Raw genomic sequence first — 54,581 nt, forward strand, 5'->3', positions numbered from 1 at the left:
ACTGCGCTACGTCGAGGCCGGCGCGCGGCTGGTCGGCGGCTGCTGCGGCACGACCCCCGAGCACACCGCCGCGGCGGCGAGCGCCCTGACCCTGCACGACGCCTGGTCCGGCCCGCCGAGCACCACCACGGGCGCGCCGACCGGGCCGGTGGAGGTCGTCCGGCGGGTCGCCACGCCACCGGACGAGGACGCCGAGGACGCCGAGGACGCCGACACCGGGGCCGTCGCGGCCGGCCGGCCGACCCGCGGGGTGCTGGAGCGCTGGCTGCGGGGTCGCGGAGCGCGGGAGTTCCTCGTCGCGGCCGAGGTCGCGGGCGCCGGGACACCCGACGAGCACCTCACCCGCGCCCGGCGGGCGGTCGCGGGCGGGGCGGGCGTGCTGTGGGTCAGCCGCCCCCGCGCGCGGCGCAGCACGACCACGCCGGCCGGCCTCGCGGTCCACCTGCACGACCGGATCGAGGTCGACACCGCGCTGACGGTCACGAGCTGGCAGACGAGCCTGCTCGCCCTGCAGGCGGACCTGCTGGGTCTGCACGCGCTCGGACTGCGCCTGCTCGTGTGCGAGACGGGCAACCCGCCGGTGCACGCCGAGCAGGCGGTCCGCGACGGGCGGTGGGAGGTCGACGGGCCGGAGCTGCTGCAGCTGGCCGCCGGGCTCAACCGCGGTGTCGACGCCGACGGGGTCGAGCTGGCCGAGACCACGGCGTTCCGGCTCGGCGCCCGCGTCACGCCCGGCGCCGACGACCTCGACCACGAGATCGACCGGGCGCTGGACAAGGTCGAGGCCGGGGCGGAGTTCCTGGTCTCGCGGCCGGTGTTCGAGCTCGAGCGGCTCGGGGCGATCGTCGACGCGCTGCGCGTCGCAGGGCACCGCGTGCCCGTCCTCGCGTCGGTCGGGGCGCTCGCCGGGTACGCCCAGGCCGAGCACCTGCGCCACGAGGTGCCCGACGTCGTCGTCCCCGATGCCGTGGTCGAGGAGATGCGGCGCGCCGGTGACGGGCCCGAGGCCGCGCGGACGGGGCTCGCGCTCGCCGCCGAGCTGGTGGCCGGCGCCGCGGGCAGCGTCGACGGCGTGGTCGTGCGGTGGTCGGGGCCGCCCCTGCCCGGGCTCGATCCCGCGACGGCGGTCGCCCGGATGCGGGCGGCTGCGCGGGACGCGCCCGGCGCGCGCGCCGGGCGGTGACGTCGGGCGGTGGAGAGCGTCAGGCGCTGACGGCCTCGACGACCGGCCGGGGCGCCGGCACGGGCGCGACCGGGGCGCCGCGCAGGCGGGCGACCGTGGCCCGCAGGTAGGCGACCTCGCGCGTCAGCGACGCGACGGTCTCTCCGTCGTAGTCGTAGGACATCTCGCGGGGCATGACCACGACCCCGCAGCAGGGGCACGTCGTCGGGGCGTTCATGCTCGTCACCTCGGAGCTCGGATCGGCGACGGGCCGGAGGATCGACCCGCCTGCCGTCCAGTCTTCGGGGTGCTGACCCCGGCGGGCACTGTGCCCGCCCACAGAGATCGCCACGGGCCGATTGTGGTCGGACACAGCGTGCGCCGACCCTGCGGCCGACCAGCCGCGTCAGCCTGCGTCGACCAGACGAGCGCGCCACGCGTCCAGGTCGGCGTCGGAGACGCCGGCCTCGCGGAACGGGGTGCGCGGGTCGTCGTCGACGAGGTCGAGCACCGGCTCGAGGTGGGCCGGGGTGACGCCGACGCGGCCGGGCTCGACCGTCGGCTCGATCGCGCCCTGGACGGCGAGGCGGTCGCGCAGCGCCACCCGGTGCTCGTTGGTCGCGGCGAAGTCGGCGGCGACGACGTCGCGCGGGACGCCGGCCGCGCGCAGCAGGAGGGCGACGGCCACCCCGGTGCGGTCCTTGCCCGCCGCGCAGTGCACGAGCATCGGGCCGGGCCCGTACGCGGCGACGCCGACGAGCTGCGGGAGCCAGGCCTCACCGATGCGCACCAGCAGCAGGTAGAGCTCGCCGGCGTCGAGCTCGCCCGCGCGGCCGCGGGCCTGCTCGGCGGGCGAGAGCGCCGCGATCAGCGGCAGCGTGGTCAGCTCGGAGCCCAGCGCCGGGAGCGGGTGCTCCGCGGGGAGCTCGCCCGGGTTGCGCAGGTCGACGACGCTGCCGGGCGGCCACCCGAGCCCGCCGGGCCCCGCTTCGGTCGCGTCGTCGGCCAGGGGCGCGTCGGCGCGCCAGAGCACGCCGGCCCGGGTGCGCCCGCCGTCGACCGTGGGCATGCCGCCCACGTCGCGGAGGTTCGCGAGGTGCCGGGCGACATCGGTGCTCGGGACGGTCGGGGGCGAGGCTGGCACCGGGAGGTCTCCTTCGTCGGGACCTCCATCGTCCCGCCGCGAGGTGAACGTTCCGGGTCGTCGTAGCGGACGTCACCTCCCGGCGGCGCCGCGTAGCGCCCGCGCGACCACCCGGCACCCGCACACCCCGAGCAGCGGCAGGGCGAGGGCCAGCAGTTCGGGCGCCACGGTGATGTCCAGCCGGGCGCCGAGCAGCAGCGCCGCCCCCAGGACGAGGCCGAGCAGCGGCGAGCCGAGGTCGACACGCTCCCGTGGGGTCCGCACGGTCCGCCGCCGGTGGCCGGCGAGCCCGGCCGCCAGCAGCTCGCCCACCGCGGCGGAGAGGCCGTCGCGCGGGACGGAGCGGGTGGCCGCCGCGGTCTCGCGCGCCGTCCCGCCGAGCTCGGTGGCCGAGCGCTCGGCGAGGACGACCTCCCACGCGTCGTCGTCCCGGGTGCGGAACACCAGGAGACGCTCGCGGCGCCGGCGCGGGGCGAAGTACCAGGACACCGCGTGGGTGCCGTCGGGCTCGACGCGGCTCGAGCCGTAGTGCGCCCCCTGCGCCCGCAACCGGTCCCCGACCGCGGCGTCGACCGCCGCGGCCGACCGGTCCCCCGCGCGCCGCACCGCCATCACCAGGCAGTGTGCGGTGGGTCACAGCGGTCCGGCAAGGACGGGGCGAGATCGTGGACGGGTGAGCGAGCCCGAGGTGGTCCTGCGCGCCGTGCGTCCCTCGGACGAGGAGCTCGCCCGCGCCGCCCAGACCGCACTCGCCGCCGACGGGTTCGACTTCGGGCTCTGGGCGGACGGCGAACCCTGGCTCGCCTACCTGGACCGCCTCGACCGTGAGCACCGCGGCCTCGACCTCCCGCCGGGCCGCGTACCCATGACGTTCCTCTACGCCGAGGTCGACGGCCGGGTCGTGGGCCGTACCTCGATCCGGCACACGCTCACCGCCACCCTCTGCGTGCAGGGCGGTCACGTCGGCTACGCCGTGCTCCCCGACGAGCGGCGGCGGGGCTACGCGACGGCGATCCTGCGGCAGAGCGTCGCGCACCTGCGGGAACGGGGCGTCGGTCCGGTCCTGGTCACCTGCGCCGCCGACAACCCCGCCTCCCTGGCCGTCATCCGGAACAACGGCGGCCGCGCCGACACCTCCTGGCCGTCGTCCCGCCCGCACGGCGACCACGTCGCGGAGACCCTGCGGTTCTGGATCGACTGACCCTCTGACGAGGAATGCGGCTTTCCTGGCGACGCGCTCGACGCGCGGCTCGGGTTCGTCGGCGTGCAGGACGTCGTCGACGCGCGCCTCACGTCGTCCACCCGAGGTTGACGAACAGGGCCATCGTCAACCTAGAGTGGACGCATGCCCCCGACACCGGCCCAGCCCGTCCGCCTCGACGACCTCATCGCGGCGATCACCTCGGTCCACTCCGACACGCTCGAGCAGCTGCAGGACGCCGTGCTCGCCGCCGAGCACCTCGGGGAGGTCGCCGACCACCTCATCGGCCACTTCGTCGACCAGGCGCGCCGCTCCGGGGCGTCGTGGACCGACATCGGCCGGCGCATGGGCGTCACCAAGCAGGCCGCCCAGAAGCGGTTCGTGGCCAAGGGCGAGGAGATCGACTTCCAGGAGGGCTTCGGGCGGTTCACGCCGCGCGCCCGCAACGTGGTGGTGAAGGCGCAGGAGGAGGCCCGTTCCGCCGGCAACGCCGAGATCACCCCGGCGCACCTGGCGCTCGGCCTGCTCCACGAGCCGGAGTCCCTCGCGGTCCTGACCATGAAGGCCCTCGACGTGGCACCCGAGACCGTGCGGCGCACGGTCGTCGCGACCCTGCCGGCGCGGTCCGACGAGCTCGGCGCGCTCATCCCGTTCGACGCCGCGGCCAAGAAGGTGCTGGAGCTGACGTTCCGCCAGGCGCTGCGCCTCGGGCACAACTACGTCGGCACCGAGCACATCCTGCTGGCGCTGCTCGAGCACGAGGACGGCGCGGGCACGCTCACCGGCCTCGGGCTGGGCCGCGACGACGTCGAGGGGCACGTCGTGCGGACGCTGTCGATGCTGTCCGGGGCGCCCGAGGACCCTCAGACGCCGTAGACCCGCCGCGGCTCGATCAGCACGGCGGCCCGCCGCTCGCGCGCCATCGTCGCGTCGTACTCGGCCCAGTCGTCGTGCGTGCCGCCCGCGGCGCGGAAGACGTCGCGCAGCAGGGCGGGGACGTCCAGGACCCCGGTCAGCGGGTCGTCGGGCCCGGCGATCTCGGTGCTGCCCTCGACGGTCGTCCACCGCCACCCGGCGCGGACCGTGACCGTGATCCACGGCCGGGCGCGGAGGTTGGCGAGCTTCACCGAGCCGCCCGCGGCCACGAGCGCCACGATCGGCGTCCCGTGCACCGGGTGGTCCATCACCCCGGCGTTGACGACGCTCGACTGCACCGACCCGTCCGCGCGGGCGGTCGACACCACGACCAGGAAGTGCTCGCCGGCGGCGCGCTCGCGGAAGTCGTCGAGGTCCATGGGCCCGAGCCTGGCACGCGCTCAGCCCAGCGCGAAGCCGAAGGGCAGCTCGAGGCGGTGGGCGGCGAGGAAGGCGGCGTCGGCGAGGATCTCGCGGGTCGGCGCGTCGGCCACCACGACCCCACCGTCGATCACCACCGAGCGCGGGCAGAGCTGCAGGGCGTACGGCAGGTCGTGGGTGACCATGAGCATCGTGCGGTCGAGGCCGAGCAGCACCTCGGCGAGCTCGCGGCGCGCGACCGGGTCGAGGTGGGTCGACGGCTCGTCCAGCACGAGGATCTCGGGGTCGCACGCCAGCACGGTGGCCAGCGCGGCCCGGCGGCGCTGACCGCCGGAGAGGTGCATGGGCGAGCGGTCGGCGAGGTCGGCCACGCCGACGGCGTCGAGGGCCTCCTTGACCCGCAGCGAGAGCTCGGGCTCGGTGACGCCGAAGTTCGCGGGGCCGAACGTGACGTCGTCGGCGACCGTGGGCATGAACAGCTGGTCGTCGGGGTCCTGGAAGACGATGCCCACCCGCCGGCGGATCTCCTGGACGTTCTCGCGGGTGACCTCCAGCCCGCCGACCGCGACCCGTCCGGCCCCCGCCCGGTGCACCCCGTTGAGGTGCAGCACGAGCGTCGTCTTGCCCGCGCCGTTCGGGCCGAGCAGCGCGACCCGCTCGCCCCGCTCGATGCGCAGGTCCACCCCGAAGAGGGCCTGGTGACCGTCGGGGTAGGCGAAGGCGAGGCCGTCGACCTGCAGGGACGGAGGGGTCACGCGAGCCAGTATCCGGACGCCGCGAGCACCGCCGCGGCGACGGCGGGCAGCAGCGCGACCGACCACGTCACGCGCGACGCGGAGGCGGTGGTGAACGCGGGCATGCTCCCGGTGAAGCCCCGCGAGAGCATCGCGAGGTGCACGCGCTCGCCGCGCTCGTAGGACCGCAGGAACAGCGAGCCGACCGAGCGCACCGTCGCCCCGAGCTGCCAGACGAAGCGCGGGTCGTGGCCCCGTGAGATGCGGGCCAGGCGCATCCGCCCGGCCTCGGCGGCGATCACCTCGAGGTAGCGCAGCATCAGCGTCGCGATCACGCAGACCATCGACGGGACGCGCAGCCGCGAGAGACCGGAGACGAGGTCCCGCAGCGGCGTCGTGGCGGCGAGCGTCACCGAGATCAGGACGCCCAGCGTGCCCTTGACCAGGATGTTCCAGCCGGCGAGCAGCCCGTCGACCGAGAGCGACATCCCCCACCACTCGACCCGCGGACCCGTGGCGAAGAACGGCAGGAGCACGGCGAGGACCACGAAGGGCGCCTCGATGAGGGCGCGGGCGGCCAGCCACCCCGGCGGGATGCGCGCCGCGATCCAGATGCCGACGAGCAGCAGGAACTGCAGCCCGAACACCGCGAACGCCTCCCGGGGCGTCGCCACGACGGCGAGCACCATGAGGAAGGCGACCACGATCTTGACGTGCGCCGGCAACCGGTGGACGACCGAGTCGCCGGGCCGGTGGAGCGGATGGGCGTGACCGGCTCCCACCGCTACTCGACCCGGCTGGGCGTCTCGTCGCGGGTCGGCGACCGCCGCCGCAGCACCCAGAACAGCCCCCCGGCGACGATCAGGGTGACGATCACGCCGATGACACCGGCGACACCGGTGGTGCTCTCGTTGCCGCCGACCGTGTAGTCGGCGAGCGGGCTCCCGGCGGTCGCGTGCTCGCCGGCGTTCTGGGCGATGCACTGCCCGCCGACCGGCTCCCCCGACGCGTCGAGCTCGCAGCCGCTCTGCGTCACGGCGTCGAGGCCGTCGGGGCTGCTGCTCGCGGCGTACGAGACGACGCCGGCGAGCAGCAGCGCGACGACCAGGAAGCCGGCGTAGAAGGCGAGGGGGAGCTTCTTCATGCCCGGGCTCCCTTGATCTCCAGCGACGGCGTCGCGGACCGCGTGAGGTAGATGAGGTCGGGGCGCACCGCGGCGACCGCGGCGACGGTGAGGGCGGTGATGATGCCCTCGCCGATGCCGATGAGGGCGTGGAAGCCGACCATGAGGCCGAAGACCGTGCTCAGCGCGAGCCCCTGCCCGCCGATCGCGTACTCGAGGACGAAGCCCAGGGACGCGACGACGGTGTTCACCCAGGCCGCGACGAAGGCCGTCGCGATCAGGCCGGCGCGGCTGCGGAGGGCGAACCCGCGCAGGGCGACGGCGACGCCGTACCCGACGAAGGTGCCGATCAGCGCCATGTTGGTGATGTTGGTGCCGAGCGCCGACAGGCCGCCGTCGGCGAAGAGCAGGGCCTGCAGGAGCAGCACGATCGAGACGCAGATCGCGCCGACGTAGGGGCCGACGAGGATCGCGCACAACGCGCCGCCGAGCAGGTGGCCGCTGACGCCGGGCAGGATCGGGAAGTTCAGCATCTGGACGGCGAACACGAACGCCGCCACCAGCCCGGCCATCGGCGCGGTGCGGTCGTCGAGGTCGCGCCGCGCGCGGGCGACGCACACGGCGAGGCCGAGCACCGCGACCACCCCGAAGATCACCGACGTCGGCGCGTTGACGATCCCGTCGCTCATGTGCATGGCGACGAGGTCGGTCTGCGGTTCCACGAGTTCACCCCCACGACAGCAGCGGGCAGGCGCCACCCGGACGGGCGGCGAGCCGCCACAGTGTGTCGCAGGAAAGACGTTGTCGCACTAGTCGTGCGACAACCGAAGCCTGGCCGATAGGAGGGTGCGGCGACGCCGGGAACGTGCTCGGGAGGCGGGGCATCCGGAAGGATGCGCGGCGAGGACGGGACGGGGAGGTCGAGATGGCACAGGACCGGACGACGTGCGCGATCGCCGGAGGCGGGCCGGCGGGGATCGTCCTGGGGCTGCTCCTGGCGCGGGCCGGGGTCGAGGTCACGGTGCTGGAGAAGCACGCCGACTTCCTGCGCGACTTCCGCGGTGACACCGTCCACGTCTCGACGATGACCCTGATCGACGAGCTCGGGCTGTGGGACTGCTTCGCGCGGCTGCCCTGGAAGGCGATCGAGAAGGCGCAGGTCGTCATGGACGCCGGGCCGGCGCCGGTCGCCGACATGACGCGGCTGCGGGCGCCGCACCCGTTCGTCGCGATGGTGCCGCAGTGGCACCTGCTGGACATGCTCGCCGCCGCGGCGGCCGAGGAGCCGACCTTCACGCTGCTGCGGAACGCCGAGGTGATCGACCTGCAGCGCCGCGCCGGGCGCGTGACGGGCCTGCGCTGGCGGGAGACGGGGGCCGAGGGTGGGGCCGAGGGCGGCGCCGAGCACGACCTGGCCGCCGACCTCGTCGTCGCGTGCGACGGGCGCGACTCGCGGGTCCGCGCGCTGACCGGGCTGCCGCTGCGCGACTACTCGGTGCCGATGGACGTGTGGTGGTTCCGCCTCCCGCGCGGCGATGCCGACGACCCGGCGGGCGGTCTCGGCCGCGTCACCGCCGGCCGCTTCGTGGTCATGCTCGACCGCGGCGACCACTACCAGGTCGCCTACATGATCCGTCGCGGGACGGACGCCGAGTTCCGCCGCGGCCCGATCCAGGTGCTGCGCGACGACCTGCTGCGGCTGCTGCCGTGGCTCGGCGACCGGGTCGACGGACTCGCGTCGTGGGACGACGTCAAGCTGCTGCAGGTGACCCTCGACCGTCTCGGGCGGTGGTCGGCGCCCGGCGTCCTGTGCATCGGCGACGCCGCGCACGCGATGAGCCCCGTCGGCGGCGTGGGGATCAACCTCGCGGTGCAGGACGCCGTCGCCACCGCCCGCGACCTCGGGCCGGTGCTCGCGGCCGCGCCGCCCGATCCCGCCGCCGTCGACCGCGCGGCGGCGGGGGTGCAACGGCGCCGGTGGCTGCCGACCTGGGTGACGCAGACCGGGCAGCGCCTGGCCCACCGGGCGGTCATCCGCGCCGCGCTGTCCGAGGACGCCCCCGGCCGCGACCGGCTGCCGCTGCCCCTGCGGGTGCTGCAGCGGGTGCCGGCGCTCCAGGTCGTGCCCGCCCGGCTGGTCGGCGTCGGGGTGCTGCCGGAGCACGCCCCGACGTGGGCCCGGCCCGCTCAGGAGGCGAGTGCGAAGAACTCCAGCGCGTTCCCGTCCGGGTCGGTGAACGACAGCGCCCAGCCGTAGTCGGCCTCGACGACGCCGCTGTGCGGGACGCCGATCTGGTCGAGGTGGGTCTGCCAGGCGGCGACCGCGGCGCGGTCGGCGCAGGCGAACCCGATGTGGTCGAGCCCGGGCGCGACGACGTCGAAGCGGTCGCCGGAGCGCGCGGCGTCGTGCGCGGTGAGCCCGAAGAGCTGGCCGCCGGCCAGGGCGAAGACCTTCCGCTCGAACGGGCCGTCGGTCAGCGTCATCGCCGGTTCGACGCCGAAGAGCTGCCGGTACCAGGGTTCGCTCGCGGCGAGGTCGGTCACCGACAGCGCGACGTGGGAGATCGAGGGGAGCTCGGGCACGGGGGTCCTCCTGGGGCGGTCCGGAGTTCGGGACGAACGTGGCGGTCGTTGCTTCTATCGCAGCGAACGCCACGTTCGCTGCATGCGGGGAGCTCGGTTCAGTCCGCGCGGACCGGGAAGCGCGTGGGACCGCGCAGGACGGTGGCGACGCGGGGCTCGATGCGCCCGGCGGGACGCAGCCGCGGCATCCGTTCCGCGAGCATCTCCAGCGCCACCTCGCCCTCGAGGCGCGCGAGGGCGGCGCCGAGGCAGTAGTGCGCGCCGCCCGAGAACGCGAGGTGGGCGGTGGCCTGCTCGCGGCGCGGGTCGAAGCGGTCGGGGTCGGGGTGCGCGGCCGGGTCGCGACCCGCAGAGGCGAGCAGCACGAGCACGCCCGAGTCCTTGCGCAGGCGCTGCCCGCCGATCTCGACGTCGTCGTGGGCGAACCGGGCGGTGAGCTGCACCGGCGGGTCGAAGCGCAACGTCTCCTCGACCGTGCCCGCGGCGAGGCCGGGGTCGGCGACGAGGTCGTCCCAGGTCCCGGTCGCGTGCAGCGCACGCACGGCGTTGCCGACGAGGTTCGTCGTGGTCTCGAACCCCGCGACCAGCAGCAGCTGGGCGAGCGACACGAGCTCGTCGAGCGTCAGCGTGCCCGCGTCCAGCGCGTGCACGAGCTGGGAGATGACGTCCTCGCCCGGGTCGGCGCGGCGGCGCTCGACGAGGTCGGCGAACAGCGCCCTCAGGTCGGCCGTGGCCCGGGCGAGCGCGTGGGCGTGGCGCACCGAGCGGACGCCGTCGAGGGCGGCGCCGAGCGCGCGGCCCCAGCGGGCGAAGCGCGGGGTGTCGACGTCGGGGATCGCGAGCAGCTCGGCGATCACGCTGATCGGCAGCGGGGCGGCGAGGTCGGCGGTGAGGTCGAACGTGCCGCGCGTGGCGGCGTCGTCGAGCAGGCGGGCGGTGACGGTGCGCGCGGTCTCCCGGTACTGCGCGAGGCGCCTGGGCGCGAACGTCGGCTGGGCGAGGCGGCGCAGGCGCGCGTGGTCGGGCGGGTCGAGGGCGAGCAGGGAGAGGTCGATGGGCTCGATCAGGGCGGTGCCCGGGTCCGTGGGGTCGTGCCCCGAGGCGGTGGCGGCATCGTCCGTGGGGTCGAACGGCATCCGCCCGTCCGCGAGCCGCACCCCGAAGCGCCGGTCGCGCAGCACCGCGGTGCACGCCTCGTGCGTCGCGACGGCGCGGATCCCCGTCCGGCTGCGCGTCACCCCGCCGGCCGCGGCGGCCTCGTCCCGCAGCCGCGCGTAGGTCGGGTACGGGTCGAGGCGCCAGGGCTTGTGCATGAGCCGGGCGACGGGGTCGCCGCGCAGCGCCAGCGCGAGGCCGCCGGCGCGCATCACGGCGATCCGCGTCCCCAGGCGCAGGTCGGCGCGCCAGCGGGGCATCCGGCGCGGCGCGGCCCGGGAGTCCGCCTGGTCCGTCCGGCTCGCTGTCACGTCGTCGGCTCCTGCCTCGTCCTGGTGTCGGTGGACCCCGGTGCGCTGTGTCACGTCCGCTCGGCTGGACCGCACGGCACCCGGCGCGGAGGGTGGAAACTGCCCGTCCGGGTCGTTCCCGGCGGGCACGATCCGGTCGCCCGGACCACGATGCCATCGCGGACGGCACGCGTCCGCCGGACGAGACAGGCGCTGAGGAGCGGGATGTGACGAGCACCAGCCCGGCTCCGCGCGTCCCGCCCGGGCACGCCGCCGACCCGGTGCGGCTGCTCCGCGCGTGGAGCCCGGGCCGCGGGTCGTGGTTCTCCGGTCCCCGGGGCTCACTGCTCACGCGCGGCGTCCGCGCCCGCCCGGCCTCGGGAGACGCCGACGCCGTGCTGCGTTGCCTGCGCGGGATCGGCGGGGACGCGGTCGCGGTCGGGGCGCTGCCGTTCGACACCGCCGCGCCGGCCCACCTCGTCGTCCCCGAGCACGTCGAGCGCGCCGGTCCCCTCGGTGCCGTGCTGGTGGCCGACCCCGCCGGTGCCCCGGTGACCGGGGAGGCCCGCCCGGACCCGGCGCCGGCGGCGTACGAGGCGATGGTGGCCGAGGCTCTCGCGCGCATGGCGGCCGGCGGGCTCGACAAGGTCGTGCTGTCGCGGGCGCTCGACGTCGTCGCCGACGGCCCGGTCGACCCCGTGCCGATGCTGCGCGAGCTGGCCCGCCGCGACCCCCGCAGCTACCTGTTCGCCGTCGACCTGCCCGCCGAGCGGCCCGGCGCGCCGCGCACGCTGCTCGGCGCGAGCCCCGAGCTGCTGCTCGCGCGCCACGGCGCCGACGTCGTCGCCAACCCGCTGGCCGGGTCGGCGGCGCGGTCCGCCGACGCCGCCGAGGACCGGCGCCGGGGGGAGGCCCTGCTCGCCTCGGCGAAGGACCACCACGAGCACGCGCTCGTCGTCGCCGACGTCGCGGCCCGACTGGGCCCGCTCGTCGACGACCTCGAGGTGCCCGAGGCCCCGTCGCTGGTCGCGACGCCGACGCTGTGGCACCTGTCGACGACCCTGCGCGGGCGGGTGGGCGACGCCGGCGCCTCGGCGCTGCACCTGGCGCAGGCGCTGCACCCGACGCCGGCGGTCTGCGGCGTCCCGCGCGCGGCCGCGCACACGGCGATCCGCGAGATCGAGCCGTTCGACCGCGGCTTCTACACCGGCGCCGTGGGCTGGACCGACGCCCGCGGCGACGGCGAGTGGGTCATGGCGCTGCGCTGCGGCGAGGTGCAGGGTGAGCGTGTGCGACTGTGGGCCGGCGCCGGGATCGTCCCCGCGTCGCGCCCGGCCGACGAGCTCGCCGAGACCGCGGTGAAGCTGCGCACGCTGCTCGACGCGCTCGGTCTCGACGAGGCGTGAGCCGCTGGGACGAGGTGCGCGCGGGCCGCGAGCTGCTGCGCGACGACGACCTCCTCGTGCTCGACAAGCCGGCGGGCTGGTCGGTGATGGGCGAGCGCCACGACACCGACATCGTCCGGATCGCCGCGGACGCCGGCGAGGAGCTGTGGCCCGCGCACCGCATCGACAAGGTCACCTCGGGGATCGTGCTCTTCGCCCGGCGCCTCGAGGTCCACGGCGACCTGACCCGCCAGTTCGCCGACCGCAGCGTCGTCAAGACCTACCTCGCCGTCGCGACCGGGACCGGGCTCCCCGAGCGGGGCACGATCGAGCTGCCGCTGTCGGTGGGGCGCAAGAACCGCGTGCGGATCGCCGCACCGCGCGAGGCGATCACGTGCGCCGACGGCGTCTGGACCGTCCCCGACGACGCCGTCCTGGCCGGCGACACCTACCCGTCGACGACGACGTTCGAGCGGCTCGGCGTCGGCGAGGACCGCACGCTGCTCGCGGTCACGCCCACCACCGGGCGGCGCCACCAGATCCGCGTGCACCTCGCGTGGATCGGCCACGCGCTCGTCGGCGACCCGCTCTTCGCGAAGAACCCCCCGACGCGCACGGGGCTGCACGCCTGGCGCCTCGGCTTCACCGGTCCCGACGGCGCCCGCCACGACCTCGAGGCCCCGCCGGGGGACGACTTCCTGGCGCTGGCGCCGGGGGGCGACGTGCCGTCGTGACGCGTCGATTTTCGAAGCGTCCTCCGCGGTTCCCGCTCCCTGACCTCGCCCTCGCCATCCCGACGTCGTTCGTCACGACGAGGCAGGCGCCACCTCCCACGCGCTGAACACCGCAGCACCTCACCATGTCGATCTCTCGACGGTGTCAGGATCGTGGTCACGCTCGTGACACTCTCGGGAGATCGACATGGAGAGCTGCCGCCGGGCGGCCTCGTCCTGAGGTCAGGCCAGCGCCGCCCCGAGGTTCGCGATCGTCTCGCGCATCGCGTCGGGGGTGACCTCCTGGACGCGGCCGAGGATCTCGGGATCGGTGAGGTCGGCCCAGTCGTGGTAGTGCGTCACGAGGGTCTGGTCGTCGTCGGTGGCCTCGAGCTCCCAGCCCCAGACATGGCCCGAGGGTGCGGCGCCGGGCTTCGCGGGCGCCCAGGCGAGGGCGCGGTCGGGCTCGTAGCGCACGACGTGGTTCTCGACGCGGTAGTGCCCGCGGGCCGGGTGCTCCATCTCCATGACGAAGACGTCGCCGACCTCCGTGATCGCGAGGTGGGTGTGCGACGCGCGGACCGTGCCGCTGCCGTCGAGGTCGGGGTGGCGGTCCGGGTCGGCGAGCAGGGCGAAGACCCGCTCGACGGGGGCGTCGAGGGTGTCGCTGACCGAGATGCGCGTGTCGCTCACGCGGCGATCGTCCCAGGGCCCCGGTGACCGGGTCGTGCGGCGGGTACTCGGCAGCCCATGGGGACGCCGGAGATCACGCTGCACCGGGGCGACATCACGCGGGCCGAGGTCGACGCGGTCGTCAACGCCGCGAACTCCGGGCTGCTCGGGGGCGGCGGCGTCGACGGGGCGATCCACCGCGCGGGCGGGCCGGCGATCCTCGAGGCCTGCCGGGAGCTGCGGCGCACGACGTTGCCGGACGGTCTGCCGACCGGGCAGGCCGTCGCGACCACGGCCGGGAACCTGCCGGCGCAGTGGGTGATCCACACCGTCGGACCGGTCTACGCGAAGTCCGAGGACCGCTCCGATCTCCTCGCCTCGGCCTACCGCGAGTCGTTGCGGGTCGCCGACGAGGTGGGCGCCCGGACGGTGGCGTTCCCGGCGGTGTCGGCCGGCGTGTACGGGTGGCCGCTCGACGACGCGGCCCGGGTCGCGGTCACGACGGTGCAGACCACGACCAGTGCGGTGACCGAGGCCAGGTTCATCCTCTTCAGCGACGAGGTGTACGAGGCATTCGCCCGAGCGGCCGAATCGACTGGGTGAAACGTCCGGCTCGTCCAGCACGTTCTGCGTCCGATGTCCGAAACCCACACCGGTTGTGCTCCGAACCGGTCCCGGTCACGTGTGGGTGGCCACGTTTGCGGTCCGTGACCTGCTCGTCACTGGGTCGTTGACGTCGACGGATCGCGGTGTGGGAACCGCCGGTCTCCGTCTCGTCGGGGGGACGGCCGATGCGAACGAGGGGCAGGACGCCGATGGCGGGCAGGCATCGCAGGGGGACGCCGCGCGGTGTGCCGAGCGGACGACTCGCGGTCTCGGTGGCCGCGCTCGGTCTGGGGGCGCTCCAGCTGGGCGGGGTCGCGAACGCGGCGCCGGCCGGCGACGCGGGAGTCGGCGGGACGTCCTGCACCGACGCGCGGATCAAGGTGTGCGTCGACCTCTCCGAGAACCGGGCCTGGCTGCTCGACGGCAACGGCAACGTCGTGGGCGACCCCTACCAGGTCAGCCACGGCGCCGAGGGCCACGAGACGCCCACCGGTGACTTCGTGATCCAGTGGAAGGACCAGTACCACAAGAGCAAGGAGTACAACGGCGCCTCGATGCCGTACTCCGTGTTCTTCGACGGCGAGGGCCGCGCCTTCCACGGCGGCGGCACCGACCGCGAGTCGGCGGGCTGCGTGCGCCTGTCCACCGAGGACGCGAAGACGTTCTTCAACTACCTGAACCCGAACGACCGGGCGCAGATCGTCTCGTAGGTCGTCTCCTCCGGACCAGACCCGTCGGGGTCCGCTGCGGCGTGTCGGGGCGAGGGGCAGCCGAGGGGGATGCCCCTCGCCCCGATACCGCCGGGTGGTGCCGCCGGTCAGGCGCGGCGGCGCAGCACCAGCGCGATCGCGCCGCCGACCACGACGATCGCGACGACGACGAACACCCAGGCCGGCACGCCGCCGCCCGAGGTGTCCTGGTCGGCCGCGGCGGCCGGGGACGGGGTGGCGGCGCTGGGCTGGGCGGGCTGGGCCTGCGGGCCGGCGGTCCCGCTGGCCGTCCCGCCTGCGGGCGACGGCGTCGTCAGCGAGAACGCGACCGCGCCGCTGACGGGGTGGCCGTCGTCGGACACGACGCGGTAGCCGATCTCGTAGCGGCCGGCCTGCGGCAGCGCGCCGACCGGGGCCGTGAGGACGTTGCCCTGCAAGGTCGGCGTGCCCTGCTCGTGGTGGGCGCCGTCCGGGCCGACGATCGTGACCGCCGCCCCCTCGGGCTTCGGGGCCTCGTCGAAGGTCAGCGAGACCTGGGTCGGGGCCGACGCGACGGTGGCGCCGTCGGCGGGGTCGCTGCCGGTGAGCACGTCGTGCGCGCTGGCGGGTCCGGCGGACAGGAGCAGGGCGCCGACGGCGAGCAGGCCGGTCAGCAGGACGGTGAGCACGCTCCTCGGGCGTGAGCGGGCGGACGGGGTCCGCGGATCGGGCGCGGGGTCGGGCACAGGGGGGTCCTTCCGGGTCGGGGTGTGGTCGCGGCGGGGACCGGGTGCGGCCCGGTCCGGCGCGGCGACGGGGGACCCCGGCGCGGGTGGTGGCCGACGGCGGCCCGGCGGGGCCGGCCGAGGGTGGTCCGGTGCCGCGGGACCCGGCGCCCCGGTGCGGGAGCGGGCGGCGGGCCGGTCAGCTGTCGGGTCCAGGCGACGGCGTGGCGGCGGGCGGTCCGCAGGAGCGCCCGGTCGGCCTGCGCGAGCCCGACGGCGACGACGACCGCCACCCCGAGGTGCGCGGCGAGCATCCCCGGACCGGGACCGGAGGCGTGCCCGTGGTGGTCGTGCATCGCCGGCGCGGCCGGCATCGCGAGGTGCAGGGCGAGCTGCCCGCCGGCGAGCACCGCGGCGAGCACCGGCGCGGACCGCGGGCGGGCCCCGACGAGGGCCGTGGTGACGGCGACGGCGAGCGCCACCGCCGCGGTCGCCGGCGAGAGCGCCACGACGCCGCCGGCCTCCCCGTGCGCCGCCGCCCCGAAGACGGCGGCGACGCCCCCGAGCAGCACGGCGCGCGCCGGCGAGGCTCGGTCGGGGGTCACGGCGCCCCACGGTAGCCGCGCGCCGTCGGTCCTCAGGGTGTTCTCACATGGCGCGGAGGAACCCCGCGATCTCGGCGACGGCCTGCCGCGAGGTGCGCGGGGTCAGGCCGCCGGTGGCGACGTAGCCGTGCGCGGCGCCGAGGTAGCGGGTGAAGCGCACCGACACGCCCGCGGCGTCGAGGGCGGCCGCGTAGCGCTCGCCGTGGTCGCGCAGCGGGTCGTGGTCGGCGGTCTGCACCAGCGCCGGTGGGAGCCCGGTGAGCTCGGCGCGCAGCGGCGAGGCGTAGGGGTGGGTGCCGTCCGCGCCGCCGAGGTAGAGCGCGTGGAACCCGCGGATGTCGGCCGCGGACAGGATCGGCGCGACCGGGATCTCGCGCTCCGAGGGCAGCACGTCGACCATCTCGACGCCGGGGTAGACGAGCGCCTGCCCGGCGATCTCCGGAGCCTCGAGGCCGTCGAGCCGCCGGTCGCGCGCCATCAGGCAGACGACCGTGGCGAGGTTGCCGCCGGCGCTGTCGCCCATGACGGCGAGGCGGGCGGGGTCGATGCCCCAGCGCCCCGGGTCGGCGGCGAGCGCCGCGACGGCGTCGTAGCAGTCCTGTGCGGGCACCGGGAAGGTGTGCTCGGGGGCGAGCCGGTAGTCGACCGACACGACGACCAGCGAGCCCTCCCGCGCGACGTGCGCGCAGAACCACTCCGACTGGTCGAGGTCGCCCTGGACGAACCCGCCGCCGTGGAAATTGACCACTGCGGGAGCGGGCGCGTCCGTCGACGGCGGGCGGTAGATCCGCACCGGCAGCCCCTCGGGCACCGCCGCCGTCGCCAGCCGGGCGTCCTCGACGACGACGTCGCGCGGCGGCGTGCCGAGCACCGCCCGGCCGAGCGCGCCGTGCTGCAGGCGCAGCACGGCCGCACGCGCGGCGGGCACGTCGGCGGGGTCGAGGTGGGCCACCGAGCCGCCGAGCCACCGGCGGGCGGTGCCCACGACACGCAGACCGAGGGGGAGACGCACGGGGTCACACCTTGGCGGTCACGTCCACCTCGATGTTGCCCCGGGTCGCCTTGGAGTACGGGCAGAGCTCGTGGGCGCGGGCGACGAGCCGGTCGGCGGTGTCCTGGTCGGTGCCGGGCACGGTCGCGGTGAGCCAGACCCGGAGCCCGAAGCTCCCGGCGTCCGGGCCGATGCCGACCTTCGCCTCGACGCTCGTCGAGTCCATGTCGACGTCCGACTGCCCGCCGGCGAGCTTGAGCGCCTGGTGGAAGCAGGCCGCGTAGCCGGCCGCGAAGAGCTGCTCGGGGTTGGTGCCGCCACCGGGACCGCCGAGCTCCGTCGGCATCGTCATGTCCTGGTCGATGACGCCGTCCGAGCTGCGGACGTGACCGTTGCGCGCGTCACCGGACGACACGGCCTCCGCGGTGTACTTGATGTCCATGGCCCGGGCGTACCCGTCCGCCTGCCCGCTGCCCCATGACGTGTGACATGCCAGGGTTCTCCGCATGCCCGACCTGCACATCCCCGCGTCCGCGGGCAGCCACCAGTCCGCGTACCTGGCCGTCCCGCCCGTCGGTGAGGGCCCGTTCCCCGGTGTGGTCGTCCTGCAGGACGCGTTCGGCGTCGGCGAGAACATCAAGGACCACACCGACCGGCTCGCCGCGGCCGGCTACCTCGCCGTCGCGCCGGCGATCTACACCGCCCGCGGCGGCGGCCCGCGCTGCGTCGCGGCGACGCTGAAGTCGATGAACTCCGGCGAGGGCCCGGTGTTCGACGACATCGAGGCCGCCCGCGGCTGGCTCGCGGAGCGCGGCGACTGCACCGGACGGGTCGGCGTCATCGGCTTCTGTCAGGGCGGCACGTTCGCGCTGCTCTCGGCGGCCCGGCACGACTTCGCCGCTGCGGCCCCGAACTACGGGATGGTCCCCGAGGACGCCGAGGCCGACCTCGCGGGCATCTGCCCGGTCGTCGCCAGCTTCGGCGGGCGCGACGCGATGCTGCGCGGGCACCCGGAGCGCCTGGAGGCGGCGCTGACCTCCTTCGGGGTCGACCACGACGTGCGGACCTACCCCGAGGCGGGCCACAGCTTCTTCGAGCACCTCCCGGCCAACGGCCTGCTGGTGCGCTTCACGGGCACCGGGTTCCACCGCCCCAGCGCCGACGACGCCTGGGCCCGCATCCTGCGGTTCTTCGCGACGCACCTGAAGGACGCCGCGTGACCGAACCGCTCGAGAGCTATCTCATCGACATGGACGGGGTGCTCGTCCACGAGGAGAACGCGCTGCCCGGGGCCGACGAGTTCATCCGCCGGCTCGACCAGGCCGGCAAGCACTTCCTCGTGCTGACCAACAACTCGATCTACACCCCGCGCGACCTGCAGGCCCGCCTGCACGCCAGCGGCATCGACATCCCGGCCGGGAACCTCTGGACCTCGGCGCTGGCCACGGCGCAGTTCCTCGACGGCCAGCGGCCGGGCGGCAGCGCGTTCGTCGTCGGCGAGGCCGGTCTGACCACCGCCCTGCACGACGTCGGCTACATCCTCACCGACCGCGACCCCGACTACGTCGTCATCGGCGAGACCCGCACCTACTCGTTCGAGGCGATCACCCGCGCGATCCGTCTCATCGAGGCCGGGGCGCGCTACATCGTCACCAACCCCGACGCCACCGGGCCGTCGCCGGAGGGCACGCTGCCCGCGGCCGGGTCCGTCGCCGCGCTGATCACGCACGCGACGCGGCGCGACCCGTACTTCGTCGGCAAGCCCAACCCGCTGATGATCCGGGCGGGTCTCAACACCATCGGCGCGCACTCCGAGACGACCGCGATGATCGGCGACCGGATGGACACCGACATGGTCGCGGGCATGGAGGCCGGGCTGCACACGATCCTCGTGCTCTCGGGCGTCACCGACCCGGGGGAGATGGACCGCTACCCCTACCGCCCGCAGCAGGTGGTGCAGAGCGTGGCGCACCTCGAGGTAGGGGTCCGCGGCTGACCGGGTATCTCGCCGGTATGCCCGACGACGCAGGAGACGAAGCGCAGCGGAGCTCGACCATGGACTACGAGGACCTGCCGTCCACGCTGCAGCGCTCGCCGCAGAGCGCGCGGAAGACCTTTGCCGACGCGAAGGAGTCCGCCGAGGAGACCTACGGCTCCGGCGAGCGGGCCAACCGGACGGCGTACGCGGCGCTCAAGCACACCCACGAGAAGGTCGGCGACCACTGGGAGCCCAAGGAGGAGAAGGGCCCGTCGGACTCGCAGGCGCGCAGCGGCGGGCCGAACCCGGGCGGGGAGTCGGCGGGCGGCGTCGACGCGAACGCCAGCAAGGAGCACCTCTACGCACGCGCCCAGCAGCTCGGCATCGAGGGGCGCTCGCAGATGGACAAGGACGAGCTCGTCGACGCCCTGCAGAAGGCCAGCGAGCGGGAGACCCGCAAGGCCCGGGGTGAGTGAGTCGACGATCGACCCCGCCCCGACCCCTGCGCCGCAGCGCGAGCTCGGATGGCTCGAGCTCGCGACCGGCGCGGTCTCGTACGTCGTCCTGCAGGTGGCCCTGTTCGTCGCGGTCGGCGTGGTCGCCGAGGGCACACCCCCGGCGCCGGTGCTCGTCGCCGTCTCGGGGGCGTCGGCGTTCGGGGCGGTGGGGCTCGCCCTGCTGCTGCGCGTGCGGCGGCTGTCCGCGGTCGGCGTGGTCCGGACACCGTGGCGGACCGTGGCGCTCGGTGTCGGGCTCGGCGCCGCCGTGTGGCTGCTCTCCCGTGTCCTCATCGTCGTCTACGTCGCGATCACGGGGGACACGTCCGACCCGCAGGAGGCGCTGACGCTGTTCAGCGGCCCGGTGGCCGCGACGCTGGTGATCCTCATCGGCGGCCTGGTCGTCCCGCTCGGCGAGGAGCTGCTCTTCCGCGGCCTGGGCTACGGGGTGCTGCGCCGCGTGGGGCGCGTCGTCGCGACGCTGCTCACCGCGGCGATCTTCGCGCTCGCCCACGGCCTCAACGTCGTGTTCGCCGCCGCGTTCGTGCTCGGCGTCGTCAACGCCGTGCTCTACGAGCGCACGCGGTCGATCTGGCCGTCGGCCGCGGCGCACGCGACGTTCAACCTCATCTCGTTCGTGCTGGTGCTGGTGGTGGGCAGCCAGCCGTGATCAGCGTGCCTGCTCGGTGGGCCGCACGAGCATCTCGTTGACCGCCGCGCGCCGGGGCCTGGTGACCATGTGCACGACCGCGTCGGCGATGTCCTCGGGCTCCATGAGGCCCAGTTCCTGAGACCGTTCGGCGTCCTGCGCGGCCCCGTTGCCCTCGGTCAGCTCGCTGCGCACCAGGCCCGGCTCGACCAGCCCGACGCGCACGTGGCGCGCCCCGAGCTCCTGGCGCAGGGCCTCGGAGAAGGCGCCGACGGCGTGCTTGGTGGCGGCGTAGACGTTCGCGCCCGGGAAGGCGACCTTGCGCCCGGCCACCGACGAGATCGTCACCACGTCGGCGACGCCGCGCGGGCCCTTCGCGGCCGCGGCCAGGTGCTCGAGCGCCGCGTGGGTCGTGCCGAGCACGCCGTTGACGTTGACCTCGACCATGCGCCGCCACTCGGCGAGGTCGGACTCGGCGGCGGGGTTCATGGAGCCGTAGCCGGCGTTGTTGACCAGGACGTCGATGCCGCCGAGGTCGCGGGCGACGTCGGCGATCACGGTCGCGACGGCGTCGTCGTCGGTGACGTCGACCTCGTAGACCGCCGCCCGGTCGCCGAGCTCGCCGACGAGGGCCTCGAGCCGGTCGCGGCGCCGGGCCAGCAGCGCCACCCGGGCGCCCTGGCCGGCGAGGGCCCGCGCGGTGGCCTCGCCGATCCCGCTGGACGCGCCGGTGACGACGGCGGTGGTGCCTTCGAGCGTGCTCACGTGGTCCTCCCGGGATGGACGTCGATCACGGCAGGCGTACCCGGGACGCCGAGGTGGAACCCGGCCCCGTGACTACTGCGACCGACACCGACATCGAGGTCCACGACCCCGCGACCGGCGAGCTCGTGGGCCGGGTCCGGCCCGCGGGCCCCGACGAGGTCGACGCCGCGGTCGCCCGGGCGCGGACCGCCCGCGAGGGGTGGGCGCGCACCCCGGCCGCCGACCGCGCGGGCCTGGTCCGCGACGCCGCCGGCGCGCTGCGCGCGGTCGCCGAGGAGCTCGCCCGTCTCAACGAGACCGAGACCGGCCGGCCCTACGACGACGGGCTGGGCGGGGTGCTCGCCGCGGCCGGGACGCTCGAGCAGTACGCCGAGCTCGGCCCGCTCCACCGCGGACGTTCCCTGCAGGGCTCCTGGTCGGCGACCGACCTCATGGTCCCCGGCCCGCGCGGGGTCGCCGCCGTCATCACGCCGTGGAACGACCCGGTCGCCGTGGCGGGCGGGCTGATCGGCGCCGCGCTCGTCACGGGGAACACCGTCGTCCACAAGCCCAGCGAGCGGTGCCCGCACCTCGGTCGGCGCTTCGCCGAGCTCGTGGCGTCGTTCCTGCCCGGGGGCGTCCTGGAGATCGTCGACGGGGCGGGCCCGACCGGCGCCGCGCTGTCGGGGCACGCCGGGATCGACCTCGTCGCGCACGTCGGTTCCGTCGCCGCCGGCCGGGCGATCCGCCAGGCGGCGGCGGGCACCGGGGCGCCCGTCCTGCTCGAGAACGGCGGCAACGACGCGCTGGTGATAGACGACGACGTCGACCCCCGCTGGGCCGCGGAGCAGGCGGCGCTCGGGTCGTACGCGAACGGCGGGCAGGTCTGCGTGTCGGTCGAGCGCATCTACTGCGCCGCCGGCGTGGCCGAGCCGTTCCTCGACGCGCTCGCCGCGGAGGCCGCGCGCTGGGTGTACCGCCCGTCCGCGGCCGGCGAGAAGGCGCTCGGGCCGCTGGTCGACCGCCGGCACCGCGAGCACGTGCACAGCCACGTCGCGGCGGCGGTCGACGACGGGGCGACGGTGCACGCGGGCGGGTTCGTGCCCGACGGGGACGGGGCCTTCTACCCGGCGACCGTGCTGTCCGGGCTGACGCCGGCCATGACGATCCTGCGCGAGGAGACCTTCGGGCCGGTCGCCCCGGTGCGTGTCGTCGAGGACTTCGCGCAGGGCCTCGCCGAGGCGGTCGACGACCCGCACGGCCTCGCCGCCTCGGTCCTCACCGGGAGCATGGCGAACGCCCAGCGGGCGTGGCGGGAGCTGCCGGTCGGCACCGTGAAGATCAACGCGGTGTTCGGGGGCGCTCCGGGCGGCGCCGCGGAGCCCCGGGGCACGTCCGGGTCCGGCTTCGGCTACGGCCCGGAGCTGCTCGACGAGATGACGACCACCAAGGTCGTGCACTGGTCGCCGCTGCCGTGACGTCGCGCCTCCCGGTGGGACGATGGGCGCTCCTCGTCCCGACCGGGAGGTCACGCCGGTGTCCCTGCGACACGCCCTGCTCGCGCTGCTCGAGGCGGGCCCGATGACGGGCTACGAGCTGGCCAAGCAGTTCGACGCCTCCGCGGGGTACGTGTGGCACGCCCACCACCCGCAGATCTACACGGAGCTGCGGCGGCTGGAGGCCGAGGGCCTCGTGGAGGCCGAGGAGGCGCCGCGCGGCGCGGCGGCGACCAAGCGGCTCTACGTCGTCACCGACGCGGGCTGCGACGCCCTGCTCGCCTGGGTCGCCGAGTCCGACGAGCCCGCCCGCGAGCGCGACCCGGTCCTACTCAAGGCGACCTACCTCGAGTACGGCTCGTTCGACGTCGCCCGGGGGCACCTGCGCCGGCACCGGGACCACCACCGGCGGATAGCGGCGGGCTGGGAGGCCCACGCCGACGACCTCGAACGGCGCGACACGGCGCTGCTGCGCCGCCGGCTGGCCCACTCGCCCCGCCACGCCCACGAGGCGATCGTCGCCTACAAGGTCCACGTCTACCGGGGTCTCTCGGAGCGCTCGCGCGGCGAGGTGCGGTGGGCCGAGCAGGGGCTCGAGCTGGTCGACCGTCTCGAGGCGGACGCCGGCCCGGTCGGCGACGCGCCGGTGAACCCGCCGACGCCGCCGGAGCGGCGCTCGCCCGCGTCCTGACCCGGTGTTCCAGGCCTTCATTTATGTACGTCCGTACGTATAACGTGACACACCATCACGCGACGGACGACGACAGGGAGGTCGACGATGACCACGGGCGCGACGGTGGACGTCGGGGAGGTGCTCGAGCGCACGCGGGTCGGACCGCTCCGGATCGGTGTGGTGGCCGTGTGCGCCCTGGTGGCCCTCCTCGACGGGTTCGACCTGCAGATCATCGGGCTGGCGGCGCCCTCGCTGGCGAAGGCGCTGGCGATCCCCACGGCGAGTCTCGGCACGGTCTTCTCCGCGGCGCTCCTGGGCCTCGCCGTCGGCGGGCTGGCGGTCGCCCCGCTCGCCGACCGGGTCGGGCGCCGGACGGTGCTCCTCGCCGCGGTGCTCTGCTTCGCGGTGTTCACGCTGGCGACCGCGGTCGCGACCGGCCTGCCGTCGTTGCTGACCTACCGGTTCCTCACCGGCCTCGGGCTCGGCGCGGCGCTGCCGTGCGCGGTGAGCCTCGCCTCCGAGTACGTCCCCGCCCGGCGCCGCGCCGCCACCGCCGGCCTCCTGTTCGCCGGGCTCCCGGTCGGCGGGGTGCTCGCCGGCGCGCTGGGCAGCCTGGTGCTGCCCGCCACGGGGTGGCAGGGGCTCTTCGTCATCGGGGGCATCGTCCCGGTGGTCGTCGTCGTGGTCATGGCGGTGTGGCTGCCGGAGTCGCTGACCTCCCTCGTGGCCCGCGGTGCGCCCGCGGCCCGCATCGCCCGGGTGGTCGCGCGCGTCGCGCCCGGCGAGGCCGCGGCCCCCGGGACCCGGTTCGTCGGTGTCGAGGCCGGGGCCCGCGGCGTGCCGGTCGGACGCCTCGTCGAGCGAGGCCGGCGGACCCCGACCGTCCTGCTCTGGGCGTCGTCCTTCGCGGTGTTCCTCGTGCTGGTCGTGAACTCGTCGTGGACCCCGACCCTGCTCGCTCCCCTGGGGCTGCCCGTCCCGCGCACGGCGGTCGCGCTGGCCCTGTTCAACGCCGGCAGCGTCGTCGCGACGGCCGCCGGCGGGTGGTTGATCCAGCGCTACGGGGCCCGTGCGGTCATCCCGCCGGCCTTCGTCCTCGCCGCCGTCGGCGTCCTCGGCGTCGGGCTGCTCGCGCCGTCCCTCGCCGGGGTGGCCGCCATGGAGGTCCTCGTCGGGCTCGGCCTCGGCGCCGCGAGCTCGGGCGTCGTCGCCCTGGCGGCCGTCGCGTACCCGACGGCGTTCCGCTCGACCGGCGTGGGGTGGGCGATGGGGGTCGGCCGCGTCGGCTCCTTCGTCGGTCCGCTGATCGTGGCGGCGCTGGTGGCCGCGTCGTGGGCGGTGCCCGGGGTGTTCGGCGTGCTGGCGGCCATCTGTCTCGTCGGCGGCCTCACCGCCCTCGCGCTGCGCGCCCGGCGGGACGACGAGGCGTCGGCGTCCGCCGCGGGCGCCCCGGTCGCGGGCGGTGTCGCATGAGCCGCGACGTGCCGATCACGCTGGCCTGCTGGGACTACGACCGGACCCGCGCGCTCGAGGACGGCTCGGTGCCCGTGGCGGGCGTCGACCTGACGTACCTGCGCCTGCCGGTCGAGGAGACCTTCTTCCGGATGCTGCGGTACCGGGAGTTCGACGCGGCCGAGATGTCGCTGTCGTCGTACGTCACCGCGCTCGCGGCGTCGCCGGACGACCCGCCGTTCGTCGCGATCCCCGTCTTCCCGTCGCGGGCCTTCCGCCACTCCGGGATCTACGTCAACGCCGACAGCGGGATCACCGAAACCGGCGACCTCGCCGGCCGCGTCGTCGGCGTCCCCGAGTACCAGCTCACCGCCTGCGTGTGGATCCGCGGGATCCTCGCCGACCACCACGGCGTGCCGGTGTCCTCGGTGCACTACCGCACGGGCGGCATGCACGCGCCGGGCCGGACCGAGAAGCAGGCGCTCGACCTGCCGCCCGAGATCGACGTCCAGGCGATCGCCGCCGACCGGACCCTCGCCGACATGCTCGTCACCGGCGAGATCGACGCGCTGTACGCGCCGCGCACCCCGCGGCCGCTGCTCGAGGGGCGGCCCGAGGTGCGCCGGCTGTTCCGCGACCCCCGGGCGGCCGAGGAGCGCTACGCCGCCGACACGGGCCTCTTCCCGATCATGCACGTCGTCGTCCTGCGGCCCGACGTCCACGCCCGGTGGCCCTGGCTTGCCCGCTCGCTGTACGACGCCTTCGCCCGTGCCAAGGCGGTCGTCGAGGCGCGCCTCGAGGAGACCGCGGCCAACCCGACACTGCTGCCGTGGGCCCAGGACGACCTCGCCCGCGTCCGCCGCCTGCTCGGCCCGGACCACTGGTCCTACGGGCTCGAGCCCAACCGTGCCGTGCTCGACGTCTTCCTGCGCTACGCCCACGAGCAAGGGCTGACGTCCGCGCGCCTCGTCGCCGACGACCTCTTCGTCCCGTCGACCCGGGAGGGTGTGGTGATCTGACGGCGCCACCCGAACGGGTCTTCAGATCTCTGACGGTGCGTGGCGATCATCGGGGCGTGACCCCCGGACGGGTGGTCTCGTTACCCCGACGTGACCAACGAGGACGAGGCCATGACGGTTGCCGGCCCGACCACGGCACTGCGACCTCCGCAGCCGTCGGCGCCGTCCCGGCGTCTCGCGTGGCCCGGCGTCCTCCTGCGCTCGACCCTGGGCGTGTCGACGGCCGTCGCGGGTGTCCTCGGGGTCGGCGTCGCGACCGGCGCGGCGCCGGTGCTGTCGATGATGGCGGCGCCGCCCGCCACGCTCGCGGTGCCGCCCCCGCCGGTCGCCGAGCCCGTGGTGGGTCCGCCGCCGACCGTGAGCTCGACGACCGACACGTCGGAGTCGACGACCCGCAGCACCGCCCGCTCGACCCGGCGGACGGCCGACGACACGACGACCGCCCGGCGCCCGACCCGCGTCGTCACCCCGCCGCCGGTGCTGCCGCAGCCCGAGCCGCAGCCGCAGCCCCAGCCGCCGCCTGCCGACCCGCCGGGCGGCGGGGGCAACGGCGGCGGTGGCGGCGGGGCCGGTGGTGGCGGCAACGGCGGTGGTCAAGGTGGCGGCGGCCAAGGCGATGGCGGTGGTGGCCAGGGCGGTGGCGGTGCCGGTGGCGGCGGGCAGGGCGGCGGTGGCGCCGGTGGAGGTCAGGGCGGCGGGACGACGCAGCCGCAGCTCAACACCGCCGGCTGAGGCGGCCCGCGAGGGTTCATGTGAGCGAACTTCCGGGCTATAGCCCGGAAGTTCGCTCACATACGGGTCAGCGCATCAGGGCCACGAGGTCGCCGGGGAGCTGCTCGAGGGTGCGGTCCACCTGGTCCTCGGGCAGCCACTCGCGCAGCTGACGCAGGACCTGCTCGACCTGGTGCTCGACCTTCTCGGCGTCGACCGAGGTGACCGCCCCGCTCACGGCGTCGACGAAGGCGTCCTTGCTGACCGGGCGGGCCTGGTCGTCCTTGGGGCGCTGGGCGCGCAGCTCGGCGGAGAGCTCCGGGGGCAGGCTGACCGTGAGGTCCTGCGCCAGCCCGGCGCTGATCGCCTTGCCCAGCTCGTTGAGGGTGGAGCGCGTGAGGATCTCCGCCTCGGACGGCGTCTCCAGCCCGAGGCGACGCTGCACCTGGCCGCTGAACGCGGCGAGCGTCGGGCTGGAACGCGCGGGGTTCGGGTCGTTGGGGTTCTCGTCGTCCTGGACGGGCGGAGTGGTCATGAGTGACGGGCACCCACTCACGGGGAGGTGTCAAACCCCTCCTGCTCGGCGCGCCGGAGACCCTCGCGCCAGCGGGCGCGGCGCTCGTCCTCGCTCTGCTCCCACCAGGCCGGTCCCCGCTCGCCGAGCGCGGTCTTGGCGGCGTGCACCCGCGAGCGCGCCGCCCGTTCCCCTTCGCCGGTCTTCTTCGCCCTGCCCACGTCCCGACGCGCGGCCATGAGCCAGCGTCGCAGCACCGCCGCGTCGTCCTCCGGGATCAGCGGGTCCGTGGCCCGCCAGCGCCGCCCGTCCACGACGATGTAGCGCCCGTCGTCGGTGTGCTCGACCATCAGCGCACCGCCACCGCGCGCAGGCGCCGGGCCGCGGCCACGACCTCGTCGGGGGAGATCGCGAGGCACTCCTGGCCGAACGGGCACACGAGCTGGCGGCACGGCGCGCAGGACACCGGGCGCGTGAGGACCTCGGCGGACGTGGAGCGGGGCCGGTACTGGTCGACGGTCTCGGTGCCCGCGAACAGCTCGACGACGGGCGCGCCCACGGCGTCGGCGAGGTGCACGCCGCCGGAGTTGTTGGCGACGACGACCTCGGCGCGGGCGAGCAGCGCGGCGAGGTCGCCGAGCCCGAGCCCCCCGGCCAGGGGGACGCCGACGTCGCCCGCGACCGTCGCGACCAGGTCGGCCTCGCGGTCGGTGCCGGTGACCGCGACCGTCAGCCCGTCGTCGGCGAGCTGGCGCACCACCGCGGCGAACCGCTCGGCCGGCCAGCGCCGCGACGGGCAGCTCGCGCCGGGGGCGACGACGGCGTAGCGGGCGCCGACCACGGCGAGCGGGGTGGCGGCGTCGTCGGGGATCCGCGCGGACAGCGTGTGTCCCCGTGCGGGCACCCCGACCGCGGCGAGGAGCCCGAGCATCCGGTCGACCTGGTGCTCCCCGTCCGGCGGCGCCGGCACCCAGTGCGTGAGCAGCCCGCCGCCGAACTCCTTCGACATGCCGATCCGCGTCGGGATCCCCGCGCGCCGCGCCACCTCGGCGGCGGGCCACGGCGACTGTGAGAACGAGGTCAGCACGACCGCGGCGTCGTAGTCCCGGCCGGCCAGCTCGGCGACCAGCGCAGCGTCGGGGTCGGCGCCCGGCACGAGGTCGAGCTGCTGCCACGACACCGACGCCGTGACGACGCCGTCGACGTCGGGCAGCAGGGCCGCCGCGGCGGCACCGGCGGGAGAGGCGAGCAGGTCGAGCAGAGCGCGCGGCGCGGCGGCGCGCAGCGCGCGCAGGACCGGTCCGGTCATGAGGACGTCGCCGACGTTGTCCGGGCGCACGACGAGCACGCGGCGCATCGCGGTCCAGTCGGGGTCGCCGTGCCCGGGGCGGTGGGCGGCGGGGTGCGGCAGATCGGGCACGGCGGCGTGTACCCGACCGCGCTGGCAGGCTCACCCGACGTGAGCTGGTTCTTCACGCGACCGGTGGCCCGCGGCGTCTGGCTCGTCGCCGAACCGGGCCACGTCAACTCCTGGCTCGTCGCGGGGCGGGACCGTGCCGTGCTCGTCGACTCCGGGCTCGGCATCGCCCCGATCCGCCCGGTCGTGGCGGCGCTGACCGACCGTCCCGTCGACGTCGTCCACACCCACGCGCACGTCGACCACGTCGGCGGCGACGCCGAGTTCGACCGCGTCGCGATCCACCCCGACGGTGCCGCCGAGCTGCGGGCCGGGGCCGACCCCGCCGAGCGTCGCCGCTACCTCGCGTACGCGCGGCGCCTGCTCGCCGCGGCGCCGGCGTACCGGGCGCTCGACGGGGAGTTCTTCCACCTGCTCTGCGCCGACGCCGACCCGCGCCCGCTGCCGGACGACGTCGACACGACCTGGTCGCCGGGGTCGGCCCCGGAGCCCGACCCGCTCGTCGAGGGCGACGTCGTCGACCTCGGCGGGCGGTCCCTGCGCGTGCTGCACACGCCGGGCCACTCGCCGGACTCGGTGTGCTTCCTCGACGAGGACGTCGGGCTGCTGGTCGCGGGCGACACGGTCAACACCGGACCGATCTACGCGCAGGCGCCCGAGTCGGACCTCGCGGCGTTCGCGGCCTCGACCGCGCGGCTCGCGGCGCTGGCCGACGACGTGCACCTCGTGCTGATGGGCCACTTCGGCCGCGGCGTGGCCGAGGGCTACTACCTGCGCGCCGTGGCGGACGCCTTCGCGCGCCTGCTCGCCGGTGACGCGGTGCTGCGTCCGGCGCGGGACTGCGACGACGACCCGGTGCGCGAGGCGGTGTTCGACGCCTGCTCGATCTACGTGCCCGCGGGGTTCTCCTGACCGCGCGACCGGGTAACGGCGCCGGGTGACCCACCTCCGCGTCGCCCTGGTGCACGGGCGGGCCGACCCCGCGCACGACGGCGTCGCCGACTACACGTGCCACCTCGCCGACGCCCTCGACCGCCACGGTGTGGACGTCGTCGACGTCCCCGTCGACCCGGGGCTGCGCGGCCTGCTGCGGGCCGCCCGGTACCTGCGGTCGAGCCGCGCCGACGTCGCGCACGTGCAGTTCGCGCCGTCGGCGTTCGGGTTCTCCGGGGCGCCGGGGCTGCTCGGGGACCTCGTCGACATGCCGCTGGTGACGACGCTGCACGAGTACGGCTGGTGGAGCTGTGCGCCGCGCGTGCCCGACGGCGTGTGGTCCTACCTGGAGCGCCGGCGCCTCGCCGACCGCGAGACCGGGCGGCTGGTCCCGCGCAGCGCCGCCGTGCTCACCACCAACGGCGAGCACGCCGCGGCCCTGCGGGCCCGCACCGGTGTCGACGCGGGCCGCGCGCCGCTGCTGCCGAACGTCGCGGTCGACCGCGACGCCCCGTCCCGCGGCGTGACGCGCCGTGCCCTCGGGGTGCCGTCCGACGCCGAGCTGGTCGTGTTCTTCGGCTTCGTGCACCCGGTGAAGGGCCTGCGCCACCTCGTCGACGCCGTGGCGCGCCTGGCTGCCGAGCGCCCGGCGCTGCACCTGCTCGTGCTCGGCGGGTTCACCTCGCTCGCCCTGCCCGCCGACGAGGCCGCGGCGTTCCGCGACGAGCTGTCCGGGCACATCGCCGCCGCGGGCGCCGAGGACCGCGTCACGGTGACCGGGCACCGTCCGGCGGGCGAGGTGTCGGCGGCGCTGCAGGCGGCCGACGTCGCGGCGTTCCCGTTCACCGCGGGCGCGACGCTCAAGAGCGGGGCGCTGCTCGCGGCGCTCGACCACGGGCTGCCGACGCTGATCACCCGGCGACCCGACGCCCCGGACGACCCGGAGCTCGTCGACGGCGAGACCGTGGTCGTCGCGCGGCAGGTGCGTGACGCCGACGTGCTCGTCGACGGCCTGCGCCGACTGCTCGGCGACGACGACCTGCGCACCCGCGTCGCGGCCGGCGGCCACGCCCTCGTGCGCGGCCGCGACTGGGACGGGCTCGCCGCCGACCACGTCGCCACCTACGAGGAGGTCGTGCGATGCGCATCCTCGTGATCGACCTGCTCGGCGGGCTCGGCGACCTGATCATGGTGCTGCCGAGCGTCCACGCCCTCGCCGAGGCCCACCCCGGCGCCGAGCTGACCGTCCTCACCCACGCCGCGGGCGCCCCGCTGCTCGCCCGCGACCCGGCCGTCGCCGCGGTCCGCACGGCCGAGAAGCACGACGAGCGCGCGGCGGTCGAGCAGGCTCTCGCCGACCTCGCGCCGGACCTGGTGGTGACCACCACCCGCTTCGACGGCATCGGGGACCTCGTCGACGCCGACGCCTCGGCCCGCGGGACCCGGGCCGTCGCGAACCTGTGGCGCCGCCCCCCGGCCGACGAGAAGGTGGGCGAGCGCTACCAGCGCATCCTGGCCGCCGAGGGCGTCATCGCCGACCGCGTCCGACCCCCGCGCCTCGTCCTCGGCGACGACGAGCGCGCGTGGGGTCGGTCGGCGTGGTTGTCAGCCTGGCGTCCACGCTGGCGTTCAACGACAGGAAATCCACCAGCTCGACCGACCGTCCTCGTCCCCGACGCCGGCATGGCCGTGAAGCGCTGGCCCGCGCACCGGTGGGCGGCGCTCGCGGGGACCCTGCCGGGCCCGGTGCTCTCGGTCGGTCCGGTCGACGGCGCTGCGACGCTCCCGCCGACCGATCTGCGGGGACTGGCCGCGCTCTTCGCCGCCGTCGGCGAGGCGGCCGGCGTCGTCGTCGGCCCCGACACCGGCCCGGTGCGTCTGGCCGCCGCGGTGGGTGCGCGCACCGTCGCGCTCTTCGGCCCCACGGCGGCGTCGCGGTACGGCCTCGAGGAGGGCACGAACCTGCAGGGCCTGCCCGACTGCCCGCACCGGATGCCGACCGCGATCACCGAGCAGGTGTGCTGGTGGGAGGCGCGCTGCCCGCTGGCGACCGAGCCCGCCTGTCTGCTCGATCTCTCCGTCGACGGGGTGCGGGAGCGGGTCGTCGCCGGCGGGTAGAACGGGGGGCATGCGCTACCTCGACCTCCCGACGGCGAAGCAGTGGTCGGCCATCGGCCTGGGCACCTGGCAGTTCGGCTCGCGCGAGTGGGGCTACGGCCAGGACTACGCGCAGGGTCCCGACAGCGAGGCCGCGAAGATCGTGAAGCGCGCCGTCGAGCTCGGGGTCACCGTGTTCGACACCGCCGAGGCCTACGGCTTCGGGCGCAGCGAGCGCATCCTCGGCGAGGCCCTCGACCGTGCCGACGCCGACCCCGCGACCACCGTCGTCGCCACCAAGATCTTCCCGGTGCTGCCGGTCGACCAGGTCGTGGTGCAGCGCGGCACGTCCAGCGCCGCGCGCCTGCGTCGCAAGATCGACCTGTACCAGGTGCACCAGCCGAACCCGGTGATCGGCGACCGCACCACCATGGCCGGGATGCGCACCTTGCAGGCCGCGGGCGTCGTCGACGAGGTCGGCGTCAGCAACTACGGCCTCGACCGCTGGCAGGGCGCGGAGACCGCGCTCGGCACGCAGGTGCTCGCCAACCAGGTGCAGTACAGCCTCGTCGCCCGCGAGCCCGACGACGACCTGGTGCCCTACGCCCGCACGGCGGGCCGCGCGATCCTGGCCTACAGCCCGCTGGCCCAGGGGCTGCTGTCGGGGAAGTTCGACGCCGAGCACCGCCCGGCCAACCGCGTCCGCTCGCTCAACCCGCTCTTCCTGCCCGAGAGCCTGCGTCGCGTCACGCCGCTGATCGAGACGCTGCGGGCCGTCGCGGACGCCCACGACGCGACGCCGTCGCAGGTCGCGCTCGCGTGGACGATCCACCACCCCGTCGTCGTCGCGATCCCCGGCGCGTCGAGCGTGGCCCAGCTCGAGAGCAACTGCGCCGCCGCCGAGATCCGGCTCGGCGACGACGAGTACACCGCGCTCACCGCCGCCGCGGCGTCGTTCCGGCCGGTGGGGGGTCTCGCCGCGCTGACGGGTGTCGCCCGCGCGCAGCTCGGGGTCGGCTGAGGCCCGCGCCCGGGGCCCTTGCCGTTGATCAACGGGGACTTTGCGCGCGTAGAAGCAGCGAACAGCACGTTCGCTGCGTCAACCAGGCGCGCTCAGCCCAGGCGCGCCAGCATCGTCCGGTTGCGGGTGCCGGTCTTGCGCAGCAGCGACCCGACGTGCTTCTCGACGGTCTTGGCCGAGATGGCCAGGGCGCGGGCGATCTGGCGGTCGGTGAGGCCGCGGGCGACGAGACCGCGGACCTCGTGCTCGCGCGGGGTGATCGCCAGCCCACCGGAGCTCCGCGGCGGGGCGGCGAGGCGGCCGAGCTGGTCGTCGGCGAGCAGGGTCTCGCCGCGGCCCGCCGCGGCGACGACGGCGGCGAGGCGGGCGGGCTCGTCGTCCGGGTCGACGCAGCCCTTCACGCCCGCGGCGACGGCGGCGCGCAGGCGCTCGTCGGGGCAGTCCTGCGCGAGCAGGACGACGGCGGGCGGGGCCGGCAGGGCGGCGAGGCGGTCGAGCACGGCGAGGTCCTCGCCGAGGAGGCCGTGCTCGACGACGAGCACGTCGGGCCCGAGCAGGCGGCACGCTCCGGGCAGGTCGTCGGCGAGGTCCGCGACCTCGGAGACCATGCCCAGCCCCGGCTCCCCGAGCTGGAGCAGCCGGACGACACCGGCCCGCACCACCGGCCGCGCGGTCGCGACGAGCACGCCCGTGCGCGCGCGACCGGGGGCGGCCGGCGGGGCGGCCGAGCACGGGATGGTCAGGCGCAGGCGGGTCCCGGCGCCGGGCGTGCTGTCGATCTCGAGCTCGCCGTCGAGGCGCCGGGCGCGGGCCGCCATGGCCCGCAGGCCCAGGCGGGCACCGGCCGTGGCGACGTGCAGGCGGGTGCCGCCCGTGGCGTCGAAGCCGCACCCGTCGTCCTCCACCAGCACGGTCAGCGTGCCGGGCCCGTGCACGACCCCGACGCGCACGGTCGCCGCGCCGGCGTGCACCGCGACGTTGAGCAGCGCCTCCTGGGCCATGCGGAAGACCTCGTCGGCGACGTCGCCGGGCACCGCGCCGGCGCCGACCGTCACCAGGTCCGCGCGGACCGAGCCCCGCGCCTCCACCCAGGACAGCTCCTGGCGCACGGCCTGCTCGAGGGTCCGACCGGCCAGGACGCCGCTGTCGGCGAGGGCCAGCGCGGCGTAGCCGGCGAGGAGCTCCGCGAGGTGGGTGTCCGCGTCGGAGAAGCCGTCGGCGCTGACGACGCACGCGCCGACGATCCGGGGACCGCGCCGCACCGGGACGGCGAGCACGGGCGACCGGCCGTGTCCGTCGTCGAGCACCGGGGCACGCGTCGCCAGCAGCCGCGCCACGACGTCGCCGGGCAGCGTGCCGTCACCGACCAGCACCGCCCACGAGCCGCCGGCCTCGTCGACGCGCACCACCCACGCGGTGCCGCCGGTGAGCGTGCCGAGGTGGTCGGCGATGCGGCGCAGCAGCGGGTCGGGCTCGACCGCCACGGTCGTCGCGGCGTCGGTGACGGCGCGGAGGACGCGAGACGGTGCTGCTGCGATCACCAGGCGTCCTCCTCGACGAACCGTCCGTGATGCATACAAGATGCATCGATGGCGTGAGAGTAGGGTCACGCCGACTCGACGGCAAGGGCGGTGCGGTGACGGGAAGCGTGTCGGCGGGGTTGTCCGCGAAGGAGCGCGCGTACCGGGACACCAAGGCCCGGATTCTCGACGGCTCGCTGCCCGGCGGTGACCTGATCACCGAGGGCCAGGTCGCGGAGACGCTCGCGATGAGCCGCACGCCGGTGCGGGAGGCGTTCCTGCGCCTCGAGGCCGAGGGTCTGCTGCGGCTGTTCCCCAAGCGCGGCGCGCTCGTCGTCGCGGTGTCCCCGAGCGAGGTCGAGGCCGTGCTCGAGGCGCGGGAGCTGGTCGAGGGCCACGCGCTGGCGAAGCTCTGTGCGGCGTCGGCGGACGAGCGCGCGGCAGTGTCGCGGGCGCTCGTCGACGTCCTCGACGAGCAGCGCGGCGCGCTCGCGGCGTCCGACGAGCAGTCCTTCGCCGAGGGCGACCGACGGTTCCACACGGTCCTCGTCGAGAGCGCGCGCAACCCGATCCTGCTCGAGCTCTACGCCTCGCTGCGCGACCGCCAGCTGCGGATGAACCTCGGCTCGCTCGAGCGCGGCCCGGACCGGCCGCAGGCGATCCTCGCCCAGCACCAGGCGATCGTCGACGCGCTCGACACCGGCGACGCGGACGACGCCCGCGTCCGCCTGCGCATCCACCTCGACGCCACCCGCGCCTCGGTGGTGGGCCGGTAGGCCTCCCGCCGGAGGTCGTAGGGGAGATCCCCCAGAGGACGGGGTGGGGACAGTCCCCGTGGCCTCCGCGGCCTCCCCGCTCCTAGCGTCCAGCGTCGCCGGGCGGCGTTCCGGCCGCCCCCCGACCGACCCCACACCCCCGGGTCGGTCGGGCGAGGGCGTCCACTCCTCACCCCACTCGCGGAGGTACCCGCATGCCGGGACTGACCCTCGCCGAGGCCCGCCGGATGCTCGACGCCGGGCTGGCCGAGGCGGACGCCATCGGACAGCCGATGAACGTCGCCGTCGTCGACTCGGGCGGCCACCTGCTGGCGTTCGCCCGCCAGGACGGCGCCATCCGGGCCAGCATCGACATCTCCCAGCGCAAGGCGCTGACGTCGATCCTCATGGAGGCCCCGACCGGCGCCCTGATGCCGCTGGTCCAGCCGGGCGCCGAGCTCTACGGCCTCGAGCAGACCGCGGGCGGGATGGTCATCTTCGGTGGCGGGATCCCCGTGCACCGCGACGGCGAGGTGGTGGGCGCCGTCGGCGTCAGCGCCGGCTCCGTCGAGCAGGACACCCGGGTCGCCGAGGCGGCCGTCGCAGCGATCAAGGACTGAGGACCCCGTGACCCGACCCGCGGCCGTCTCGCCGCTGACCCGCGAGCTCGTCGGTGAGTTCGCCGGCACCTTCATCCTCATCATCTTCGGCACCGCCTCGGTGGCGCAGATGGTCGTGTCCGGCGGCGACGCCGGGGACTGGGCGACCCTGACGTGGGGCTGGGTGGCCGGTCTGATCATGGGCATCTACGTGGCCGGGCGCCTCGGCGCGGGCCACCTCAACCCGGCGGTCACGATCGCCATGGCCGTCTACCGCAACCTGCCCTGGCGCAGCGTCCTGCCCTACATCGCGGCCCAGTTCCTCGGGGCCTTCCTGGCCGCGCTGGTCACCCGCGGCGTCTACGCGTCGGGCATCGCGGAGGTCGACCCCGGCCTGACGTCGCAGTCCCAGACGATCTTCTCGACGCTGCCGACCCACGGGATCGGCACCGCGTTCTTCGACCAGATCGTCGGCACCGCGCTGCTCGTGTTCGTGCTGTTCGCGCTGATCGCGACCCTGCAGGGCGCGGCCGGACAGCTCCTGCCGCTGATGGTCGGCTTCCTGCTGCTGGGCATCGGCTTCGCCTGGGGCACCAACGCCGGCTACGCGATCAACCCCGCCCGCGACTTCGGCCCGCGCCTGGCGCAGTGGCTCACGGGCTACGACGGCGCCTGGGGCACCGCCGACGGCACGCCGTACTGGTGGCTGCCGATCGTCGCCCCGATCATCGGCGCCCTCATCGGCGGCGGCCTCTACGTCCTGCTCATCGAGCGCCTCGAGGTGCCCGCCGCCCTCGACACCCCGGCGCCCGCGCCGACGCCCGAGGCCGCCGAGGCCGGGGCGAACGCCGACCCGCGCCACCCCGTCACGGCCGCCGACGTCGCCGTGCCGTCAGCCACCACGGAGAAGGAGGCGCGATGACCGCCGCACCGGAACTGACCCCCGCGGACTACCCGCTCTCGATCAACCGCCCGGAGCTGCTCCGGACACCGACCGGCAAGACGCTGGGCGACATCACGATGGACGCCGTGGTCTCCGGCGAGATCACCGCCGAGGACCTGCGCGTCACGCCCGACACGCTCGTCCTGCAGGGCCGCATCGCCGAGTCGATGGGGCGCCGCCAGCTCGGCGAGAACTGCCGCCGGGCCGCGGAGATGACCGCGATCCCCGACGCCGAGGTGCTCGCGATGTACAACGCGCTGCGCCCCAACGCCTCGACCGCGGCCCAGCTCGAGGAGATGGCCTCGCGGCTGGAGAACACCTACAGCGCCGGCACGTGCGCCGCGCTCGTCCGCGAGGCCGCGCAGGTCTACGCGGCCCGCAACCTGCTCGCGGAGGAGGACTGACATGACCGCAGTGGCCCCCCGTTCCGAGGCGACGGTCAAGGCGTCCAAGCGCACCGAGATCCTCGAGGCCCGCCCGGTGAACCTTGACGGCTTCGTCGAGGAGTGGCCCGAGAAGGGCCTCGTCGCGATGGAGTCCGACTTCGACCCGGCGCCGAGTGTCCGCGTCGAGGACGGCCGGATCGTCGAGCTGGACGGCCGGACGCGCGAGCAGTTCGACTTCATGGACACCTTCATCGCCGACCACGCGATCGACGTAGCGACCTGCGAGGCCGCCATGGCGACCGAGTCGGTGGAGATCGCGCGGATGCTCGTCGACCCGCGGACCTCCCGCGCCGACGTCGTCGCCCTCGGCCGCGGCCTGACGCCGGCGAAGATCCTCGAGGTCGTCAAGCTGATGAACGTCGTCGAGATCATGATGGGCATCCAGAAGACCCGCTCGCGGCGCACCCCGGCCAACCAGGCGCACTCGACCAGCGCGAAGGACAACCCGATCCAGGTCGCCGCCGACGCGGCCGAGGGCGCGGTGCGCGGCTTCGCCGAGCTGGAGACCACCCTCGGCGTCGTCCGGTACGCGCCGCTGGTGGCGATCGGCCTGCAGGTCGGCGGCCAGGTCGGGCGCGGCGGCACGCTCACCCAGTGCGCGCTCGAGGAGGCCACCGAGCTCGACCTCGGCATGCGTGGCATCACCGCCTACGCCGAGACGATCTCGATCTACGGCACCGAGTCGGTGTTCGTCGACGGCGACGACACCCCGTGGTCGAAGGCCTTCCTCGCCTCGGCCTACGCGAGCCGCGGCATCAAGATGCGCTTCACCTCGGGCACCGGCTCCGAGGTGCAGATGGGCAACGCCGAGGGCCGCTCCATGCTGTACCTGGAGATCCGCTGCATCCTCATGGCCAAGGGCGCGGGCGTCCAGGGCCTGCAGAACGGCTCGATCTCGTGCATCGGCGTCCCCGGCGCGGTCCCCGGCGGCATCCGGGCGGTGGCGGCCGAGAACCTCGTCGCGAGCTGGATGGACCTCGAGTGCGCCTCGGGCAACGACCAGTCGTTCTCGCACTCGCCGATGCGCCGCACCAGCAGGCTGCTGCCGCAGATGCTGCCCGGCACGGACTTCGTGTGCTCCGGCTACTCCGCGGTGCCCAACAAGGACAACATGTTCGCCGGGTCGAACCTCGAGACCGACGACTACGACGACTGGAACGTCATCCAGCGCGACATGCAGGTCGACGGCGGCCTGCGCCACGTGCGCGAGGACGTGATCCTGCAGGTCCGCAACAAGGCCGCCCGCGCCATGCAGGCCCTGTTCGCCGAGCTCGACCTCCCGGCGATCACCGACGAGGAGGTGGAGGCGGCGACCTACGCCGACTCCAGCGACGACTACCCCGACCGCGACGTGCTCGCCGACCTCGAGGGCGCCCGCAGCGTCATGGAGCGGGGCATCACGGGGCTCGACCTGGTCAAGGCCCTCGAGCGCACCGGGTTCGGCGACGTCGCCGAGAACTACCTCAAGGTCCTGCGCCAGCGCGTCTCCGGCGACCTGCTGCAGACCGCGGCGGTGCTCGACGCCGACTTCGTGCCGCAGGCCGCGATCAACGACGCCAACGACTACGCCGGCCCGGGCACCGGCTACCGCCTGTCCGGCGAGCGGTGGGAGGAGCTCAAGAAGCTCCGGCACGTCACCTCCGCCGAGAACCCCGAGGAGGAGGTCGTATGACTGCCACGAGTTCGCCGGTGGAGTCGGTCCGGACGCTCTCGTTGACGGAGGTCGGGCCCGCCGAGCGCGGCACCCGGCCCGAGGAGGTCGTCATCGCGCTGTCCCCGGCGTTCGGGGACCCGTTCACCAAGACGATCGTCGACGTGCCGCACGCCGAGGTGATCCGCCAGCTCTTGGCGGGCATCGAGGAGCGGGGCGGCTCGGCGCGGGTCATCAAGGTCTACCGGACCGCGGACCTCGCGGCGATCGCGCACTTCGGGGCCAAGCTGTCGGGCTCGGGGATCGCGGTGGGCGTGCTGTCCCGGGGCACCACGGTGCTCCACCAGCGCGATCTCGCGCGGCTGTCGAACCTGGAGCTCTTCCCCCAGGCGCCGTTGCTCGACGCCGAGGTCTTCCGCATGATCGGTGCGAACGCCGCGCAGTACGCGCAGGGCCAGTCGCCGAAGCCGGTGCCGACGCGCAACGACCAGATGGCCCGCCCGCGCTGGCAGGCCAAGGCGGCGCTGCTGCACCTCAAGGAGTTCGACTGCATCGACAAGGACCGCAACGCGGTCGAGGTCGATCCGGTCATCACCAGGGTCGACTAGGGCGGCGCACTCGGAGTCCTCGGTGAACGAACGGCGTTTTCGCTGCTACGGAGGCAGCGAGAGCGCCGTTCGTTCGTCGCCCCCTCGCAGGAAGGTTCGAGGTGTCCCTCGTCATCGGTGTCGACATCGGCAACTCCACGACCGAGGCGTGCATCGCGGAGGTCGGTGACGACGGCGTCGACCGGTTGGCGTCGTCGCTGACGGCGACGACGGGCGTCAAGGGCACCCCGGCGAACACCAAGGGCGCCGTCACGGCCGTCCGGCGGGCGCTCTCCGCCGCGGGGCGGCCGGGCGACGCGCCGGCGACGGTGCTGCTCAACGAGGCCACGCCGGTGATCAGCGGTCTCGCGATGGAGACGATCACCGAAACGATCATCACCGAGTCCACGATGATCGGGCACAACCCGGACACCCCGGGCGGCGAGGGCCTCGGCGTCGGGATGACGGTGGCGCTGGACGACCTGGCGACCGTCGAGGACGACGTCCCGGTCGTCGTCGTGGTCGGCGCCGGCGCGGACTTCGACGACGTCGCGCACCTGCTGAACCGGGCCCTCGAGCGCGGCGTCGACGTCGTCGCCGCGGTGATGCACGGCGACGACGCGGTGCTCGTGGTCAACCGCCTCGCCCGCCGCGTCCCCGTGGTCGACGAGGTGTCGGCCGTCGACCGGGTCCCGCTCGGCATGCTCGCGGCCGTCGAGGTTGCCCCGCCCGGGCGGACCATCCGCACGCTCTCGGACTCCTACGGGCTCGCGTCGACCTTCGACCTCGACGCCGAGCAGACCCGCCAGGTCTCGCCGGTCGCGCGGGCGCTGTCGGGCAACCGGTCGGCGGTCGTCGTGCGGACGCCCGCCGGCGACGTCACCGACCGCCGCATCCCGGTGGGGACGCTGACGCTGTCCGGCTCCGGGCGCTCGCTCGAGGTCGGCGTCGACGGCGGCGCCGACGCGATCATGGAGGCGATCGGGCGGGTCGCGCCGCTCTCGGACGTGCACGGCGAGTCCGGCACGCACGTCGGCGGCATGCTCGCGACCGTCCGCGACACGATGACCGACGTGACCGGCCAGCCGGCCTCGGAGATCCAGATCCGCGACGTGCTCGCCGTCGACACCGTGGTGCCGGCGACGGTGCGCGGCGGCCTCGCCGGCGAGGTGTCGCGGGAGAACGCCGTCGCGCTGGCGGCGATGGTGCGCACCAGCCGCAGCCGGATGCAGGCGGTGGCCGACGCGCTGTCCACCGAGCTGGGGTGCGAGACGCTGATCGGCGGTGTCGAGGGCGAGGTCGCGGTGCGCGGCGCGCTCACGACCCCGGGCTCCTCGGTGCCGATCGCGATCATCGACATGGGCGGCGGGTCCACCGACGCGGCGCTGCTCGACCGCGACGGCGCCGTGTCCGCGGTGCACGTGGCCGGGGCGGGGGAGCTCGTCACCAAGCTCATCGACTCGGAGCTGGGGCTCGAGGACCGCGAGGCCGCCGAGTCGGTGAAGCGTCATCCGCTGGCGAAGGTGGAGAGCTTCTTCCACGTGCGCCACGAGGACGGCACGGTCCAGTTCTTCACCGACCCGCTGCCGCCGAACGTCTTCGCCAAGGTCGTCACCGTGACCCCGGAGGGGCTCGCGCCGGTGCCGGTGCGCGGCTCGCTGGAGTCCGTGCGGACCGTTCGCCGCGAGGCCAAGCGGCGGGTGTTCGTCGTCAACGCGCTGCGGGCGCTCGCGCAGGTGGCGCCCCAGGGGTCGCTGCGCCTGCTCGGCTCGGTGGTGCTGCTGGGCGGGTCGGCGCTGGACTTCGAGATCCCGGGCATGGTCGCCGACGCGCTCGCGCCCTACGGGGTCGTGTGCGGCATCGGCAACGTCCACGGCACCGAGGGCCCGCGCAACGCCGTGGCCGCCGGGCTGGTGGACGTGCACGCGGGCACGGCGGCGGGCCCGGTCCCCGCCGCGGCGTCGTGAGCAGCCCGCTCTCGGGCGTCTCGTCGTCCGGCGGCCCCGGCGGCCCCGGCGGCCCCGGCTGCCACGGCCGCATCGACCGCGCCGACGATCCGACGCTGCCGCCCGCGGTGCTCGTCGCGGTCCACGACGACGCCCCGCTCGGGGTCGTGCGGGAGGTGTGCGCCGGCGCCGAGGAGCAGGGCGTCCCGACCGCCCTGCTGGGCGCGCCGTCGCCCGCGGCGCAGGACGCCGGCCGGCACGCCGCCTCGGAGTCGCGCCTCGAGGTCGGGGTGGGCGTCGGGGCCGACGGTGCCGTCGTCGTGCGTCACGCGCTGGTGCCGGACGCGATCACGGGTCTGGACGCCGGGGCGACGGCTCCGGAGCTGCGGATCCTCGGCGCCGACGCGGCCCGGATCGTCGCGGGGCTGCCGCTGCGGATGGTCCGCGCCTGAGGTCCGGTGACCGGCTCCGCGTGGGCGCCGGGAGCGCGGCGAGCGGGCGCTCGGGAGCGCGGCGGCTCAGGCCGGCCGGGGCTCCGTGTCCTGCTCGTCGAGCTCGAGGGCGTCGCGCAGCGCCCGCTGCCCGGTCTCGATCCCCCGGCGCAGGACGTCGGGGTCGGTCTCGAGCGGGTTGATCGTGTCGGCGCCCTGGGGCGGGCGGACCTCGAACAGGAACGGCGGCTCGTCGCCCGGCGACGCGGTGGCGTGGGCGAGGCGGCCGTCGTCGGCGCGGCGGTTCTCCAGGCGGGTGCCGAGCACGTGCACGAGGCCCGGGACGTTGACCGCGCCGAGCCGCGACACCAGCGCCTTCTCCAGGCGCGTCGCGTCGATCGCGGTCTGGTCGGCCCGGCGGGTGCGCAGGACCAGCACGTGCGTCGCGCCCTGGTCGACCGCCGTGCGGAACGGGATCGGCTCGGCGACCGCGGCGTCGACGTAGCGGCGCCCCTCGATCTCGATCGGCAGCCCCGCGAGCACCGGCACGGCGGCGCTGGCGCGCAGGGCGAGCTGCAGCGAAGCCTTGTCGACGATGGTGTCGTGGAGGTCGACGGCCTCGCCGGTCTCGACGTCCGTGGCCACCGGGTGCAGCGGGACCTCGGCGTCGAGCACCTGCTGCCAGTCGACCGGGATGACCTTCTCGCCGACGGTGTTGATCAGGTACTCGACGTCGACCACCGGCTGGCCGCGCAGGCCGCGCCCGGGTCTCGTGACGCGTTCCATGAGCCCCGGGCGGTACCAGCCTGCGCAGCAGTGGGCGGCCTGGGCGCCGACCAGCCAGCTGCCCGCGAGCGCGCCGGCCGAGGCGCCGTAGACCGCGTCGAAGCACGTCGCGAGCCCGAGCTCCTCGAGGGCGAGCACCATCCCGCTGGAGTAGGTGGCCCGGCTGCCGCCGCCCTCGACCGCGAGCGCGACCCGGTGGCCGTCGGTGCGGGTGCTCGGGCACGAGCCCTCGGCCCGGCGGGCCGCGAGGACGGACAGGAGCGGGTGGACGCGCACGCCCGGCATCATGCCCGCTTCGCTCCGGGCTCCTCCGAACGGGCTACGTGAGCGAACTTCGGTGCTATAGGCCCAAAGTTCGCTCACGTACGGGACCGGCGCTCGAGCACGACCCGGTCGATCTCCTGGCCGGTGTCGGCGGTGGCGCGGACGGTGAGGCGGGTGGGCTGGCCCGGGCCCGGCGGCGGGGCGACGTCGACCGTCACGTACGCGTAGTCGAGGTAGCGCGCCTGCGACCAGTCGACCTGCTCGGGCTGGTGGTTCTCCTCGCCGAGAGCCAGGTAGCTCGCGACGGTCACGCCGCTGTCCTGGCCGGGGTTGCCGCGGTAGCGGTCGGTCTCGCCGTCCTGCCAGGTGTAGCGCGGCCGCCCGCCCGAGCCCACGCAGACGTAGGTCGTGCCGTCGGTCTCCGGGCGCACCGTCGCGCCGTCGGGGGCCTGCACCACCGAGCGCCCGCGCCGGAGCGGGTTGGTGCGCTCGTACTGGTGGTTGTGGCCCTGCAGCACCAGGTCGACGCCGAACTCGTCGAACAGGGGCGCCACCGCCGCCCGCACGCCGGCGTCCGAGGCGTGCGACTTCGACGTCGCGAAGGCGCAGTGGTGGAAGAACGCGACGACCCAGTCGACGGTCGGGTCGGCGCGCAGCGCGGTCAGCGTCCGGCGCAGCCACGTGGTCTGGGCGCCGCCGGAGTAGCCCGCGTTGGTGGGGATCTCGGTCGAGAGGTCGTTGGCGTCGAGGCTGATGACCCCGACGTTGCCGTGGCGGAACGTGTACACCGACGGGCACGACGACGGGCCGTTGCCCGGCAGGTCGAGACGCGCGGCGTGCCCGCCGTACCCGTGGCGCGCGCCGCCCGGGCTGCGGTTGTCGTCGTAGAGCGCCTCCATGTCGTGGTTGCCCGTCGCGAACATCCACGGCGTCGACGCGGCACTGCGCTCGATCATGCCGAAGTACGTCGTCCACACCGTCGGGTCGAAGCTGTCGAACCCGGTCGGGGCGTCGCGGGTGCCGTTGCTGCGCACGACGTGGCCCTCGCCGGACGGGTCGGCGTAGCAGATGTCGCCCGCGAGCAGGTGGAACGCCGGCCGCTGGGACGCGACGCGGTCGACCATCGTCGTCGACGGCGTGGGCGTGCGGCGGGTGTCGTCGGGCTTGTAGTAGCCGTTGGTGAACCCGCCCAGCCCGCTCGGCGGCACGGTGTCGACGCCCTGGTCGGCGAACGCGGTGAAGCTCCACGGCGCGGTCGATCCCGGCCCGGGCGCGGTGACGAAATCGGCCGCCGCGGTGGTCGTGCCGTCGGGGAGCCGGAAGCGGTAGCGGTAGTGCCCGCCGGGAGCGAGGCCGTCGGCACGCGCGTGCACGAAGAACTGCTCGCTGCCCAGGATCGAGCCGTCGGCCTGCGGCACCTGCGAGACCAGCCGGCGGACCTCCACCGGCAGCGTCGTCCCGAACGAGCTGTCGCGCCCCAGGTCGACGACGAGTGGGCCCGCCGGCGGCGCCGCGGTCAGCTCGCCGGCGAAGGCCATCTGCCGCTGGGGGTCCGCGCCGTAGGCGAGGTGCCGCCCGACCACCGACACCGGCGCCGACGCGGCCTGCGCGCAGGCGGACAGCGTCCACGGCGCCGCGGCCAGGCCCATCGCGGCGACGACCCCGGTCCCGCCGCGCAGCGCGGTGCGCCGGCTGATCGGGTGCCGGCGCAGGTAGGACGTCAGCCACTCGTGCTGCTCGGCCACGCTCATCCGGGCGGCGAGGTCCGCGGGGACGCCGACGTCGGGCGCGCCGCCGCGCGGGGTGTAGGTCACGACCGTGGAGGCTCGCGGTCGTCGGGGCGACGCGCCAGGCCTCGCGGTGCACGGTCGGTGAACAGCCGCTGACGCTCGGGTGCCTGCGGCACGTGAGCACTTCGAGGTGCTGGAGCACTCCGAACTGCTCACGTGCGCGGAGCGCACCAGGATGACGATCGTGAGCCTCGCGACCGCGATCCTGCGCCGGGCGATGCACCTGCCCGCGCCCCGCACCCCCCGCGTGACCGTCGACCGCGACGTCGCGGTGCCGATGCCCGACGGCGTGGCGCTGCGCCACGACCTGCACCGGCCGTCGGGCGTGCACCGCGGCCCCGTCGTCCTCGTGCGCAGCCCCTACGGCCGGGCCGGCTGGGTGGGCGCGGTGTTCGGGCGCCTCGTCGCCGAGCGCGGCTATCAGGTGGTCGTCCAGTCGGTGCGGGGCACGACCGACTCGGGGGGCGTGCTCTCGCCGTTCGACGAGGGCGAGGACGGCCGCGCGACCGTCGCGTGGGTGCTCGACCAGCCGTGGTGCGACGGCCGGCTGGCCACGCTCGGCCCGAGCTACCTGGGGCTGACGCAGTGGGCGCTCGCCCCGGCCGCGGGCGACTCGCTCAAGGCGATGGGCACGCTCGTCACCGCGTCGTCGTTCCGCGACCAGACCTACGCGGGTGGCTCGTTCTCGCTGGACAACGCGCTGTCCTGGACGTCGATGATGCGCACGATGGCCGCCGGGCCGTGGGCCCGCTCGACGCGGATGCTGCGGGGGCGGCGGACCATCGCCCGCGCCCTCGACGCGCTGCCCCTGCGCGGCGGCGACACCACGGCCACCGGCGGCGAGGTCGACTGGTACCAGCACTGGCTGCGCGAGACCGCCCCCGACTCCGCGTACTGGGCCCGCCGCGACTACACCGGCGGCGTCGCCGACGTCGCCCGCCACGGCGTCGACGTCACGATGCTCGGCGGCTGGCAGGACATCTTCCTGCCCTGGCAGCTCGCCGACCACGCCGCGCTCCGCGCCGCCGGCGCCCGCCCGCGGCTGATCGTCGGCCCCTGGGTGCACACATCGTCGCCGGGGATGGCGGCCGGGATGCGGGAGGCGCTCGCGGCGTTCGACCGCGCCCTCGGCAGCCCCGACGGCCTCGTCGCCGCCACCACCGAGGACACCCCGGTCACCGTCACGCTCTCCGGCGGCGGGGGCACCCGCCACCTCGCCGACTGGCCGCCGCCCGGTGCGGCGCCCCGCACGTGGTACCCGCGCGCCGACCGGTCCCTGTCGACCCACGCCCCGCCCGCCCACGCAACGGGCGGGGGCACCCGCGTCGACTACGACCCCGCCGACCCGACCCCCGCGGTCGGCGGCCCGATCCTCACCGGGAAGTCGGGACCGCGGGACCAGGCAGCGCTCGAGGCCCGCCCGGACGTCGTCGTGTTCACCTCCGACCCGCTCACCGAGGACGTCGACGCGCTCGGCCCGGTGACGGCGACCGTGCACCTGCGCACCGGCACCGAGCACCTCGACGTGTTCGTCCGCGTCTGCGACGTCGACGCCCGCGGCCGGTCGGTCAACGTCACCGACGGCCTCGTCCGCGTCGCTCCCGGCGCGCCGCCGACCGCGGCGGACGGCTCCCGCGCCGTGACCGTCGACCTGTGGCCGACCGGGCACCGCTTCGCTGCCGGGCACCGAGTGCGCGTCCAGGTCTCGGGCGGTGCCCACCCCCGGTTCTCCCGCCACCCGGGCACGGGGGAGCCCCTCGGGGAGGCCGCGACGTTGCGGCGCCAGCCCCGCGACGTGCTGCACGACGCCGACCACCCCACGGCGGTGACGCTGACCACCGTGGGGTGATCCTTCGGTGAGCGGCGCCCTCGCTGGTCCGTGAGGGTGAACGCGCCCGCGGCGTGCAGCCTGGGTCACACCGCCCGTCGGCCGTCACGCGCCCTTGGTCGACATCACCGGCCCACGCCCTGGCGAGGTCCTCCGCGTCGCCGATCCTGAGGTCATGGCCGTCCTGCCGACCGAGCGGGCCGGCGCGGCGTCCGGGGCCACGACGACGGCACCGGCGTCCGCCCCGGCCCCGCGCACGCCCGAGAGCACGACCCCGGAGCCCGCCGGCGCCTCCGCCGACGAGGGAGCCGGCTCGTCGCGCCCCCGATCGCCCCGCCGTCTCCCGCGCCCGCGTCCCGTCCACGGGGTGCGCACGGGAGACGGTGTCCCGCTGCACGTCGAGATCCGGGGCCACCAGGGCCCGGTCGTCGTGCTCAGCCACGGCTTCACCGTCGACTCCGACGAGTGGTCGCCGCAGATCGCCGCGCTCAGTCACCGCGCCCGGGTGGTCACCTGGGACCAGCGCGGTCACGGCCGCTCGGGCTGGGGTGACCCGTCGAACGCGACGATCGACCAGCTCGGGCGCGACCTCGCCGCCGTCGTCGACGCCGTCGCGCCGAACACGCGCGTCGTCCTCGGCGGCCACTCCATGGGCGGGATGTCCGTGCTCGCGCTCGCCCGCCAGCGCCCGGAGTGGTTCGGGACGCGCGTGGCCGGGGTGTTCCTCGTCGCCACGTCGGCCGGGGACCTCATCTCCGACGGCGCGCTCGGCGCGCTGCACACGGCCGCCCGCCGCGCGGGCCTGCTGCCCGCCGTGCTCCAGGGCGCGCGCCTGGCCGCGCCGCTCGCCGACCACCTCCCGTGGCGCGACTCGGCCCTCGGGCGCTGGTTCGTGCGGCGCATGGCGTTCACCCCGGACGCCAGCGACGAGGAGGTCCGCCGTCTGCAGACCGTCACCGAGAGCGTGCCGCTGTCGGTGACCTCGGCGTTCTCGTCCTCGCTGCTGGCCCACGACGAGAGCGACGCGCTGCCCGCGCTGGCCCGCGTGCCGACGACCGTCGTCGCCGCGGCCGACGACCGGCTCACCCCGGCGGCGCACGGGAAACGGATCGCCGAGGAGCTCGGGCCGCGGGCACGGCTCGTGCTCGTCGACGGCGCCGGCCACGCCGTCAACCAGACTCACCACGAGGAGGTCGACACCGCGCTGCTCGACCTGGTCGACGGCCTGCGGCAGCGCTGACGGCCGCCCGGGGAGGTGTGAGCACCGGCGTCACGGGGCACTGACACACTGCGAAGGAACTCCGGTTCAGACACCAGCCGGTCAGCTCACGCGATACGAGCGCCCCGTCTGGTCGGACGAGTGTCCGGTGCCCGGGGCCCCGAAGGGGTGTCCGATGGCCGGCCGAAGCAGCGATTACGACGTCTACGTGCCCCTGCTCAAGGAGTACGCGGACCTGTCCGAGGACGATCCGCGCCGGGAGACCGTCCGCGAGAAGCTCGTGGTCGCGTTCCTCCCCGTGGCGCGCAACATCGCCCGTCGCTTCGCGCGGCGCGGCGAGCCGACCGACGACCTCGAGCAGGTCGCCTCGCTCGGCCTGCTCCACGCGCTCGACCGGTTCGACCCGGGCCGCGAGCGCGACTTCCTCTCCTACGCGGTCCCGACGATCATGGGCGAGGTCCGGCGGCACTTCCGCGACTCGGCCTGGTCGGTGCGGACCCCGCGCAGCGTCAAGGACCGCTACGTCGCGGTCGGCTCGGCGACGGCCACGCTGTCCCAGCAGCTCGGACGCGCCCCGACGGCCGCCGAGCTCGCCGAGCACCTCGGGATGAGCCGGGACGACGTCGCCGAGGCGGTCGCGGCGCACGGCTCGTACCAGCCGGCGTCGCTCGACGAGTCGCTCGGCGACGGTGACGACTCCGCGCTCGTCGACATCCTCGGGGTGGCCGACGGCGAGCTCGACCGGGTCGAGGTCCGCTCGCTGGTGCGCGGGCTCGTCCGCGACCTGCCCGAGCGCGAGCGCACGATGCTCGCCCTGCGGTTCGTGCACGAGAAGACCCAGGCCGAGATCGCCGCCGTGCTCTGCATCTCGCAGATGCACGTCTCCCGGCTGCTCTCGCGCACGCTGGCCGCGCTGCGCGACCAGATCGAGAACGACCTCGCGACCGACCAGCTCGTCGCGGTCTGAGGTGCGCTCCGCGCATGTGAGCACTTCGGAGTGTCGGAGCACTCCGAAGTGCTCACATGGCCGGAGGCCACCCGTTTGTGGCGACGGCGGTGCGGACATCTCCACGGCATGGCGCCACCACTGCCGGCCCGCGAGCTCTCGGCCTGGCACGACCCCGAGCACGCCGAGGAACCCGACACCTACCCGCGGCTGCACGGCACGCGGCGGGTCGACGTCGCGGTGGTCGGCGGGGGGATCACCGGGCTGACGACGGCGGTGATGCTCGCCCGCGAGGGGCTGCAGGTCGCGGTGCTCGAGGCCCGGCGCCTCGGGGCCGTCGCCACCGGGAACACGACCGCGAAGATCTCGCTGCTGCAGGGGACGCGGGCCGCGACGCTGGACGCGCGCCACGACCAGGACACCGTCGACGCGTACCTGGCCGCGCACCGGGCGGGCTTCGACTGGCTGCTCGACCGGGCCCGGCGCGCCGACTGCGACCTCGAGCGCCGGGACGCCGTGACGTTCTCCTCCGCCGGGCGCTCGTCGCCGGGCGCCGACGCCGTGCGCCGCGAGGCCGCGGTGCTGCGCCGCGCCGGCTTCCCGGCCGTGCTCGGCACCGACGTCGGCCTGCCGTTCGGGGTGTCGGAGGCCGTGACGCTGCCCGACCAGGCCCAGTTCGACCCGATGCCCTACCTCGCCGACCTCGCCCGGGAGCTACACGAGGGCGGGCACCCCATGTACGAGCGGACCCGGGTGCGTGGCGTGTCGCTGTTCGGCGGCCCGCGGCTGCGCACCGACGACGGCGAGGTCCGCGCCGAGCGCGTCGTGCTCGCGACCGGCGTGCCCGTGCTCGACCGCGGCCTGTACTTCGCCCGCGTGGAACCGGCCCGGTCGTACGCCCAGGCCGTGCGCGTCGACGGACCGCTGCCCGAGGCGATGTACCTCGGGGCCGACGACCCGACGGTGTCCCTGCGCACGGCGGTGATCGAGGGCGAGCGGCGCCTGCTCACCGGCGGCTTCGGCCACCGCGTCGGGGCGAGCACGCCGACCTCGGCGCACGAGCGGGCCCTGGCCGACTGGACCGCCCGCCACTTCGACGTCCGCGCGGTCACCCACCGCTGGTCGGCGCAGGACTACCTGCCCGAGGACGGCCTGCCCTTCGTCGGCCCGATGCCCTGGCAGCCGCGCGTGCTCGTCGCCACGGGCTTCGCGAAGTGGGGGATGACCGGCGGCACCGCGGCCGGGCTCGCCCTGCGCGACCTCGTGGTCGGCCGCCGCAACCCCTGGTCGGCGGCGTTCCGCGCCGACCGCGCCCCGACCGCCGCCGCCCTGCCCGCCCTGGCCCGCGCGAACGGTGAGGTCGGCCGGTACCTGGCCACCGGCTGGGCGCGCCCGCACCTGCCGACTCGCGAGCCGCTGGCCGAGGGGGAGGGGCGGATCGAGACCACCGCGCGCGGCAAGGTCGCGCGCTGCCGCGTCGGCGGCGTCGAGCACGAGCTGGGCGCGGTGTGCCCGCACCTCGGCGGCATCGTCGCGTGGAACGACGCCGCCCGGAGCTGGGACTGCCCGCTGCACGGGTCCCGCTTCGCCCCCGACGGCGACGTCCTCGAGGGCCCCGCCACCGCCGCCATGCCCCCGGCCCCGCCCGGCCTGGCCGGCGTCGTGGCGCCGCGCTGAGGCCTCGCGGGTGTTCGAGCGATGCGGCTTTCCTGGCACGTGAGGCCAGGATCGCCACACGCTCGCCTCGGCGACACGCCGAGGGGGACGCACGGTCCCGGGCCCGGCCTCGTGCCAGCCTGGCGTCCACGCTGACGTCAGACGTCAGGAAAGCACCCACGATCACCGCTCGGGCGGACCGAGCGCCGCGGTCGCTGCTCGCGCGGGAGTCGCGTCTCCAGGGCGCGCCGGCGTCGCACCGGGACGCGGTCGTCCGCTGCGTCCGTGTCCGCCACCTCGTCGCCGGCGTCCGGCAGGGTGGTGGTGTCGGTGGCCGTCCGCCTGTCTCGTGCCCACCAGCGCCGCACGTCCCGCACCCCGTCTCCCGATGTCCTCGTGTCCCCGACGGCCCCGCCGACCGGCGGGGCCGCGATCGACGCTAGGGAGACGAAGGGTGCGGGGAACGGGGGTGAACCCGCCGGTCGACCCCCCGGAACGCCGGGGGTGTTCCCCCTGGACCGCGGCCGCTCACGTCGTGTCGGCTGCGCAGCGGGGTCGCCATGCGGCACGGTGGGAGTTACCCGGCCCACCCGCGCTGATCGACGAGGTGCCCGCATGACCCGGCGTCCGACGTGACCGACGAGCCCACGGAGGACACCGACGAGGAGCTCCCCGCCTCGCTGGAGGACGCGGCCGACCTGCTCTACGGCGTGGGCCGCGAGGAGTTCATCCCGGTCCGCGACGCGATGGTCAAGCAGGTCCGGCAGGCCGGCGACCGCGAGCTCGCCAAGGAGATCGGGGCGCTGCGCAAGCCGTCGGTGGCGGCGTGGGTGGCCAACCGCCTGGCCCGCGAGTTCCCCGACGAGATCGGCGGGCTCGAGGAACTGGGGGCCTCGCTGCGGGAGGCGCAGGAGAAGCTGGAGGGCGACGCGCTGCGCCAGCTCTCGCGTCAGCGCCACGGCCTGATCAACGCGCTGGTCGAGCGGGGCCGGCGGATCGCCCGCGAGGAGGCCGTGCGGCTCGGCGACCCCGCGGTCCGCGAGCTGGAGCGCACCATCGGCGCCGCGCTCGCCGACCCGGCCGCCGCCCGGGCGCTCGCGGGCGGGCAGCTGGCCGGCGGGATGGAGGCGGGTCCGGGGCTCGGCGAGGGCGGGATCAGTGCCGCCCTGGGCGGTCCCGCGTCCGGCGCCCGTCCGGCACGCAGCGCCGCGGCGTCACGGCCGACGCGCCGTCGCCCCGATCATCGCCCGGCCCGTCCGGCGGCGCCCGAAGCCGAGGACACCGAGGACGACGCCGACGACGCCGACGACGCCCTCGACGTGCGCGACGACCAGGAGACCCGCGAGCGCGAGGAACGCGAGCGCGCCGAACAGGAGGAACGCGAGCGCGAGGAACGCGAGCGCCGCGAGCGCGAGGAGCGGGAACGGGCGGAGAAGGCCGCGCGGGAGGCCCGCGAGCGGGCGGACGCGGCCGCCGACGCCGCGCAGGAGGCCGCGCAGGAGGCCGACGCCGCCACCGGCGAGGCGCAGGAGGCCGACGCCGCCGTCAGCGACCTGCGCGCCCGCCTCGAGGCCGCAGAGGAGGCCCGCCGGGAGGCGTGGGAGCGCGCGGACGCCGCCGCCCGCGAGCGCGACACCCGCCGCCGCGAGGCCGACCGCGCGGGCGAGGACGCCGACACCGCCGAGCGTCATGCCCGCACGCTCGGCGCGCGCTCCTGAGCGGTTCCCCGCGCAGGAGGCAGGCTGCACCCATGAGCGCAGCGGGCGGGAGCGGCACGGGCGGGCACGGCAGCGGCGGCAGCGGCGGCGCCGGTGACGGGCTCGACCCTCCCCACCTCCCGCCCCTGGTCTACAAAGTGGGCCACGAGGAGCTCGTCGTCCGGCGTCGCTACGAGGTCCTCTCGATCGTCAACGACATCCTCGTCGGGCTCTGGTTCCTCGTCGGGAGCATCCTGTTCTTCTCCGCGGAGACGACCTACGTCGGGACGTGGTTCTTCGTCATCGGCAGCGTCGAGCTGCTCGTCCGGCCGGTCATCCGGTTCTCCCGGCGGGTGCACCTGCAGCGTGTGCCGTCCGCGCACGGCATGCCGACCGACTTCGGTCCCGACTTCTGAGCGCAGCTCAGGCGGCGCGCGCGGCGAGGCGGTCGAGACGGCGCGCGGTCGGCCACTTGACGTTGCTGACCCAGCCCAGCTTCTCGAACACCCAGATCGTGCGCGCCGAGATGTCGATCTGGCCACGCCCGACGCCGTGGCGGGCGGACGTCGGGTCGGCGTGGTGCAGGTTGTGCCAGGACTCGCCCATGCTCGGGATCGCGAGCAGCCACACGTTGGTCGAGCGGTCGCGCGCACCCCACGGCCGTTCGCCGACGAGGTGGCAGATCGAGTTGGTGGACCACGCGACGTGGTGGGTCATGCCGACGCGCACGAGGCTCGCCCAGAAGAACGCCGTGACCGCACCCCACCACGACCAGGTCACGAGCCCGCCGATGACCGGCGGCGCCGCGAGGCTCACCACCGTGAGCCAGGTGAAGGCGCGGTGCACGAAGCGCATGTCGGGGTCGGCGAGCAGGTCGGGGGTGAAGCGCTGCTGATTGGTCAGGGACCGCTCGAACATCCACCCCATGTGCGCGTGCCAGAACCCGCGCACCAGCGCGGCCGGCGACGTCCCGAACGCCCAGGGCGAGTGCGGGTCGCCTTCCTTGTCCGCGAACGCGTGGTGGCGACGGTGGTCGGCGACCCAGTGCCGGATCGGTCCCTGGACGGCCATGCTGCCGGCGATGCCGAGCGCGATCCGCAGCGCACGCCGCGCGCGGAAGGCGCCGTGGGTGAAGTACCGGTGGAACCCGACGGTGACGCCGAGCATCGTCAGCACGTAGAACGCGGCGGTCAGGCCGACGTCGAGCCACGACAGGCCCCAGCCCCATGCGAGCGGCACGGCGGCGACGAGCGCGACGAACGGCACGAACGCGAACACGTAGACCATCACGTGCGGGGCGATGTGGCGTCGGTGGTCGCTGAGCTCCGCCGGCTTCTCCACCGGGGGATCGGCGGGCGGGTCGGCGGGCGGCGAGGCCGGACCGGACGTCATGCGGGGAAGCTCCCGAGGGGCGGGCGGTCCTGGGCGACGAACTCGTCGACCAGCCGGCCGGTGGCCGGTGAGGCAACCCTGACACGGGCTCCCCGACCCCCGCTCCCCGGGCCACGGAGCTGTCCCGTGACGGCCGGGTGCGCTTCGTCCGACGGCCGCTCGGCGCTCACCCGGTCGTCGCACGTCGGTAGGCCGCGGAGCGTCAGCGGTGCCATACGGCTGCCACGGACTGTCGTCCACGCCACACGCTCGGTGTTCCGGTCAGCGTTCGGCCGTCGCCGTCGTGGCCGGTGCCCCCTCGCTGCGCACCAGGTCGTCGTCCTCGGCCAGCTCGGTGAACACCGGCGGCGCCATGTCACCTCCGGACGCCATGTCCTTCTCCATCTCGGCGCGGAACCGGGCGAGGGCGTCGGCGTCCGGGTAGGTCAGCAGCACGACCACGCGATCGTCGTCGGCGTGGAAGACGCGGGCGCTGCGGCAGTCCCGCGCGGCATCGGCGTCACGGAACGCCTGGCGGAAGTGCTGGAAGCCGTAGGTCGGGAAGTCGGCGAGGGCGTGCACGGTCATCGGGCGGTCCTCCTCGGGTCGCAGGGGTCGCGGAACGGGCCGGGATGCCCGCCACGGGGGCCGTGGCACGCGTGGGTCAGCTCGCCGGCACGCCCGCGTGGCCCGTCACCGCGAGCTCGAGGCGCCCGTCGCGGACCCGCGTGCGGAACGTCGGCTGCGGCGCCGTGGCCGGGCCGTGCACGACGGAGCCGGTGTCGAGCCGGAAGACGCTGCCGTGCCACGGGCACACCACGCAGTCACCGCGGGCGTCGCCGTCGACGACCTCGCCCTCGTGCAGCGGCGCCGAGGCGTGCGCGCAGCGGTCGGCGAGCGCGTGGATCCGCACGCCTCGCCGCACGACGAGCACGCCGACGTCGCCGACGACCCGTCGCGCCGGCTCGCCCTCGGGCAGATCGGCCACGGGGCCGGCGTCCGTCCAGTCACCCGGACCGATGTGCGGGTAGCCCTCGGCGTGGTTGGCGCCCATCGCCTGGTGATAGGCCATGTGCCCGCCGAGCGTGGCGCCGGCGGTCCCCACGGCCAGGGCGGCCCATCCCCACAGCGCGCCGCCCAGGCCCCGCCCCTTCGCGCGCGCGGCCAGCGAGACCGCGTAGCCGGCCAGCATGGCGCCGTTGGCCGCGGCGTGGACCACACCGACGCGCTGCTGCTCCTCGTGCCCATCGGCGTAGTCGGCCCAGCCGGCCGCCGCGGTCGGCACCGCCGAGACCAGCCCGAGGGCGATGAGTGCCGTCGCCGGCCGGCGGGTGCGCGGCACGACGTCGAGCACGCCCGCGGAGACGAAGCTGCCGAGCGAGAGCTGGGCGAGCAACGGGTGCAGCGGGTGACCCAGCCACACGCCGTGCAGCGCGTCCTTCACGTCCTGGCGGGTGAGCACCTTGTGGACGGCGTCGCGCAACGGCGCGGCGACCTTGTCGAGGGCGGGGGTGTTCGCGAGGCGGTCGATGTCGTCGAACGGGCGCACAAGGGCCTCCGGGGGTGTGGTGGTCCCCGGGTGTCGCCGATCACGGACGTCGGCCAAACCCCGCGGTCAGTCGGCCGCCACGTACGGCTTCAGGGGCGGCTCGGCGAGCTCGTGCGGGTAGAGCGCCACCTGGGCCCCGATCCCCGCGGTGTAGGTCGCGAGGCGGCCCGGGAAGGTCACCGGGTCGACGCCTTCGTGGAACGGCCGCAGGCACGCCGCGCGATCGACCCGCGACGCCTTCGCGGGGCCGTCGTGGTCCAGCGCGTCGGTCACCAGGGCGTAGGCGACGGCGTCGAAGGAGCCCATCGACAAGTGGTCGGCG

At 75.5% G+C, this 54,581-nt stretch carries 61 protein-coding genes (2 of these 61 running past the window's edge); 35 read left to right on the forward strand and 26 right to left on the reverse strand.

The annotated features are described in order from the left end of the window. On the forward strand, positions 1-1,183 hold the 3' portion of the coding sequence (locus ACR9E3_RS06160) for a homocysteine S-methyltransferase family protein (protein ID WP_460379196.1). Its footprint begins 791 nt before the window's first position; the window shows 1,183 of its 1,974 coding nt (coding positions 792-1,974); the start codon falls outside the window, past its left edge; its stop codon occupies positions 1,181-1,183. A 19-nt stretch (positions 1,184-1,202) separates the two neighbouring features. Here the strand turns inward: ACR9E3_RS06160 and ACR9E3_RS06165 are convergent, their stop codons facing one another. From ACR9E3_RS06165 to ACR9E3_RS06175, 3 genes are all read right to left on the reverse strand, one after another. Continuing rightward, positions 1,203-1,400, reverse strand: a complete 198-nt coding sequence (locus ACR9E3_RS06165; RefSeq protein ID WP_460379198.1) for a hypothetical protein — start codon at positions 1,398-1,400, stop codon at positions 1,203-1,205. Positions 1,401-1,568: 168 nt separating this feature from the next. Further along, the gene (locus ACR9E3_RS06170; protein WP_460379199.1) at positions 1,569-2,306 is read right to left on the reverse strand and encodes a tyrosine-protein phosphatase; all 738 of its coding nucleotides are present in this window, start codon (positions 2,304-2,306) and stop codon (positions 1,569-1,571) included. 72 nt (positions 2,307-2,378) lie between these two features. Continuing rightward, the gene (locus tag ACR9E3_RS06175; RefSeq protein ID WP_460379201.1) at positions 2,379-2,918 is read right to left on the reverse strand and encodes a hypothetical protein; all 540 of its coding nucleotides are present in this window, start codon (positions 2,916-2,918) and stop codon (positions 2,379-2,381) included. A 61-nt stretch (positions 2,919-2,979) separates the two neighbouring features. Between ACR9E3_RS06175 and ACR9E3_RS06180 the strand changes: the two genes are divergently transcribed. Together ACR9E3_RS06180 and ACR9E3_RS06185 are read left to right on the forward strand one after the other, a co-directional pair. Beyond that, positions 2,980-3,507 (forward strand): GNAT family N-acetyltransferase, encoded by a 528-nt coding sequence (locus ACR9E3_RS06180; protein ID WP_460379203.1) that lies wholly within the window; start codon positions 2,980-2,982, stop codon positions 3,505-3,507. A gap of 144 nt (positions 3,508-3,651) precedes the next feature. Next, positions 3,652-4,383 (forward strand): Clp protease N-terminal domain-containing protein, encoded by a 732-nt coding sequence (locus ACR9E3_RS06185; RefSeq protein ID WP_460379205.1) that lies wholly within the window; start codon positions 3,652-3,654, stop codon positions 4,381-4,383. Here the strand turns inward: ACR9E3_RS06185 and ACR9E3_RS06190 are convergent. From ACR9E3_RS06190 to ACR9E3_RS06210, 5 genes are read right to left on the reverse strand one after another with little or no spacing between them, the layout of a single operon-like run. After that, positions 4,371-4,802 (reverse strand): TIGR03618 family F420-dependent PPOX class oxidoreductase, encoded by a 432-nt coding sequence (locus ACR9E3_RS06190; RefSeq protein WP_460379206.1) that lies wholly within the window; start codon positions 4,800-4,802, stop codon positions 4,371-4,373. The genes ACR9E3_RS06185 and ACR9E3_RS06190 overlap by 13 nt on opposite strands. A gap of 21 nt (positions 4,803-4,823) precedes the next feature. Beyond that, complete coding sequence (locus tag ACR9E3_RS06195) at positions 4,824-5,558, reverse strand: energy-coupling factor ABC transporter ATP-binding protein (protein WP_460379208.1); 735 nt, start codon at positions 5,556-5,558, stop codon at positions 4,824-4,826. Beyond that, entirely contained in the window at positions 5,555-6,319 is a 765-nt protein-coding gene (gene cbiQ, locus ACR9E3_RS06200; RefSeq protein ID WP_460379209.1) for a cobalt ECF transporter T component CbiQ, read from the reverse strand. Before cbiQ ends, ACR9E3_RS06195 begins: the two co-directional genes overlap by 4 nt. A gap of 2 nt (positions 6,320-6,321) precedes the next feature. Next, positions 6,322-6,681 (reverse strand): PDGLE domain-containing protein, encoded by a 360-nt coding sequence (locus ACR9E3_RS06205; RefSeq protein ID WP_460379210.1) that lies wholly within the window; start codon positions 6,679-6,681, stop codon positions 6,322-6,324. Then, positions 6,678-7,355: an energy-coupling factor ABC transporter permease gene (locus ACR9E3_RS06210; protein ID WP_460379656.1), complete on the reverse strand. Its 678-nt coding sequence runs from the start codon at positions 7,353-7,355 to the stop codon at positions 6,678-6,680. The genes ACR9E3_RS06205 and ACR9E3_RS06210 overlap by 4 nt, the downstream gene beginning before the upstream one ends. A gap of 230 nt (positions 7,356-7,585) precedes the next feature. Here ACR9E3_RS06210 and ACR9E3_RS06215 point away from each other — a divergent pair, with 230 nt between their 5' ends. Then, positions 7,586-8,917, forward strand: coding sequence for an FAD-dependent oxidoreductase (locus tag ACR9E3_RS06215; RefSeq protein WP_460379212.1), 1,332 nt, complete (start codon positions 7,586-7,588; stop codon positions 8,915-8,917). Here ACR9E3_RS06215 and ACR9E3_RS06220 read toward each other — a convergent pair. Both ACR9E3_RS06220 and ACR9E3_RS06225 read right to left on the reverse strand, forming a co-directional pair. Then, positions 8,848-9,243 carry a VOC family protein gene (locus ACR9E3_RS06220; protein ID WP_460379214.1) on the reverse strand — a complete coding sequence of 132 codons (396 nt, stop codon included), beginning with the start codon at positions 9,241-9,243 and terminating at the stop codon, positions 8,848-8,850. The two genes, ACR9E3_RS06215 and ACR9E3_RS06220, sit on opposite strands and share 70 nt — an antisense overlap. 98 nt (positions 9,244-9,341) lie before the next feature. Next, a complete protein-coding gene (locus tag ACR9E3_RS06225; protein ID WP_460379215.1) occupies positions 9,342-10,709 on the reverse strand; it encodes a cytochrome P450 in 1,368 nt (455 codons plus the stop codon). A gap of 206 nt (positions 10,710-10,915) precedes the next feature. On the opposite strand from ACR9E3_RS06225, the gene ACR9E3_RS06230 reads away from it, so the two are divergent. Together ACR9E3_RS06230 and ACR9E3_RS06235 are read left to right on the forward strand one after the other, a co-directional pair. Next, on the forward strand, positions 10,916-12,094 hold the full coding sequence (locus tag ACR9E3_RS06230) for an isochorismate synthase (RefSeq protein ID WP_460379217.1): 1,179 nt from the start codon (positions 10,916-10,918) through the stop codon (positions 12,092-12,094). Then, positions 12,091-12,807 (forward strand): RluA family pseudouridine synthase, encoded by a 717-nt coding sequence (locus tag ACR9E3_RS06235; protein WP_460379218.1) that lies wholly within the window; start codon positions 12,091-12,093, stop codon positions 12,805-12,807. Before ACR9E3_RS06230 ends, ACR9E3_RS06235 begins: the two co-directional genes overlap by 4 nt. 222 nt (positions 12,808-13,029) lie before the next feature. Here the strand turns inward: ACR9E3_RS06235 and ACR9E3_RS06240 are convergent, their stop codons facing one another. Further along, on the reverse strand, positions 13,030-13,479 hold the full coding sequence (locus tag ACR9E3_RS06240; protein WP_460379219.1) for an SRPBCC family protein: 450 nt from the start codon (positions 13,477-13,479) through the stop codon (positions 13,030-13,032). Positions 13,480-13,536: 57 nt separating this feature from the next. On the opposite strand from ACR9E3_RS06240, the gene ACR9E3_RS06245 reads away from it, so the two are divergent. After that, the gene (locus tag ACR9E3_RS06245) at positions 13,537-14,061 is read left to right on the forward strand and encodes an O-acetyl-ADP-ribose deacetylase (protein WP_460379220.1); all 525 of its coding nucleotides are present in this window, start codon (positions 13,537-13,539) and stop codon (positions 14,059-14,061) included. Positions 14,062-14,309: 248 nt separating this feature from the next. Then, on the forward strand, positions 14,310-14,774 hold the full coding sequence (locus tag ACR9E3_RS06250; RefSeq protein ID WP_460379221.1) for a L,D-transpeptidase: 465 nt from the start codon (positions 14,310-14,312) through the stop codon (positions 14,772-14,774). A 107-nt stretch (positions 14,775-14,881) separates the two neighbouring features. On the opposite strand, the gene ACR9E3_RS06255 is transcribed toward ACR9E3_RS06250, so the two are convergent. Genes ACR9E3_RS06255 through ACR9E3_RS06270 form a run of 4 tightly spaced genes read right to left on the reverse strand, consistent with a single transcriptional unit; the run spans position 14,882 to position 17,516 of the window. Then, a complete protein-coding gene (locus ACR9E3_RS06255) occupies positions 14,882-15,442 on the reverse strand; it encodes a copper resistance CopC family protein (RefSeq protein WP_460379222.1) in 561 nt (186 codons plus the stop codon). Then, positions 15,424-16,083 carry a hypothetical protein gene (locus tag ACR9E3_RS06260; RefSeq protein ID WP_460379223.1) on the reverse strand — a complete coding sequence of 220 codons (660 nt, stop codon included), beginning with the start codon at positions 16,081-16,083 and terminating at the stop codon, positions 15,424-15,426. The genes ACR9E3_RS06255 and ACR9E3_RS06260 overlap by 19 nt, the downstream gene beginning before the upstream one ends. Before the next feature lie 43 nt (positions 16,084-16,126). Further along, entirely contained in the window at positions 16,127-17,095 is a 969-nt protein-coding gene (locus ACR9E3_RS06265; RefSeq protein WP_460379224.1) for an alpha/beta hydrolase, read from the reverse strand. A gap of 4 nt (positions 17,096-17,099) precedes the next feature. Continuing rightward, a complete protein-coding gene (locus ACR9E3_RS06270; RefSeq protein WP_460379225.1) occupies positions 17,100-17,516 on the reverse strand; it encodes an organic hydroperoxide resistance protein in 417 nt (138 codons plus the stop codon). 64 nt (positions 17,517-17,580) lie between these two features. Here ACR9E3_RS06270 and ACR9E3_RS06275 point away from each other — a divergent pair, with 64 nt between their 5' ends. Genes ACR9E3_RS06275 through ACR9E3_RS06290 form a run of 4 tightly spaced genes read left to right on the forward strand, consistent with a single transcriptional unit; the run spans position 17,581 to position 20,219 of the window. Continuing rightward, on the forward strand, positions 17,581-18,294 hold the full coding sequence (locus tag ACR9E3_RS06275) for a dienelactone hydrolase family protein (protein ID WP_460379226.1): 714 nt from the start codon (positions 17,581-17,583) through the stop codon (positions 18,292-18,294). Between the two features lie 29 nt (positions 18,295-18,323). Continuing rightward, the gene (locus tag ACR9E3_RS06280; RefSeq protein WP_460379657.1) at positions 18,324-19,070 is read left to right on the forward strand and encodes an HAD-IIA family hydrolase; all 747 of its coding nucleotides are present in this window, start codon (positions 18,324-18,326) and stop codon (positions 19,068-19,070) included. A 59-nt stretch (positions 19,071-19,129) separates the two neighbouring features. Continuing rightward, positions 19,130-19,528 (forward strand): ChaB family protein, encoded by a 399-nt coding sequence (locus tag ACR9E3_RS06285; RefSeq protein ID WP_460379227.1) that lies wholly within the window; start codon positions 19,130-19,132, stop codon positions 19,526-19,528. Beyond that, the gene (locus ACR9E3_RS06290; RefSeq protein ID WP_460379228.1) at positions 19,521-20,219 is read left to right on the forward strand and encodes a lysostaphin resistance A-like protein; all 699 of its coding nucleotides are present in this window, start codon (positions 19,521-19,523) and stop codon (positions 20,217-20,219) included. Before ACR9E3_RS06285 ends, ACR9E3_RS06290 begins: the two co-directional genes overlap by 8 nt. On the opposite strand, the gene ACR9E3_RS06295 is transcribed toward ACR9E3_RS06290, so the two are convergent. Beyond that, positions 20,220-20,963 (reverse strand): SDR family oxidoreductase, encoded by a 744-nt coding sequence (locus ACR9E3_RS06295; RefSeq protein WP_460379229.1) that lies wholly within the window; start codon positions 20,961-20,963, stop codon positions 20,220-20,222. Positions 20,964-20,977: 14 nt separating this feature from the next. On the opposite strand from ACR9E3_RS06295, the gene ACR9E3_RS06300 reads away from it, so the two are divergent. The 5 genes from ACR9E3_RS06300 (at position 20,978) to ACR9E3_RS06320 (ending at position 26,314) form a co-directional block, all read left to right on the forward strand. Further along, the gene (locus ACR9E3_RS06300; RefSeq protein ID WP_460379230.1) at positions 20,978-22,420 is read left to right on the forward strand and encodes an aldehyde dehydrogenase family protein; all 1,443 of its coding nucleotides are present in this window, start codon (positions 20,978-20,980) and stop codon (positions 22,418-22,420) included. A 58-nt stretch (positions 22,421-22,478) separates the two neighbouring features. Then, positions 22,479-23,129: a PadR family transcriptional regulator gene (locus ACR9E3_RS06305; RefSeq protein WP_460379231.1), complete on the forward strand. Its 651-nt coding sequence runs from the start codon at positions 22,479-22,481 to the stop codon at positions 23,127-23,129. Positions 23,130-23,216: 87 nt separating this feature from the next. Beyond that, positions 23,217-24,584 (forward strand): MFS transporter, encoded by a 1,368-nt coding sequence (locus ACR9E3_RS06310; protein WP_460379232.1) that lies wholly within the window; start codon positions 23,217-23,219, stop codon positions 24,582-24,584. Continuing rightward, positions 24,581-25,582, forward strand: a complete 1,002-nt coding sequence (locus ACR9E3_RS06315; protein WP_460379233.1) for a substrate-binding domain-containing protein — start codon at positions 24,581-24,583, stop codon at positions 25,580-25,582. The genes ACR9E3_RS06310 and ACR9E3_RS06315 overlap by 4 nt, the downstream gene beginning before the upstream one ends. Before the next feature lie 111 nt (positions 25,583-25,693). Beyond that, positions 25,694-26,314, forward strand: a complete 621-nt coding sequence (locus ACR9E3_RS06320; protein WP_460379234.1) for a hypothetical protein — start codon at positions 25,694-25,696, stop codon at positions 26,312-26,314. Between the two features lie 67 nt (positions 26,315-26,381). On the opposite strand, the gene ACR9E3_RS06325 is transcribed toward ACR9E3_RS06320, so the two are convergent. Genes ACR9E3_RS06325 through ACR9E3_RS06335 form a run of 3 tightly spaced genes read right to left on the reverse strand, consistent with a single transcriptional unit; the run spans position 26,382 to position 28,227 of the window. Beyond that, positions 26,382-26,828 (reverse strand): DUF2267 domain-containing protein, encoded by a 447-nt coding sequence (locus ACR9E3_RS06325; RefSeq protein WP_460379235.1) that lies wholly within the window; start codon positions 26,826-26,828, stop codon positions 26,382-26,384. Positions 26,829-26,845: 17 nt separating this feature from the next. Beyond that, positions 26,846-27,157 (reverse strand): hypothetical protein, encoded by a 312-nt coding sequence (locus ACR9E3_RS06330; protein ID WP_460379236.1) that lies wholly within the window; start codon positions 27,155-27,157, stop codon positions 26,846-26,848. Continuing rightward, a complete protein-coding gene (locus tag ACR9E3_RS06335; RefSeq protein WP_460379237.1) occupies positions 27,157-28,227 on the reverse strand; it encodes a glycosyltransferase family 9 protein in 1,071 nt (356 codons plus the stop codon). The genes ACR9E3_RS06330 and ACR9E3_RS06335 overlap by 1 nt, the downstream gene beginning before the upstream one ends. Positions 28,228-28,266: 39 nt before the next feature. On the opposite strand from ACR9E3_RS06335, the gene ACR9E3_RS06340 reads away from it, so the two are divergent. Genes ACR9E3_RS06340 through ACR9E3_RS06355 form a run of 4 tightly spaced genes read left to right on the forward strand, consistent with a single transcriptional unit; the run spans position 28,267 to position 32,275 of the window. Further along, positions 28,267-29,136 (forward strand): MBL fold metallo-hydrolase, encoded by an 870-nt coding sequence (locus tag ACR9E3_RS06340; protein WP_460379238.1) that lies wholly within the window; start codon positions 28,267-28,269, stop codon positions 29,134-29,136. Between the two features lie 25 nt (positions 29,137-29,161). Beyond that, positions 29,162-30,313 carry a glycosyltransferase family 4 protein gene (locus tag ACR9E3_RS06345; RefSeq protein ID WP_460379239.1) on the forward strand — a complete coding sequence of 384 codons (1,152 nt, stop codon included), beginning with the start codon at positions 29,162-29,164 and terminating at the stop codon, positions 30,311-30,313. Continuing rightward, complete coding sequence (locus tag ACR9E3_RS06350; RefSeq protein WP_460379240.1) at positions 30,298-31,275, forward strand: glycosyltransferase family 9 protein; 978 nt, start codon at positions 30,298-30,300, stop codon at positions 31,273-31,275. The genes ACR9E3_RS06345 and ACR9E3_RS06350 overlap by 16 nt, the downstream gene beginning before the upstream one ends. A 10-nt stretch (positions 31,276-31,285) precedes the next feature. Then, entirely contained in the window at positions 31,286-32,275 is a 990-nt protein-coding gene (locus ACR9E3_RS06355) for an aldo/keto reductase (protein ID WP_460379242.1), read from the forward strand. Positions 32,276-32,367: 92 nt separating this feature from the next. Here ACR9E3_RS06355 and ACR9E3_RS06360 read toward each other — a convergent pair whose 3' ends face one another. Next, a complete protein-coding gene (locus ACR9E3_RS06360) occupies positions 32,368-33,816 on the reverse strand; it encodes a LuxR C-terminal-related transcriptional regulator (RefSeq protein ID WP_460379243.1) in 1,449 nt (482 codons plus the stop codon). A gap of 95 nt (positions 33,817-33,911) precedes the next feature. On the opposite strand from ACR9E3_RS06360, the gene ACR9E3_RS06365 reads away from it, so the two are divergent. The 8 genes from ACR9E3_RS06365 (at position 33,912) to ACR9E3_RS06400 (ending at position 41,174) form a co-directional block, all read left to right on the forward strand. Further along, positions 33,912-34,571 carry a GntR family transcriptional regulator gene (locus ACR9E3_RS06365; protein ID WP_460379244.1) on the forward strand — a complete coding sequence of 220 codons (660 nt, stop codon included), beginning with the start codon at positions 33,912-33,914 and terminating at the stop codon, positions 34,569-34,571. 194 nt (positions 34,572-34,765) lie between these two features. Beyond that, positions 34,766-35,170, forward strand: a complete 405-nt coding sequence (locus tag ACR9E3_RS06370; RefSeq protein WP_285651775.1) for a GlcG/HbpS family heme-binding protein — start codon at positions 34,766-34,768, stop codon at positions 35,168-35,170. Positions 35,171-35,177: 7 nt separating this feature from the next. Beyond that, complete coding sequence (locus ACR9E3_RS06375) at positions 35,178-36,071, forward strand: MIP/aquaporin family protein (protein WP_460379245.1); 894 nt, start codon at positions 35,178-35,180, stop codon at positions 36,069-36,071. Beyond that, the gene (locus ACR9E3_RS06380; protein WP_460379247.1) at positions 36,068-36,496 is read left to right on the forward strand and encodes a diol dehydratase small subunit; all 429 of its coding nucleotides are present in this window, start codon (positions 36,068-36,070) and stop codon (positions 36,494-36,496) included. Before ACR9E3_RS06375 ends, ACR9E3_RS06380 begins: the two co-directional genes overlap by 4 nt. A gap of 1 nt (position 36,497) precedes the next feature. Further along, on the forward strand, positions 36,498-38,210 hold the full coding sequence (locus ACR9E3_RS06385) for a propanediol/glycerol family dehydratase large subunit (RefSeq protein WP_460379248.1): 1,713 nt from the start codon (positions 36,498-36,500) through the stop codon (positions 38,208-38,210). Then, complete coding sequence (locus ACR9E3_RS06390; RefSeq protein WP_460379249.1) at positions 38,207-38,797, forward strand: propanediol/glycerol family dehydratase medium subunit; 591 nt, start codon at positions 38,207-38,209, stop codon at positions 38,795-38,797. The genes ACR9E3_RS06385 and ACR9E3_RS06390 overlap by 4 nt, the downstream gene beginning before the upstream one ends. A 101-nt stretch (positions 38,798-38,898) precedes the next feature. After that, positions 38,899-40,743: a diol dehydratase reactivase subunit alpha gene (locus ACR9E3_RS06395; protein WP_460379250.1), complete on the forward strand. Its 1,845-nt coding sequence runs from the start codon at positions 38,899-38,901 to the stop codon at positions 40,741-40,743. Continuing rightward, positions 40,740-41,174: a glycerol dehydratase reactivase beta/small subunit family protein gene (locus ACR9E3_RS06400; RefSeq protein ID WP_460379251.1), complete on the forward strand. Its 435-nt coding sequence runs from the start codon at positions 40,740-40,742 to the stop codon at positions 41,172-41,174. Before ACR9E3_RS06395 ends, ACR9E3_RS06400 begins: the two co-directional genes overlap by 4 nt. Before the next feature lie 66 nt (positions 41,175-41,240). Here the strand turns inward: ACR9E3_RS06400 and ACR9E3_RS06405 are convergent, their stop codons facing one another. Both ACR9E3_RS06405 and ACR9E3_RS06410 read right to left on the reverse strand, forming a co-directional pair. Then, on the reverse strand, positions 41,241-42,215 hold the full coding sequence (locus tag ACR9E3_RS06405) for a patatin-like phospholipase family protein (protein ID WP_460379252.1): 975 nt from the start codon (positions 42,213-42,215) through the stop codon (positions 41,241-41,243). 83 nt (positions 42,216-42,298) lie between these two features. Further along, complete coding sequence (locus ACR9E3_RS06410) at positions 42,299-44,017, reverse strand: metallophosphoesterase (RefSeq protein WP_460379253.1); 1,719 nt, start codon at positions 44,015-44,017, stop codon at positions 42,299-42,301. A 160-nt stretch (positions 44,018-44,177) separates the two neighbouring features. Here ACR9E3_RS06410 and ACR9E3_RS06415 point away from each other — a divergent pair, with 160 nt between their 5' ends. The 6 genes from ACR9E3_RS06415 (at position 44,178) to ACR9E3_RS06440 (ending at position 51,755) form a co-directional block, all read left to right on the forward strand. Then, a complete protein-coding gene (locus ACR9E3_RS06415; RefSeq protein ID WP_460379254.1) occupies positions 44,178-45,842 on the forward strand; it encodes a CocE/NonD family hydrolase in 1,665 nt (554 codons plus the stop codon). A 154-nt stretch (positions 45,843-45,996) separates the two neighbouring features. Further along, positions 45,997-47,061, forward strand: coding sequence for an alpha/beta fold hydrolase (locus ACR9E3_RS06420; protein WP_460379255.1), 1,065 nt, complete (start codon positions 45,997-45,999; stop codon positions 47,059-47,061). Between the two features lie 154 nt (positions 47,062-47,215). Further along, positions 47,216-48,007, forward strand: a complete 792-nt coding sequence (locus ACR9E3_RS06425; protein WP_460379256.1) for a SigB/SigF/SigG family RNA polymerase sigma factor — start codon at positions 47,216-47,218, stop codon at positions 48,005-48,007. 108 nt (positions 48,008-48,115) lie between these two features. Continuing rightward, complete coding sequence (locus ACR9E3_RS06430) at positions 48,116-49,663, forward strand: FAD-dependent oxidoreductase (protein WP_460379258.1); 1,548 nt, start codon at positions 48,116-48,118, stop codon at positions 49,661-49,663. Positions 49,664-50,274: 611 nt separating this feature from the next. Then, positions 50,275-51,360 (forward strand): hypothetical protein, encoded by a 1,086-nt coding sequence (locus ACR9E3_RS06435; RefSeq protein ID WP_460379259.1) that lies wholly within the window; start codon positions 50,275-50,277, stop codon positions 51,358-51,360. Positions 51,361-51,392: 32 nt separating this feature from the next. After that, positions 51,393-51,755 (forward strand): YrhK family protein, encoded by a 363-nt coding sequence (locus tag ACR9E3_RS06440; RefSeq protein ID WP_460379260.1) that lies wholly within the window; start codon positions 51,393-51,395, stop codon positions 51,753-51,755. A gap of 7 nt (positions 51,756-51,762) precedes the next feature. On the opposite strand, the gene ACR9E3_RS06445 is transcribed toward ACR9E3_RS06440, so the two are convergent. The 4 genes from ACR9E3_RS06445 to ACR9E3_RS06460 form a co-directional block, all read right to left on the reverse strand. Then, positions 51,763-52,731, reverse strand: a complete 969-nt coding sequence (locus ACR9E3_RS06445; protein ID WP_460379261.1) for an acyl-CoA desaturase — start codon at positions 52,729-52,731, stop codon at positions 51,763-51,765. A gap of 261 nt (positions 52,732-52,992) precedes the next feature. Continuing rightward, the gene (locus ACR9E3_RS06450) at positions 52,993-53,298 is read right to left on the reverse strand and encodes a hypothetical protein (RefSeq protein WP_460379262.1); all 306 of its coding nucleotides are present in this window, start codon (positions 53,296-53,298) and stop codon (positions 52,993-52,995) included. A 76-nt stretch (positions 53,299-53,374) separates the two neighbouring features. Then, positions 53,375-54,259 carry a Rieske (2Fe-2S) protein gene (locus tag ACR9E3_RS06455; RefSeq protein WP_460379263.1) on the reverse strand — a complete coding sequence of 295 codons (885 nt, stop codon included), beginning with the start codon at positions 54,257-54,259 and terminating at the stop codon, positions 53,375-53,377. A 66-nt stretch (positions 54,260-54,325) separates the two neighbouring features. Next, positions 54,326-54,581, reverse strand: partial view of an esterase/lipase family protein gene (locus tag ACR9E3_RS06460; protein ID WP_460379265.1) — the end only. 797 nt of this gene lie beyond the right edge of the window; 256 of the gene's 1,053 nt are visible here — the last part of the coding sequence; its start codon lies off the right edge, out of view; it ends in the stop codon at positions 54,326-54,328.

It is taken from the genome of Actinomycetospora sp. C-140, assembly GCF_054796175.1.

What these genes read in the sequence shown, in the direction of transcription:
- ACR9E3_RS06385 (WP_460379248.1), top strand. Translation starts at nt 36,498, where the DNA reads ATGACCGCAGTGGCCCCCCGTTCCGAGGCGACGGTCAAGGCGTCCAAG.
- ACR9E3_RS06425 (WP_460379256.1), top strand. Translation starts at nt 47,216, where the DNA reads ATGGCCGGCCGAAGCAGCGATTACGACGTCTACGTGCCCCTGCTCAAG.
- ACR9E3_RS06185 (WP_460379205.1), top strand. Translation starts at nt 3,652, where the DNA reads ATGCCCCCGACACCGGCCCAGCCCGTCCGCCTCGACGACCTCATCGCG.
- ACR9E3_RS06175 (WP_460379201.1), bottom strand. Translation starts at nt 2,918, where the DNA reads ATGGCGGTGCGGCGCGCGGGGGACCGGTCGGCCGCGGCGGTCGACGCC.
- ACR9E3_RS06450 (WP_460379262.1), bottom strand. Translation starts at nt 53,298, where the DNA reads ATGACCGTGCACGCCCTCGCCGACTTCCCGACCTACGGCTTCCAGCAC.
- ACR9E3_RS06355 (WP_460379242.1), top strand. Translation starts at nt 31,286, where the DNA reads ATGCGCTACCTCGACCTCCCGACGGCGAAGCAGTGGTCGGCCATCGGC.
- ACR9E3_RS06430 (WP_460379258.1), top strand. Translation starts at nt 48,116, where the DNA reads ATGGCGCCACCACTGCCGGCCCGCGAGCTCTCGGCCTGGCACGACCCC.
- ACR9E3_RS06380 (WP_460379247.1), top strand. Translation starts at nt 36,068, where the DNA reads ATGACCGCCGCACCGGAACTGACCCCCGCGGACTACCCGCTCTCGATC.
- ACR9E3_RS06325 (WP_460379235.1), bottom strand. Translation starts at nt 26,828, where the DNA reads ATGACCACTCCGCCCGTCCAGGACGACGAGAACCCCAACGACCCGAAC.
- ACR9E3_RS06440 (WP_460379260.1), top strand. Translation starts at nt 51,393, where the DNA reads ATGAGCGCAGCGGGCGGGAGCGGCACGGGCGGGCACGGCAGCGGCGGC.
- ACR9E3_RS06320 (WP_460379234.1), top strand. Translation starts at nt 25,694, where the DNA reads ATGACGGTTGCCGGCCCGACCACGGCACTGCGACCTCCGCAGCCGTCG.
- ACR9E3_RS06165 (WP_460379198.1), bottom strand. Translation starts at nt 1,400, where the DNA reads ATGAACGCCCCGACGACGTGCCCCTGCTGCGGGGTCGTGGTCATGCCC.
- ACR9E3_RS06370 (WP_285651775.1), top strand. Translation starts at nt 34,766, where the DNA reads ATGCCGGGACTGACCCTCGCCGAGGCCCGCCGGATGCTCGACGCCGGG.
- ACR9E3_RS06215 (WP_460379212.1), top strand. Translation starts at nt 7,586, where the DNA reads ATGGCACAGGACCGGACGACGTGCGCGATCGCCGGAGGCGGGCCGGCG.
- ACR9E3_RS06280 (WP_460379657.1), top strand. Translation starts at nt 18,324, where the DNA reads ATGGACGGGGTGCTCGTCCACGAGGAGAACGCGCTGCCCGGGGCCGAC.
- ACR9E3_RS06420 (WP_460379255.1), top strand. Translation starts at nt 45,997, where the DNA reads ATGGCCGTCCTGCCGACCGAGCGGGCCGGCGCGGCGTCCGGGGCCACG.
- ACR9E3_RS06285 (WP_460379227.1), top strand. Translation starts at nt 19,130, where the DNA reads ATGGACTACGAGGACCTGCCGTCCACGCTGCAGCGCTCGCCGCAGAGC.
- ACR9E3_RS06330 (WP_460379236.1), bottom strand. Translation starts at nt 27,157, where the DNA reads ATGGTCGAGCACACCGACGACGGGCGCTACATCGTCGTGGACGGGCGG.
- ACR9E3_RS06350 (WP_460379240.1), top strand. Translation starts at nt 30,298, where the DNA reads ATGCGCATCCTCGTGATCGACCTGCTCGGCGGGCTCGGCGACCTGATC.
- ACR9E3_RS06310 (WP_460379232.1), top strand. Translation starts at nt 23,217, where the DNA reads ATGACCACGGGCGCGACGGTGGACGTCGGGGAGGTGCTCGAGCGCACG.
- ACR9E3_RS06205 (WP_460379210.1), bottom strand. Translation starts at nt 6,681, where the DNA reads ATGAAGAAGCTCCCCCTCGCCTTCTACGCCGGCTTCCTGGTCGTCGCG.
- ACR9E3_RS06300 (WP_460379230.1), top strand. Translation starts at nt 20,978, where the DNA reads ATGGACGTCGATCACGGCAGGCGTACCCGGGACGCCGAGGTGGAACCC.
- ACR9E3_RS06210 (WP_460379656.1), bottom strand. Translation starts at nt 7,355, where the DNA reads ATGCACATGAGCGACGGGATCGTCAACGCGCCGACGTCGGTGATCTTC.
- ACR9E3_RS06390 (WP_460379249.1), top strand. Translation starts at nt 38,207, where the DNA reads ATGACTGCCACGAGTTCGCCGGTGGAGTCGGTCCGGACGCTCTCGTTG.
- ACR9E3_RS06245 (WP_460379220.1), top strand. Translation starts at nt 13,537, where the DNA reads ATGGGGACGCCGGAGATCACGCTGCACCGGGGCGACATCACGCGGGCC.
- ACR9E3_RS06315 (WP_460379233.1), top strand. Translation starts at nt 24,581, where the DNA reads ATGAGCCGCGACGTGCCGATCACGCTGGCCTGCTGGGACTACGACCGG.
- ACR9E3_RS06270 (WP_460379225.1), bottom strand. Translation starts at nt 17,516, where the DNA reads ATGGACATCAAGTACACCGCGGAGGCCGTGTCGTCCGGTGACGCGCGC.
- ACR9E3_RS06275 (WP_460379226.1), top strand. Translation starts at nt 17,581, where the DNA reads ATGCCCGACCTGCACATCCCCGCGTCCGCGGGCAGCCACCAGTCCGCG.
- ACR9E3_RS06445 (WP_460379261.1), bottom strand. Translation starts at nt 52,731, where the DNA reads ATGACGTCCGGTCCGGCCTCGCCGCCCGCCGACCCGCCCGCCGATCCC.
- ACR9E3_RS06190 (WP_460379206.1), bottom strand. Translation starts at nt 4,802, where the DNA reads ATGGACCTCGACGACTTCCGCGAGCGCGCCGCCGGCGAGCACTTCCTG.